38 protein-coding genes and 1 pseudogene are annotated in these 41,311 nt (G+C 41.1%); 34 read left to right on the top strand and 5 right to left on the bottom strand.

Annotation, left to right across the window (positions count from 1 at the left end; genetic code table 11):
- Positions 1-85: 85 nt before the first annotated feature.
- The 3 genes from moaA to CVD23_RS14820 all read left to right on the top strand — a co-directional run bounded on the left by moaA (position 86) and on the right by CVD23_RS14820 (position 2,231).
- Positions 86-1,102 (top strand): GTP 3',8-cyclase MoaA, encoded by a 1,017-nt coding sequence (gene moaA, locus CVD23_RS14830; protein WP_101666450.1) that lies wholly within the window; start codon positions 86-88, stop codon positions 1,100-1,102.
- A gap of 267 nt (positions 1,103-1,369) precedes the next feature.
- A complete protein-coding gene (locus CVD23_RS14825) occupies positions 1,370-2,047 on the top strand; it encodes an ABC transporter ATP-binding protein (RefSeq protein WP_101666449.1) in 678 nt (225 codons plus the stop codon).
- Between the two features lies 1 nt (position 2,048).
- Positions 2,049-2,231 (top strand): hypothetical protein, encoded by a 183-nt coding sequence (locus CVD23_RS14820; RefSeq protein ID WP_142382906.1) that lies wholly within the window; start codon positions 2,049-2,051, stop codon positions 2,229-2,231.
- A 76-nt stretch (positions 2,232-2,307) separates the two neighbouring features.
- Here CVD23_RS14820 and ric read toward each other — a convergent pair whose 3' ends face one another.
- Positions 2,308-3,012: an iron-sulfur cluster repair di-iron protein gene (ric, locus tag CVD23_RS14815; protein ID WP_101666447.1), complete on the bottom strand. Its 705-nt coding sequence runs from the start codon at positions 3,010-3,012 to the stop codon at positions 2,308-2,310.
- A 287-nt stretch (positions 3,013-3,299) separates the two neighbouring features.
- On the opposite strand from ric, the gene CVD23_RS14810 reads away from it, so the two are divergent.
- The 3 genes from CVD23_RS14810 to CVD23_RS14800 all read left to right on the top strand — a co-directional run bounded on the left by CVD23_RS14810 (position 3,300) and on the right by CVD23_RS14800 (position 5,966).
- Positions 3,300-4,565, top strand: a complete 1,266-nt coding sequence (locus CVD23_RS14810) for a molybdopterin molybdotransferase MoeA (RefSeq protein WP_101666455.1) — start codon at positions 3,300-3,302, stop codon at positions 4,563-4,565.
- Entirely contained in the window at positions 4,559-5,086 is a 528-nt protein-coding gene (mobB, locus tag CVD23_RS14805; RefSeq protein WP_101666446.1) for a molybdopterin-guanine dinucleotide biosynthesis protein B, read from the top strand. Before CVD23_RS14810 ends, mobB begins: the two co-directional genes overlap by 7 nt.
- 163 nt (positions 5,087-5,249) lie before the next feature.
- Positions 5,250-5,966, top strand: a complete 717-nt coding sequence (locus CVD23_RS14800) for a YwiC-like family protein (RefSeq protein ID WP_101666445.1) — start codon at positions 5,250-5,252, stop codon at positions 5,964-5,966.
- A 55-nt stretch (positions 5,967-6,021) separates the two neighbouring features.
- Here CVD23_RS14800 and CVD23_RS14795 read toward each other — a convergent pair whose 3' ends face one another.
- The gene (locus tag CVD23_RS14795; protein WP_101666454.1) at positions 6,022-6,705 is read right to left on the bottom strand and encodes a Crp/Fnr family transcriptional regulator; all 684 of its coding nucleotides are present in this window, start codon (positions 6,703-6,705) and stop codon (positions 6,022-6,024) included.
- Between the two features lie 233 nt (positions 6,706-6,938).
- Here CVD23_RS14795 and argC point away from each other — a divergent pair, with 233 nt between their 5' ends.
- The 8 genes from argC (at position 6,939) to clpB (ending at position 19,059) form a co-directional block, all read left to right on the top strand.
- Entirely contained in the window at positions 6,939-7,973 is a 1,035-nt protein-coding gene (gene argC / locus CVD23_RS14790) for an N-acetyl-gamma-glutamyl-phosphate reductase (RefSeq protein WP_101666444.1), read from the top strand.
- A 35-nt stretch (positions 7,974-8,008) separates the two neighbouring features.
- Complete coding sequence (argJ, locus tag CVD23_RS14785) at positions 8,009-9,226, top strand: bifunctional ornithine acetyltransferase/N-acetylglutamate synthase (protein ID WP_101666453.1); 1,218 nt, start codon at positions 8,009-8,011, stop codon at positions 9,224-9,226.
- Complete coding sequence (gene argB / locus CVD23_RS14780; RefSeq protein ID WP_257988521.1) at positions 9,189-10,040, top strand: acetylglutamate kinase; 852 nt, start codon at positions 9,189-9,191, stop codon at positions 10,038-10,040. Before argJ ends, argB begins: the two co-directional genes overlap by 38 nt.
- Positions 10,000-11,160 carry an acetylornithine transaminase gene (locus CVD23_RS14775; RefSeq protein ID WP_101577720.1) on the top strand — a complete coding sequence of 387 codons (1,161 nt, stop codon included), beginning with the start codon at positions 10,000-10,002 and terminating at the stop codon, positions 11,158-11,160. Before argB ends, CVD23_RS14775 begins: the two co-directional genes overlap by 41 nt.
- Before the next feature lie 72 nt (positions 11,161-11,232).
- A complete protein-coding gene (locus CVD23_RS14770; RefSeq protein ID WP_101577721.1) occupies positions 11,233-12,318 on the top strand; it encodes a carbamoyl phosphate synthase small subunit in 1,086 nt (361 codons plus the stop codon).
- Entirely contained in the window at positions 12,311-15,424 is a 3,114-nt protein-coding gene (locus CVD23_RS14765; protein ID WP_101666443.1) for a carbamoyl phosphate synthase large subunit, read from the top strand. The genes CVD23_RS14770 and CVD23_RS14765 overlap by 8 nt, the downstream gene beginning before the upstream one ends.
- A gap of 8 nt (positions 15,425-15,432) precedes the next feature.
- On the top strand, positions 15,433-16,380 hold the full coding sequence (gene argF, locus CVD23_RS14760) for an ornithine carbamoyltransferase (RefSeq protein WP_373270855.1): 948 nt from the start codon (positions 15,433-15,435) through the stop codon (positions 16,378-16,380).
- An 84-nt stretch (positions 16,381-16,464) separates the two neighbouring features.
- Positions 16,465-19,059 carry an ATP-dependent chaperone ClpB gene (gene clpB, locus CVD23_RS14755; protein ID WP_101577724.1) on the top strand — a complete coding sequence of 865 codons (2,595 nt, stop codon included), beginning with the start codon at positions 16,465-16,467 and terminating at the stop codon, positions 19,057-19,059.
- A gap of 73 nt (positions 19,060-19,132) precedes the next feature.
- Here the strand turns inward: clpB and CVD23_RS14750 are convergent, their stop codons facing one another.
- Positions 19,133-19,315 carry a YjzD family protein gene (locus tag CVD23_RS14750; RefSeq protein WP_101577725.1) on the bottom strand — a complete coding sequence of 61 codons (183 nt, stop codon included), beginning with the start codon at positions 19,313-19,315 and terminating at the stop codon, positions 19,133-19,135.
- Positions 19,316-19,551: 236 nt separating this feature from the next.
- Here CVD23_RS14750 and CVD23_RS14745 point away from each other — a divergent pair, with 236 nt between their 5' ends.
- The 4 genes from CVD23_RS14745 to CVD23_RS14730 all read left to right on the top strand — a co-directional run bounded on the left by CVD23_RS14745 (position 19,552) and on the right by CVD23_RS14730 (position 22,601).
- Positions 19,552-20,289: a hydrolase gene (locus CVD23_RS14745; protein ID WP_101577726.1), complete on the top strand. Its 738-nt coding sequence runs from the start codon at positions 19,552-19,554 to the stop codon at positions 20,287-20,289.
- Between the two features lie 83 nt (positions 20,290-20,372).
- Positions 20,373-21,227: a hypothetical protein gene (locus CVD23_RS14740; protein ID WP_101577727.1), complete on the top strand. Its 855-nt coding sequence runs from the start codon at positions 20,373-20,375 to the stop codon at positions 21,225-21,227.
- A gap of 208 nt (positions 21,228-21,435) precedes the next feature.
- Entirely contained in the window at positions 21,436-22,386 is a 951-nt protein-coding gene (locus tag CVD23_RS14735) for a BMP family ABC transporter substrate-binding protein (RefSeq protein ID WP_101577728.1), read from the top strand.
- Between the two features lie 38 nt (positions 22,387-22,424).
- Complete coding sequence (locus CVD23_RS14730) at positions 22,425-22,601, top strand: ComZ family protein (RefSeq protein ID WP_373270856.1); 177 nt, start codon at positions 22,425-22,427, stop codon at positions 22,599-22,601.
- Between the two features lie 62 nt (positions 22,602-22,663).
- Here the strand turns inward: CVD23_RS14730 and CVD23_RS14725 are convergent, their stop codons facing one another.
- Complete coding sequence (locus CVD23_RS14725; protein WP_101577730.1) at positions 22,664-22,891, bottom strand: hypothetical protein; 228 nt, start codon at positions 22,889-22,891, stop codon at positions 22,664-22,666.
- Positions 22,892-23,148: 257 nt separating this feature from the next.
- Here CVD23_RS14725 and CVD23_RS14720 point away from each other — a divergent pair, with 257 nt between their 5' ends.
- From CVD23_RS14720 to CVD23_RS14680, 9 genes are all read left to right on the top strand, one after another.
- Complete coding sequence (locus tag CVD23_RS14720) at positions 23,149-24,081, top strand: beta-ketoacyl-ACP synthase III (RefSeq protein ID WP_101577945.1); 933 nt, start codon at positions 23,149-23,151, stop codon at positions 24,079-24,081.
- A gap of 87 nt (positions 24,082-24,168) precedes the next feature.
- Positions 24,169-25,407 (top strand): beta-ketoacyl-ACP synthase II, encoded by a 1,239-nt coding sequence (gene fabF / locus CVD23_RS14715; RefSeq protein ID WP_101577731.1) that lies wholly within the window; start codon positions 24,169-24,171, stop codon positions 25,405-25,407.
- A gap of 223 nt (positions 25,408-25,630) precedes the next feature.
- Positions 25,631-26,368: a GntR family transcriptional regulator gene (locus CVD23_RS14710; RefSeq protein ID WP_101577732.1), complete on the top strand. Its 738-nt coding sequence runs from the start codon at positions 25,631-25,633 to the stop codon at positions 26,366-26,368.
- Positions 26,365-27,768 (top strand): sugar ABC transporter substrate-binding protein, encoded by a 1,404-nt coding sequence (locus CVD23_RS14705; RefSeq protein WP_101666442.1) that lies wholly within the window; start codon positions 26,365-26,367, stop codon positions 27,766-27,768. Before CVD23_RS14710 ends, CVD23_RS14705 begins: the two co-directional genes overlap by 4 nt.
- Positions 27,769-27,786: 18 nt before the next feature.
- Positions 27,787-28,749, top strand: coding sequence for a carbohydrate ABC transporter permease (locus CVD23_RS14700; RefSeq protein ID WP_101577734.1), 963 nt, complete (start codon positions 27,787-27,789; stop codon positions 28,747-28,749).
- The gene (locus CVD23_RS14695) at positions 28,746-29,624 is read left to right on the top strand and encodes a carbohydrate ABC transporter permease (protein ID WP_101577735.1); all 879 of its coding nucleotides are present in this window, start codon (positions 28,746-28,748) and stop codon (positions 29,622-29,624) included. Before CVD23_RS14700 ends, CVD23_RS14695 begins: the two co-directional genes overlap by 4 nt.
- Positions 29,625-29,639: 15 nt before the next feature.
- Positions 29,640-30,785, top strand: a complete 1,146-nt coding sequence (locus CVD23_RS14690; protein ID WP_101666441.1) for an ABC transporter ATP-binding protein — start codon at positions 29,640-29,642, stop codon at positions 30,783-30,785.
- The gene (locus CVD23_RS14685; RefSeq protein WP_101666440.1) at positions 30,766-31,593 is read left to right on the top strand and encodes a Cof-type HAD-IIB family hydrolase; all 828 of its coding nucleotides are present in this window, start codon (positions 30,766-30,768) and stop codon (positions 31,591-31,593) included. The genes CVD23_RS14690 and CVD23_RS14685 overlap by 20 nt, the downstream gene beginning before the upstream one ends.
- A 64-nt stretch (positions 31,594-31,657) precedes the next feature.
- Entirely contained in the window at positions 31,658-32,272 is a 615-nt protein-coding gene (locus CVD23_RS14680; RefSeq protein WP_101666439.1) for a hypothetical protein, read from the top strand.
- A 114-nt stretch (positions 32,273-32,386) separates the two neighbouring features.
- Here the strand turns inward: CVD23_RS14680 and CVD23_RS22570 are convergent.
- Positions 32,387-32,544: pseudogene (locus CVD23_RS22570) on the bottom strand (flavodoxin); the annotation flags it as partial.
- A gap of 392 nt (positions 32,545-32,936) precedes the next feature.
- Here CVD23_RS22570 and CVD23_RS14675 point away from each other — a divergent pair.
- The 7 genes from CVD23_RS14675 to CVD23_RS14645 form a co-directional block, all read left to right on the top strand.
- Entirely contained in the window at positions 32,937-34,283 is a 1,347-nt protein-coding gene (locus CVD23_RS14675; RefSeq protein WP_101577946.1) for a diaminobutyrate--2-oxoglutarate transaminase, read from the top strand.
- Between the two features lie 2 nt (positions 34,284-34,285).
- Entirely contained in the window at positions 34,286-35,704 is a 1,419-nt protein-coding gene (locus tag CVD23_RS14670) for an MFS transporter (protein WP_101666438.1), read from the top strand.
- Complete coding sequence (locus CVD23_RS14665) at positions 35,679-37,373, top strand: IucA/IucC family protein (RefSeq protein WP_257988516.1); 1,695 nt, start codon at positions 35,679-35,681, stop codon at positions 37,371-37,373. The genes CVD23_RS14670 and CVD23_RS14665 overlap by 26 nt, the downstream gene beginning before the upstream one ends.
- Complete coding sequence (locus CVD23_RS14660) at positions 37,348-39,135, top strand: IucA/IucC family protein (protein WP_101666437.1); 1,788 nt, start codon at positions 37,348-37,350, stop codon at positions 39,133-39,135. The genes CVD23_RS14665 and CVD23_RS14660 overlap by 26 nt, the downstream gene beginning before the upstream one ends.
- Complete coding sequence (locus CVD23_RS14655; protein WP_101666436.1) at positions 39,122-39,907, top strand: HpcH/HpaI aldolase family protein; 786 nt, start codon at positions 39,122-39,124, stop codon at positions 39,905-39,907. Before CVD23_RS14660 ends, CVD23_RS14655 begins: the two co-directional genes overlap by 14 nt.
- Complete coding sequence (locus CVD23_RS14650) at positions 39,897-41,144, top strand: type III PLP-dependent enzyme (protein WP_101666435.1); 1,248 nt, start codon at positions 39,897-39,899, stop codon at positions 41,142-41,144. The genes CVD23_RS14655 and CVD23_RS14650 overlap by 11 nt, the downstream gene beginning before the upstream one ends.
- Positions 41,104-41,311 (top strand): hypothetical protein (locus tag CVD23_RS14645; RefSeq protein ID WP_142382905.1); only part of this gene is annotated, 208 nt, incomplete at its 3' end. The genes CVD23_RS14650 and CVD23_RS14645, both read left to right, overlap by 41 nt.

The following is a 41,311-nucleotide window of genomic DNA, read 5'->3' as shown; positions in this document are numbered from 1 at the left end:
CTTATAAACCCTCTGATATCAATGTATTTGCTTGATTTATATATTTAATTTTTGACAATACGGTCTCATATATGGGGGTGATGGAATGAAAGATCACTTGATTCGAGATCAACTAAAAAGGCCGTTAAGGGATTTGCGAATATCTGTAATCGACCGCTGCAATTTCCGCTGCCAGTATTGTATGCCTGCTGAAATATTCGGCCCTGACTTTCCGTTCCTGCCAAAAAGCGAATTGCTTGCTTATGAAGAAATTGAACGGCTTGGACGGGTCTTTGTCGGGCTCGGTGTTGAAAAAATCCGCTTAACAGGCGGAGAACCCCTTTTGCGTAGGGATTTGCCTGTATTAGTAAAAATGCTTGCTGATATTCCAGGGTTGGATGATATTGCATTGACCACTAATGGAGTGTTACTGCCTAAACTTGCAAGCGATCTGAAAACTGCCGGCTTAAAACGGGTCAATGTCAGCCTCGATAGTCTTGATGATGAGCTGTTCGGCCAAATTAACGGCAGAAACGTCGGCGTCGGTCCGGTCTTAAAAGGCATTAATGCTGCCAAACAAGCGGGACTGGGCGTCAAGATCAATATGGTCGTCAAAAAAGGCTTAAATGAACATGAAATAGTGCCAATGGCGAAGTTCTGTAAACTGGAAGGCCTGGAGCTTCGTTTTATTGAATTTATGGATGTCGGCAGCACAAATGGCTGGAAAATGGATGATGTTGTCACGAAAAAAGAAATCTATGAGATTTTGCAAAACCATGAAGCTCTTGAGGCGGTGGAACCTGCCTATTTCGGGGAAGTCGCCAAATTGTATTCATACAAGGATGCTGCCGCCCGTGTCGGCTTTATTCCATCCGTTTCTGAATCATTTTGCTCAACCTGTACAAGGGCAAGATTGTCAGCAAACGGCCAAATTTTCACTTGTCTTTTCAATGGCAACGGCCACGATTTGCGCGACTTTATGAGAGCCGGTGCAACCGATGAAGAGATCAAGGCACGAATCATTTCAATTTGGGAACACCGGAGCGACCGCTATTCAGATGAACGAACAGCAGAAACAATCGCAACCCGCAAGAAAATTGAAATGTCATATATCGGTGGGTGAAGGAACAACTCTGGAAAAGGGTTGTTTTTTTTGTACCGAAAAATTATCTGTTAATTCACGTATTTGAAAAAAATTAAAAAAAACACAAAAAACCCCGTAGAAGATATTGACAGCAATATTAAACTATCATATTTTGGAAATAGATCGCAGTTCCAAAAAACAGGAAAATGAATGATGAATGAAATGGAAGTTTGCTAGTATTTTGGCTGCTGTCCACCTACCGCTTTGTTGGGGGTGGATGGCTGTTCAATATAGGAGGCTAATAATATGAGCATCATTAGTTTGAAGGATATCCAGGTTGTTTATAATAGCTTTCACCCGGTTTATGCTCTTCAGGATGTTACTTTATCGATTGAAAAAGGTGAATGGATCACGATATTAGGTCCATCAGGTTCGGGGAAGACAACCTTGTTGAATGTGATCGGGGGAATGGAGCGTTCCTCCATGGGAGAGGTAGAAGTAGCCGGCATGCTTTTGAACGGGCTCTCTGACGATGCGCTCCAGGATTTCCGCCGCAATAAGATAGGCTTTATTTTTCAGCATTACCGCCTCCTTGACCAATACACGGTACTGGAAAATGTCATGCTCCCACAATGGCCATATCTGCCGAAAAAGGAGATTGAAAGAAGGGCAACGGAGATTTTATCACAGTTGCATATGTCCCATCGGCTTGATCATCTGCCAGGAGAGCTGTCGGGAGGGGAAAAACAACGCACGGCGATTGCCCGGGCGATGGTCCACAATCCTGAAATACTGTTATGTGATGAGCCGACAGGCAATTTGGATGCAGAAAACAGGGATAATATCCTGACATGCCTGGAAAAGCTTCATCAGAATGGCATGACGATGTTAATCGTCACCCACGATGAGGAGGTTGCAAAGTACGGAGACAGGAGTTTGTTTTTGCGTGACGGGATTCTGAAAGAGAGGGTAGGGTTTGTTTGACATGAATAGCTCAATTTGGGTCGTTACGCTTGTTTCGGCATTATGTTTCTTCATCCTGGTTTTAATCGCAGCGTCGATAAATATCGTTATCCTGTTAAAGAAAAACTTGGGCGATACGCTGCAGTTGCGAAGAAAAAGAGCGTTTGACAAAGGCGCGTCTCTGTCGGCTAACATGACGAAGTAGATAAATAACAATAGGTAGCTTGTAGACAAAAACCTTGCCGGCTCGAGTCCGGCAAGGTAGTCAGGAAAGTCATCTATTAATTTGCAGTCAGGTAGCGCGGGAAGAGAATATTATTTTCAAGATGGACATGCATGAATGTTTGCTCTTCCAGCATTTCGAGACGTTTATAGACTAAACGGTAGGTTCCGCACGCATCGAGAGGCGGCGTGAAATCGGAAGTGATATCGCGCAGTTCCTTTAAAATTGCGCCTGCATGATCATGTTCTTTTTCAAGCTGTCTAATTTCCTCCAAAATCCGGGTGCGCTCTGCCTCAGGGGCTGTTTCGAGCTTCAGCAACAATGGGAAAATGCTTTCTTCTTCTTTTGCTGTATGCTCAAGCAGCTCTTTCTTTAATTCATAATAAAGCTCATATACTTTCAGGAGTTCCGGGCGGCGGTCGCCATGAACCCTGGACACTTTAGTTACATAAGGACTGAGCTGTGACAATTCCTCTTCCAATGGACGATGGAATTTTTCTTTGATTTGCTCGATCAGTTCAGCGGAGCCCGTAGCCATCCACGTTTTTATATCTGCCGGTTCATTCCCGCTCTTTTGATAAACTTCATTTAATTCTTCCATTAATGAATCCACGTCGACATTGCGCTGTGCTGCAGCATCGTTAAGGGGGATATTGCCTCCGCAGCAAAAGTCAATTCGATGGCGTTTAAAAATATCGCTGGATTTAGGCAGCTCATTTACAATATCTTTTACAAGTGATGTTGCTGAAAATGGCAAACTCATTATGCTTCCTCCTTAAAATCATTAAATGTTTTGATCACACCTTAACAATAAAGGATTATGATTGTTTTGAAGGTGACGCATATCACACTTAGCGATTTTTTTCTGTTTCTACTCCGTAAAGCTTGAAAACGGAGCTTTTTAATGAATGAAGTGGCAAAACAGAAGCATTTATTCCGAAAACTGCTGTGATGTTTGTCATGATCTCCTGTTTCGTATACCCTATATAATAAAGAGGCAAAAAAGAACGTTAATTTGCCGTTGTAAGTGCAGGTAGGAGCTGATGAATGATGGTTGAAAGAAGAAAACCGATTTCTATCGGGGAAGCAGTACAGAGAGTGATGAACTATGCGAAGAATGGAAAGACAGAATACATATCGATTACGAATAGCTATGGCCGCTATCTTTCTGAAGATATAATCGCAACCCATGACGTACCTCATTTTGACCGGGCCCCATATGATGGGTTTGCGGTTCGCTCCATCGACACAGTCGGAGCTTCCCAAGAAAACCAGGTTGAATTTGAAGTGATTGATCATATTGGTGCCGGTTTGATCACATCCAAAAATGTCGGGCCGTTTCAGTGCGTCCGCATTATGACCGGAGCACAAATGCCGGAACAGTGCGATGCTGTTGTAATGCTCGAATTGGCAAAAGAGATGGAGCGTGATGGCAAAAATTATATGGCTGTTAAACGCGCATCGAAAAACGGTGAAAATATCTCTTTCCGAGGCGAAGATGCGAAAGAAGGAGACGTTCTTGTTAAAAAAGGAACGTTTATCAATCCGGGCATCCAGGCTGTGCTCGCAACTTTTGGATACGCACAAGTTCCGGTCGCGCAAAAGCCGGTCGTTGGCCTGTTCGCAACCGGAACAGAGCTCCTTGAAGTGGAGGAGCCGTTATCACCTGGTAAAATTCGCAACAGCAATTCGCATATGATTTCGGCCCAGATTGAGCGGGCAGGAGCAGAAGTTCATTATTTTGGCAAGCTGCCGGATGATTTTGATATTTGTTTTGAGGCTGTAAAAAATGCTTTGGATAAGGTTGATATGCTTGTCACAACTGGCGGTGTATCGGTAGGGGACTTCGATTATTTGCCGGACATTTACGAAAAATTGCAGGCAGAAGTGTTATTCAATAAAGTCGGGATGAGGCCGGGCAGCGTGACGACCGTTGCCCAATATCAAGGAAAGCTCCTGTTTGGTCTTTCCGGAAATCCTTCCGCCTGCTATGTCGGATTCGAATTGTTTACAAGGCCAGTGATCCGTACACTGCTGTTCTCAGAAAAACCGCATTTACGTAAAGAACAAGCGATTCTTACCGCTAATTTTCCAAAAGCCAATCCGTTTGCACGTTTTGTCAGGAGCGCCCTTGATTTTCAGGAAGGCAGGCTGACTGCCTCTCCAAGCGGTGTTGATAAATCAAACATCGTCATGAGCCTTGCCGGCGCAGACTCGTTGATGATTTTACCTGGGGGCACAAGGGGATTTGCAGCGGGGGATGAAGTGGAACTGTTGTTGCTTGAAGACCAAACCGGCAGCGAGTGGCCATGGTAAAACCTGTTGTATTCCAGGCTTGCGGTTTTCAAAACAGCGGCAAGACATTGCTGGTGACGAACTTGGTTTCAAGCCTGTCCAAAAGCGGTTTTACGACCGTGACGATTAAACACCATGGCCATGGCGGAAAACCAGATCTTCCAGTCGAAAAAGACTCAAGCCGCCACATAACGGCTGGCGCGGCTGCTTCTCTCGTTGAAGGTGGGGGCAGAGTCATAATCCATGGCGAAAATGCCAGCTGGCCACTAACTAAAAAGATAGAATTTATGTCCTTTTTTGAGCCCGACTTTATCATTGTCGAAGGGCATAAGCATGAAAATTACCCGAAGGCTGTTTTATTAAGAAGAGAGGAGGATCTTTTCCTCCTCAAACAGCTGCAGGAGGTTAAGGTAATCCTTTTTCATAAAGCGCTTGAAGGGCACAGCGAATTGGCCGGTTTACATATTCCATGTTTCCCGGCAGGTGGACATGAAGGAGTGCAATGGATTACCCGCTTTTTAACGGAAAAAGCACACAGCTAGTATGAGCATTTGTAATGGGGTCCATTGGGCCCTTTTTTATGGGAATGAAACAGAAAAAACATGCAAAAATCGAAAAATAACTTGATATTTTGTGATTAGTTTCACTTATTACATGCCGAAAATTCTATACAGTTAAAGTAGTATAGGTATAGGAGAGATCATTATGAAGTTATTTTTGCCAAAACAGCACGGAGCCTGGGCGATGCTGATCATTCCTTTTTGGCTGAGTGCAGCGGCTGCGGGGATTCAATGGGAACACATTCCTTTTTTCTTTGGCTGGCTCCTTTTATATTTAGCGACATACCCAATGCTCTTATTATTCAAAAAAAAGAAAGTGAAATTCTATATAAAGTGGACACTCATTTATCTCGTCCCTGCTTTAATTCTGCTAGCGATTCCTTTATGGGCAAGGCCATCACTAGTTATTTTCGGTCTGTTGATGATTCCACTCTTCTTCGTTAACATTTATTTCTCAGGCAAGAATCAAGACCGGGCCCTATTAAACGACTTCAGCGCTATCTTTGTGTTTGCGATTGCCGGGCTTGCGAGCGGGTATTTAAGCGCCGGAATGATTTCAGAGGACTTGGTTTTGATTTTTGTAGCATCGGTTTTGTTCTTTGCAGGGAGTACGTTTTATGTGAAAACAATGATCAGGGAAAAGAAAAGCCGTTTATATAAACGAATTTCCTGGACATATCATGCCCTAGTACCGATTATTTGGCTTGTGCCCGGGCAATGGCTGATTGCGTTTGCGTTTTTGCCGAGCCTGCTGAGAGCATTTGCTTTTTACGGAAAGCCATATTCTATCAAAAAAGTTGGCATTCTCGAAATCGCCAATGCGGCTATTTTCTTTATTGTAATGCTGATCGCAATTATTTAGGCAAAGATAAAAAAGCTTCATGGCTGGTTTCAGTTTGCCATGAAGCTTTTTTCGGTTACTCGATATTACAAATATCAACCGGGCAGTTTTCACAATCGATTTCAAGCTTTAAATAATCGAGATCCTGAATCGTAATCAAGCTTTTATCCATGCTGATAATGTCATTTTTGCGCAGTTCGCTGAGTAGCCGGTTGACCACTTCTCTAGAGGTGCCGCAAAAGTTGGCAAGGTCCTGGTTGGTGAGGGGAACGTTGATTAAAATCCCGTTTTTTCTGGCAACTCCGTAGCTGTTTGATAAACGGATTAACGTTGAATATAAAGCGCCTTTTTTTCCATGCAGGACTAGATCGCGAAATTTTGTTTGCGTTTTTCGATGCTGTCCGCTGAGCCATCTCATGAATTCCAGCGCTGCACGGCTGTTTTCGGCCAGCTTTTCCTCGAGATCGTCTCTATAAATCACTGCCACTTCGCCGCTTTCGACTATTTTTGCGCTCAGCATATATTTAGGTGCAGGACAAAACAAAGAAAGCTCCCCGATTAAATCTCCTTCGGAACACATTCTTAACGTCAATTCACGGCCATCGGGAACCATCTTACTGATTTGCACTTTTCCGCTTTGAATCAGGAAAAGCTCAGCGGCATTTTCCCCTTCCTGAAAAAGGAATGCCCCCTTTTCCGTTTTCCGCATATGATGCACCATTTGGAAGATCTCTGTTAATTCAGCCGAAATTTCTGCCATTACCTGCATGTTTTAACCACCTTTTGAAGGTGCGAAACTGTCTCGCTTTTAAATATTTTAAAAATAAAAACTATTTATCGTCAACTGTCTATAACATAAAAATATAAAACAGTTTAAAAATTTAGTTTTTACGGTTGCTTTCTTGAAAGTAAATTCTTATAATAAGAGAAACATATTTTTCATAAATATAAGTTTTTATGATTAAATATACATTTTTCTTGAGGGGGAAATGCATGAACGTTTCTATTATCGGAACAACCGGGTATGGTGGTGCTGAATTATTAAGGATTTTGCATTCTCACCCTGTATACAATATACAATCAATTCATTCAACAAGAGAAGAGCTTCCGATCAGTGAAGAATATCCGCACTTAACAGATATCCTAGATCATCGGCTTGAAAAAATTGATCCCCATAAAATCGCTGAACATTCCGAGCTTGTCTTTTTGGCTACTCCATCAGGAGTTTCCGGCAAGCTTGCCGAGGCTTTTGCGGACTCGGACATTCAAATTGTTGATTTATCAGGGGATTTGCGCTTAAAACAAAGCGGCGTCTATAAAAAATGGTATGGACATAATGCGGTCGATCCGAAAATCATTAATGAGGCTGTGTACGGATTATCAGAGTGGAACAGTCAGGATGTAGCCCGGGCAAGGATACTGTCCAATCCCGGCTGCTATCCGACAGCTGCTTTACTTGGGCTGGCTCCTGTCGCGATGAATAAATTGATCGATCCCGCCATGATTATTATCGATGCAAAGTCAGGAGCTTCTGGGGCGGGGCGCGCAGCTTCAAAAGGAAGCAACTTTTCAGAAGTAAACGAAAATATAAAAATTTATAAAGTTAATCAGCACCAGCATATCCCGGAAATTGAACAGCAATTAAATGTGTGGAATGAAGCGATTGGCAACATCACGTTCAGCACGCATTTACTGCCGATCACAAGGGGAATTATGGCAACGATGTATGTTAAACTGCTCCAACCTGTTTCGACAGAGGAAATAACTGATTTATACAGGGAAATGTATAAAAATCATCCATTTGTCAGAATCCGGCCAGTTGGTACTTATCCGTCGATCAAAGAGGTTGCCGGCTCCAATTATTGTGATATTGGCTTGAATTCGGATGAAAGAACAGGCAGGCTGACGATTGTGTCGGTGATTGATAATTTAGTGAAAGGGGCGGCCGGGCAGGCTGTCCAAAATGCAAACATCATGAATGGACTTGATGAAAAAGCCGGTTTAGAATTTGTACCATTTTATCCGTAACAAAGGGAGGCTAGAATATTTTGCAAACAATTACCATGAAAAAGGGAATAAAAGCGATCACAAAAGGGAGCATCCTGTCACCAAAAGGCTTTAGCGCCGATGGAGTTCATGCCGGCATGCGTTATGCAAAAAAAGATGTGGGCGTGATCGTCAGTGATACTCCGGCAAGCTGCGCTGCCGTTTATACAACAAATCTCTTTCAGGCTGCACCGCTAAAGGTGACAATGGAAAGCATCGAGCAAGCAGGCCTGGTGCAGGCGGTAATTGTAAACAGTGCATGTGCGAATGCATGTACAGGAGAACGGGGATTGGCAGACGCTTATAAGATGAGGGAACTAACAGCCCGAAAGTTTAATATAAAAGAAAATCATGTCGCAGTTGCTTCGACTGGAGTGATTGGTGAATATTTACCGATGGACAAAATTGAAAAAGGAATTGCCGGGTTGTCTCCCGGTGCAGCTGAAAGCAACGCTGAAAGCTTTCAAACTGCTATTCTCACAACGGATCTGGTCATGAAAAAATCGTGCTTTTCCGTAGTAATTGATGGAAAGACCGTGGTAATGGGCGGCGCAGCAAAAGGGTCGGGAATGATCCATCCAAACATGGCGACGATGCTTGCCTTTGTAACAACGGATGCCAACATCGCTTCCGACCACTTGAGTGCGGCTCTGAAAGAAGTGACCAACCGAACCTTTAACCAAATAACCGTTGATGGGGATACTTCGACAAACGATATGGTGCTCGTCATGGCAAATGGAAAAGCCGGCAATGAAGCGCTGTCGCCTGAACATCGTGACTGGCCATTGTTTGTCGAGTTGCTTGCTGAAAGCTGTGAAAGCCTGGCAAAGCAAATTGCGAAAGATGGAGAAGGGGCAACAAAGTTGATTGAAGTGAACGTAACCGGAGCAGCTGACAACTACGATGGCAATATGATTGCCAAGCAAATCGTTGGCTCAAATCTCGTCAAAACTGCTGTATACGGTGCGGATGCAAACTGGGGACGGATTATTTGCGCAATCGGCCAAAGCTCAGCCAGTCTCAATCCTGCTGCCGTTGATATATCGATCGGCCCGATTAAGATGCTGTCCAAAAGTGAGCCGCAGCCATTTTCGGAACAAGAGGCGACAGAGTATCTGAACAATGACTTTATTCAAATATTTGTCGATATCCACTCAGGAGACGGAGCCGGCAAAGCATGGGGGTGCGATTTAACCTATGACTATATCAAAATTAATGCAAGCTACCGAACATAATGTGAACAAGATTATCGTCATTAAATGCGGGGGCAGTGTTATTGACTTGCTGACACCTTCCTTTTTCAACAGCTTGCACGAGCTTGACAAGCAAGGCTGGCAATTTGTATTCGTCCATGGCGGCGGCCCTGATATCAATAAGCTTCTCGCACTGTACGATGTTGTACCTGAATTCCGAAACGGCCTGCGGAAAACAACAGCAGAAACGATGCAGGTTGTTGAAATGGTCTTAACGGGGCAGACAAATCGAAAACTGGCTGAACTTCTCGGCCAGTACGGTTTTAATCCGATCGGATTAAGCGGAAGTGATGGGAATTGCCTAAAAGCCAGGTTTATTAACAAAAAGGAACTCGGATTTGTTGGCGAGGTAATTGAAGTTAACCAAAGCGTAATTAACATGCTGTTAAAGGAAAATTTCACTCCTGTGATCACCCCGGTCGGTGTCACAACGGACGGGACAAAGCTGAATATTAACGCTGATTATGCCGCTGCAGCGGTCGCGCTCGCTTTACAGGCAGAATGCTGTTTATTCGTGACCGATGTAGAAGGAATCATGATAGGAGGTTCTGTAGTATCTCATATAACGCCTGAAGAGATTGATGCATATATTTTAGAAGGCCAAATTTATGGCGGTATGGTTCCAAAAGTTGAATCAGCGCTTACCGCTGTTAAACGAGGTGTGAAAAATGCGATGATCGCGTCAGGAAAGGGCGCCATTTATGAAGATGAGCAATGGAAAGGTACGACTATAAGCAGAAAAGCGAGGTCTGATGATGAGTTATCTGTTTCCAACATATACAAAGTGGGAAGTTGAACCGGCTTCGGCGGCAGGCACGATTTTAATAGATAAAAACGGGAAGCGCTACCTCGACTTTACGTCCGGAATTGGTGTATGCAATCTCGGGCACAGGCCAAAGCCGGTTGAGGATGCGATCCAGAAGCAATTAGATCAATACTGGCATTTATCAAATTTATTTGTGATTGACAAACAGGAAGCCGCCGCGAAAATGCTTGCTGATGCAGCAGGGCTTGACTTGGTGTTTTTTGCGAACAGCGGTGCAGAGGCAAATGAGGCAGCCATTAAGCTTGCCCGTAAACAAACGGGAAAGCATAAAATTATCACCTTTAAAAATTCTTTTCATGGACGCACGTTCGCAACGATGGCGGCGACAGGACAGGAAAAAGTTAAAGTCGGTTTTGGGCCGATGCTTGAAACGTTTGTGACAATTCCCTTTAATGACATTGCTGCCCTTGAAAAGGAAATGTCCGATGATACAGCAGCTGTCATGCTTGAGGTGATCCAGGGCGAAGGCGGAATCATCACCGCTGAAGAACAATTCCTGGCAAAAGTAGCCCATTTATGTAAACAGCATCAAGCCATGCTGATTATCGATGAAATTCAGACAGGAATAGGCAGAACCGGTAAACCGTTCGCGTTCCAGCATTTTGGGCTGAAGCCTGATATTGTCACAACGGCGAAAGGCTTGGGAAGCGGGCTTCCAATCGGAGCAGTGATTGGAAAAGGAAATCTAAGCTCTGCATTCGGCCCGGGCAGCCATGGCTCAACCTTTGGCGGAAACCCGCTCTCAGTTGCCGCAGCCACTGCTACGATGGAGGTTGTTTTTCAAGACTCCTTCCTGGCAGAAGTGAAAGAAAAAGGCGAATACTTGGCAAAGGCATGCTCAGCTTTATTATCATTGCCCCAGGTGAAAGAAATAAGGGGCCTTGGCATGATGCTGGGGATTGGATTAAGCGTCAACGTCCAGGACACGCTCGCAACATTAAGAAAAGCAGGGTTGCTGGCTTTGCCGGCAGGAGAAAATGTACTGAGGCTGCTACCGCCGCTTACTGTTACCGAACAAGAAATCAATGAAGCGGTAGCGATGATCCAAAACACATTAACCAATCAATCATTAACGGCCGTTCAAGGCTAAATTTTTTGATGCGTAATGCATAAAAAATATATAAAAGTTATAAATATGCAAAAAAGTGAAGAGGTGTGCAAGTTGAAAGGTTCCCTTTATTTGAAGAGCGGAGAGTGTTTTGAAGGAGAATGGCTTACAGCCGTCCCTGAACAGCATATACAGGGAGAAATCGTCTTTTTTACCGGGATGACAGGTTATCAGGAAGTGCTTACAGATCCTTCTTATAAAGACCAAATTATTGTGTTCACATATCCGCTGATCGGCAATTATGGAATCAATCAGGAGGATTTTGAAAGCAAAATCCCGCATGTCGCCGGCGTTATTGTCTATGAATCACACGAAGCAGCCTACCATTATGAAGCAAAATGGACATTGAAGGAATATTTGCAAAAGTGGAATATCCCGATGCTCGGCCGGGTTGATACGAGAGCATTGGTGAAGAAAATCCGCAATGAAGGCACGATGCCTGCCTTATTAACCGCAGAAAAGCATGCTGAGAAGTTGATCCGGCTTAATACTGATCTTGGCTATAAAGTACGCAGCGTGTCCGGGACGGAAGCGAAAATGTATGGAGATGGTGATTTTCATATTGTTTTGATTGATTTTGGCTATAAAAAGTCAATTTTATCGTCTTTGCTGGAGCGAAATTGCCGGGTCACAGCCGTCCCTTTCGATACGCCGGCAAAGGAGATTGAAAAATTTCATCCTGATGGAATCCTGTTATCTAACGGACCGGGGGATCCAAAAGAGTTGGCAGGCTTAATGCCTGATTTAAATAAACTGCTCCGCCGTTATCCAACACTCGGCATTTGCCTTGGACACCAGCTTGCAGCGCTCTCTTTTGGCGGCAATACTCAAAAGCTCGCGTTTGGGCACCGGGGTGCAAACCATCCGATTAAGGATATTAAAACAAACTCAGTGTTAATGTCGTCGCAAAATCACAGCTATGTTGTTGAGGAGAAAAGTTTGCGGGGAACAGGCTTCAATGTCCGTTTTTATCATTTGCATGACGGGTCCATTGAAGGTCTTACCCATCAGGATTATCCGGTCCAAACGGTTCAGTTCCATCCCGAATCGAATCCAGGACCTGCTGACGGAGAATACATCTTCGATGAATTTATCGAGCTTATCAAAACAAACAACGGGAGAATTTTTGCATATGCCTAAAGATACGAGTATTCAGTCCATTCTTCTCATTGGCTCCGGGCCGATCATCATTGGCCAGGCCGCCGAATTTGATTATGCGGGAACACAGGCATGCCTGGCTCTGAAAGAAGAGGGTTATAAAGTTATTTTAGTAAACAATAATCCGGCAACGATTATGACTGACCACAGCTTTGCCGATGCGATTTATTTTGAGCCGCTGACAGCTGATGTTCTTGAGAAAATCATTGAAAAAGAACGGCCTGATGGAATGCTCGCAACACTTGGCGGCCAAACCGGATTGAATCTGGCTTTCCAGTTAAGCGAAAATGGTGTTCTCGACAAGTATAATGTCAGACTGCTGGGAACTTCAATTGAGTCGATTAAGAAAGGCGAGGACAGGGAGGCCTTTCGCGAGCTGATGAAAGAGCTGGGAGAGCCGGTGCCAGACAGCACGATTGTTACATCTTCAAAAGAGGCGCTGCAATTTGCCGCAAAAATCGGCTACCCGATTATTGTCAGGCCGGCTTATACTCTGGGAGGAACCGGCGGAGGCATTGCAGACAATCCTGACGACCTCGTCCAGCTCACCATGGGGGGCCTGAAAGAAAGCACAATTGGCCAATGTCTCATTGAAAAAAGCATTGCCGGATTTAAGGAGATCGAATATGAAGTGATGAGGGATGCGATTGGAACTTGCATCACAATTTGTAATATGGAAAATATTGATCCGGTTGGTATCCATACAGGTGATTCAATTGTTATCGCTCCTTCGCAAACGCTGACGGATGAAGAATACCAGATGCTGCGGTCCGCTTCTGTGAAAATTATTTCAAGCCTCGGTATTATTGGCGGCTGCAACATCCAATTTGCCTTGGATCCTGAAAGCAAGCATTACTATTTAATTGAAGTGAATCCGCGCGTGAGCCGATCATCAGCGCTGGCATCAAAAGCAACAGGATATCCAATTGCCAGAATAGCTGCAAAACTCGCTGTCGGCTACTCTTTAAGCGAATTAAAAAACCCGGTCACAAAAGACACGCTGGCCAGTTTTGAACCATCGCTCGACTATGTCGTCGTCAAAATACCTAAATGGCCTTTTGATAAATTTCCAGGCGGAAACCGCACACTTGGAACACAAATGAAAGCGACTGGGGAAGTAATGGGCATTGACCGGAATTTTGAGCGGGCTTTCTTAAAAGCAGTCCAGTCACTTGAAATCAATACGATTGATTTAAAGCACCCTGAAGGAGCACTAAAAACTACTGATGCGTTACTGGAAAGCTTAAAAACAGCCGATGATGAGCGTTTCCTTGTCATATTTGAATTGATGCGCCGCGGTTATGACCCTGTAAAAATACACGAACAAACGAAAATTGATCTATTCTTTTTAACTTGTTTCTCGGGCATGATTGAGCTCGAACAAACGATTGAGAGAACGTCCATTGATTCAGTAACGAAAGACAGTCTGCAGCGCTTTAAGGAAAAAGGTTTTAGCGATAAATTTATCGCACAGCAATGGAATGTTGGCGAAAAAGATGTTCGCAAAAAACGAAAATCGCTCGGTATTCTGCCTGCTTATAAAATGGTTGACACATGTGCTGCCGAATTTGAAGCAAAATCAACTTATTTTTATTCGAGCTACTTCGGTGAAAACGAGCAATTCGCTTCCAATAAACAAAAAGTACTAATCATCGGGAGCGGTCCAATTCGAATCGGCCAGGGAATAGAGTTTGATTATTGTTCAGTTCATGGTGTGTTCTCTTTAAAGGAAGAAAATATCGAAACAATTATGATCAATAACAATCCTGAAACAGTTAGTACTGATTTTGCGACAGCAGACAGGCTTTACTTTGAACCGCTTACTGTCGAATCAATTATGAACGTCATCGAAGCTGAACAGATAGACGGGGTTATTGTTCAACTCGGGGGACAGACCGCCTTGAATCTTGCAGAACAGCTGGAGGAAAATGGAGTTCGCCTTCTCGGCACAAATTCGAAAACAATCGATATTCTTGAGGACAGGGAACGCTTTTACGAGCTGCTGGCCAGTTTGGAAATCCCGCATATTGAAGGTGAGATGGCCACTTCTCCTGAGGAAATAATCGAATCGGCAACACGAATTGGTTTGCCAATTTTGATCAGGCCTTCTTATGTGATTGGCGGACAGGGGATGGAGCTGATCCAATCAGAGGATGAGTTAATGTCTTATTTGAACAATCCAAACATTCCCTATCCCGTCCTGGTTGATAAATTTTTGTCGGCGATTGAGGCGGAGATGGATGTCGTCACTGATGGGGAAAATATTCTTGTCCCAGCGATCATGGAGCATATTGAAAAAACAGGCGTTCATTCCGGTGACAGCATTTCCGTTTTACCCGCCCAGAGCATTGATAAGGAAGCACAAGCAAAAATGCTGAGCTATGCAAAGCGGGTTGTTCAGAAGCTTCACTACAAAGGAATCCTGAATATCCAATTTATTATAGAAGGAGAACGTGTTTACCTGCTGGAGATCAACCCGCGCGCAAGCCGTACAGTTCCAATCGTCAGTAAAGCGACTGGTGTACAGTTGGTGCAAATTGCGACAAAAATATTGCTTGGGAAATACTCTTTGCTGAGTGGCAATGGACTTTTGGACCACGTTCCATATGTATGTGTGAAATACCCCGTTTTCTCCAATTACGCTTTACGGGGAATTGATCCGAAAATCGGTCCGGAAATGAAATCAACCGGAGAGGGAATCAGCTTTGCAGCCAACCTGCCGGCTGCTTTAAGTAAATCCTTTCACGTCGCGATGAAAGCCCGGGCAGAAGGCAAGAACATTGTCTTTTTGCAAGGTGAAAGCACAGAAGAATGGCTCCAGCTTGCAAAAGAGGCGGGAGTAAAACTGATCCAGCCGGAAGACATTGAGAAACAGCTGCAAGCTGCTAGTACCGCCGCTTTTTTCAGCACAGGAAAATCGGATCAAGTTCGCGAGTTACGCGAGCTTGCGGTTAGGAACCGGGTTTTGAATTTTACTGAAACAGAAACACTCACAGCATTTTTAACAGGATTACAAGTTAAAGGTATAACTGTCAACAAGCTTGCTGAATGGCAGGAAATGATGAAGAAGGATGTGACAGCAGTATGATTCCCGTAATAGATACAGGCACAGCAATGAACCTTAAAGGTAAGGATTTTCTGACTCTGGCTGATTTTTCGCCTGAAACGATCAAGGGATTGCTTGCAAAAGCAAAGAAATTGAAAAATTCATTGTTGCTTGGTGAACAGCCTCCCCTGTTAAAGGGAAAGATTTTGGGGTTGATTTTTGAAAAATCGTCAACGAGGACGCGTGTCTCATTTGAAGCAGGCATGCTCCAGCTTGGCGGCAATGCCCTGTATTTGAACAGCCATGATTTACAGCTTGGCAGAGGCGAGACGATCGCTGATACAGCGAAGGTGTTATCGCAGTATCTGGATGGAATCATGATTCGCACCTTTTCTCATCAGACGATTGAGGAGTTGGCATTGCATGCTGATATTCCTGTCATCAATGGGCTAACGGACCTGTACCACCCTTGCCAGGCGCTGGCAGATTTGCTGACGATCGAGGAAAAACACGGCTCACTTAATGGTGTTAAAATTACTTATGTTGGTGACGGCAATAATGTTGCCAATTCGTTAATGATCGGTGCGGCAAAAGTCGGCAGCCACATTACAATCGCCTCGCCAAAAGGTTATGAACCACCTGCCAATGCTGTTGCGATTGCCGAAAAAGCGGCAAAAGAAAGCGGAGCAAAGGTGACAATCTGCAATGATCCTTATGAAGCAGTCAAGGATGCTGATGTCATCTATACCGACGTCTGGACTAGTATGGGCCAGGAAGCAGAAAATGCCGAGCGACTTGAGATTTTCAAAGATTTCCAGGTGAACAAACAGCTTGTCGAGCTTGCAAATCAAGACTTTTTGTTCTTGCATTGCTTACCGGCACACCGCGGGGAAGAAGTGAGTGCCGAAATCATTGACGGCGGGCATTCAGCAGTGTTTGAACAGGCAGGAAACAGGCTTCATGCTCAAAAAGCGCTGCTCGCAGAGATATTAGCTTAAATAGAAGGGGCTGGCAATTGGAATTGCCAGCCCCTGTTTGTTATAATTAGGATAAAAAGGTCAGGAAAGGTCAAGGTGATCGATATGGATTTCAATCAATTGACTGAACGGCTCCAGCAAGGGTTGATCAGGGCACAATCAATTGCTGCCCGGCATGAGCATCAGGAAGTGGATGAATCCCATCTTTTTACAGCTTTAATGGAACCAGGAGATAATTTGCTGCGTTCGGTTTTCGCAAAATTGAAGCTCGATCACGCCCAGTTTATCAATGAACTTGAAAAAGACCTCTTGAAAAAGCCGCGGGTGACCGGAAGCGGGGCGGCGCAAGGGCAGCTCTATATTACATCAGCATTACGGCGCCTCTTTAATGAAGCAGAAGTCGAAATGAAAGCATGGAAAGATGAATATTTATCGGTCGAGCATCTTCTGCTGGCCGCGATTAAAGCAAAGAATTCTATAGCAGGACAAGCATTGAAAAAGCTTGGCTGTACTGAAAAGTTGATTGTAAAAGTACTCAAAGAGATCAGGGGGGACCAACGAGTGACATCGCAAAATCCTGAAGCAACATATGATGTTCTTGAGAAATATGGCAGGGATTTGGTCGCCGAAGTAAAGACCGGCAAAATGGATCCTGTCATTGGAAGAGACAGCGAAATCCGTCACGTCATTCGGATACTTTCACGAAAAACAAAAAATAATCCTGTTTTGATCGGCGAGCCCGGCGTCGGTAAAACGGCGATTGTCGAGGGTCTCGCCCAGCGCATTGTCCGCAAGGATGTACCGGAAGGATTAAAAGATAAAACCGTCTTTGCCCTTGATATGAGTTCTTTAATTGCCGGAGCCAAATTCCGTGGTGAATTTGAAGAACGATTAAAAGCCGTTTTACAGGCAGTGAAAAAAAGTGACGGGAGGATTTTGCTCTTCATCGACGAGCTGCATACGATTGTCGGGGCCGGAAAAACGGAAGGGGCAATGGATGCAGGCAATATGCTGAAGCCGATGCTGGCACGGGGCGAACTTCATTGTATTGGGGCAACTACCCTCGATGAGCACCGAAAGTATATTGAAAAAGATCCGGCTTTGGAACGGCGTTTCCAGCAAGTCCTCGTCCAGGAGCCTGATGTCGAAGACACGATTTCGATATTGCGAGGTTTAAAGGAGCGGTTTGAGATCCACCATGGAGTCAATATTCATGACCGCGCCCTTGTTTCTGCTGCAACGCTGTCAAATCGTTATATTACCGACCGGTTCTTGCCCGATAAAGCGATTGATCTGGTCGATGAAGCGTGTGCGATGATCAGGACCGAAATTGATTCGATGCCTTCCGAATTGGATGAAGTGACCCGCAGAGTGATGCAATTGGAAATAGAGGAGGCTGCACTTAGTAAAGAAACAGATGAGGCAAGCAAAAGAAGGCTTACCACTCTTCAAAAAGAACTGGCCGATCTGCGCGAACGTGCCAATTCAATGAAAGCACAATGGCAGCTGGAAAAAGAAGCAATTCAAAATGTCCGGCAAAAACGTGAGCTGCTTGAAAAGCTGCGCAGAGAGTTAGCTGAAGCTGAAAATCAATATGACTTAAACCGGGCAGCAGAGCTGCGTCACGGAAAGATCCCAGCTCTTGAAAAAGAACTGAAGGAGCTCGAAACAAATGAACGGGAAACTCAAGGCAGTCGTTTTTTGCGTGAAGAGGTTACCGAAGAAGAAATAGCCGACGTTGTCGCAAGATGGACGGGAGTACCTGTTTCAAAGCTTGTTGAGGGGGAACGCGAAAAGCTTTTAAAACTGGAGAGCGTGTTGCATGAACGGGTGATTGGCCAGGAAGAAGCAGTCAGGCTTGTATCAGATGCGGTTTTGCGGGCAAGGGCAGGCATTAAGGATCCAAACCGTCCGATCGGCTCATTCCTGTTCCTCGGCCCTACCGGTGTGGGGAAAACAGAGCTTGCTAAGGCACTCGCCCAATCCCTGTTTGACAGTGAGGATCATATTGTGCGAATCGACATGTCGGAATACATGGAAAAGCATGCTGTCTCACGGCTGATTGGAGCTCCACCGGGCTATGTCGGTTATGAAGAAGGCGGCCAATTGACTGAAGCGGTTAGAAGAAAACCCTACACAGTCATCCTCCTTGACGAAATCGAAAAAGCCCACCCTGAAGTATTTAATATTTTGCTGCAAATGCTCGATGACGGGCGAATTACCGATTCCCAGGGCCGGACAGTCGATTTTAAAAACACTGTGATCATTATGACTTCCAATATTGGCTCGCATTTTTTACTCGAATCACATTCAGACAACGGTGAGCTTGATGAAATGGTCCGGGATCAAGTGAACGGAGCGTTAAAAGCCCACTTTCGCCCTGAGTTTCTTAATCGTATCGATGAAACGATTTTATTTAAGCCTTTAAGGCTTTCCGAGATCGAAGAGATTGTCGCCAAACTTATTGCCGAGCTGCAAACAAGGCTTGATGATCAGGAAATCGTCTTAACGATTTCAGACGAAGCGACACAGTTTATCGCTGCACACGGATTTGACCCTGTATACGGGGCAAGGCCATTAAAGAGGTATATTCAGCGCCATGTAGAGACGAAGCTTGCCCGACAAATCATCGCCGGTGAAATTACAGGGAAAAACAAGGTCCATATTGCCGTTGAAGGAAACGAGTTGGTTCTTAAGTAATCGAAAAAAAAATCATCCTTCTAAAAAGGATGATTTTTTTGTGTATATCGCGGGTAACTGTTTCGTAAACGGGTCAGTGCTTTTCAACAGGGTCATTCGGCAAAATTTGTGTTACAACAATAATTAATACGGTTGCAATGACCGCCAGGATCGATCCGGCAGTTAAGTCAAATTCGGCACCCATCATTGCGCCGGTTACATAATTCAACATTTGGATAAGAAGAAAAGTCCAAAAGAAGGTCCAGAAATAACGCATAGTATTCACCTCATAAAAATTCCTTTTAAGTAACAGCTGTAGTAGCCGCTTTTGCTGTTTTTATTTTATCATAAGAATAGCAAATAATAAATGTGTTAGTAAGCATTTCTCTCAATTAAGCGGCAGGCTTTTTTTAAAATAATCAGCTTTTCCCTATTAGACTGGGCAAACTCCCGTTCAATTTGTGATAGCTGTCATACATTATTATGATTAAAGTGATAAAGGAGTTTTTGAGCATGGAAAACCGGAACTTTCAGTTGGATACCGAATGGAACATGGTTCATTATCCCGAAAAGCCGAATGGTTTCGGTATCTTGATTATTGGAGATGATCGGCAGTTTGTTGATGCGAAAAATAGCTTTTGGACGCAAAATGAGGGTAAGAACACATTGCTTAAAAAGCTTAAAGAGAGCGGATACACAGTCTTCTATTCGAATCTTTACGGGAAGAATTGGGGGAGCAAAAAAGCAGCAAAGCTTGCACATCGATTATATGAACATATCATGAAGAATGAGATATTGAACGAAAAGGTTCATATTTTAGCCGAAGGTATGGGGGCATTAACCGCTTTAAAGCTAGCTTCGGAAATGGGACCTGCTATTCGGTCATTCGTATTTATAAATCCGGTGCTGTCACTAACCCACCATCTTGAACTAGAGAAAGAACATAAGTTTTTCTATAAAAAGCTTGTCAAGGAAATAGCCGCAGCCCACGAAGTAGGGTCGGAAGAAATTGAAGAAACGATTCGTCTTGAAGGCAGGATCCCTGATATAAACGGGCAGATTCCAATGCTGATGATTCATGTGCTGGCTGGGAAGCGCAGCTTTGACCAATTTTCAGCGATGAAAAAGCTTCTGAACGAGTGGAAAGAGAAACAAATTCCTGTGTCGATCTGCTATATTCTCCCGGAAAAAAATCAGCAGATTGGACGCCAGGTTATTAAGTTTTTTAAGAAACATGAAAGTATATTGTAATAAATATAGTGCAAAGTCTGTGAGAAATAATTTACTTTCCTTGAGCATAGGATACAGTGACAGTGGTTCAGGGAGGCATCATAATGGACAAGGCAATTATAATCGGCGCGTTTGAATTTATCGGCTTTAATCTTACTAAACATCTGCTTGATGAAGGTATTGAAGTGGATGGTATTCATACAGATACCGAAAATGAAGGTTTTTTTGTAAATGGAAAACGCCTTGAGATTGGCAGAAATGCTAATTTTAAAGAAATAGAGTTTGAAGATTGGATGAGATCGAAAGACGTTTCGGAGCATCAAACTGTTACGGTCATTTCATTATACGATTATTTTATTAATCATCGGGAATCGCTGTTGTTTTCCGATCACGGTTTGTGCGATAAGCTGCAGAAGATCCTGTCATACCATGCCCGGACAGTATTGTTGCTGCCGGCCCAATATTATTTTCAGAAGGGGTTCACCGATTTTGAAAAAACAGCCGGCAGCGATTTATCTACATTATTAAAGGAAGAAGATCCGGCACTGCTAAAAATCTATTTGCCAACAGTTTACGGGCCTTGGCAATCACCAGCCAGCCTGTTTCAGCAGTGTTTTTTGAAAGAGTTGGACCCGGCGTATTCGATTCCTGAAAATGATCACCGTGAATGGACGGACGATGCGATTTATGTAGATGCTGTTGTTGAGACAATCGGGATACTCATCAACCAAACAATAGCCGGCAGCTTTTTGCTGGCCAATGAAGAAACAGGCCACTGGCACAAATGCGCAGAACTTCTTGGCATAGATAATGCTATCGATCGAAACATCCAGACAAAAAAATTGCATGATAAGAACGACATTGAGGTCCAAAAGGTAAAAATGAGTATAACTGCCCGAGAAGGTATTAAGAAGCAAAAAGAGCACTTGGAAAACTCACTGTTATTTGAGAACGATTAAACCAGAATATGAGATAAAAGGAAAAAAATCTTTTCAATTAATTCACATCGGGGTAGAATGAAAGATATTGAGCATTGACCTTGGGGCTCACAAATATTGTAAGCCCCACTGCTTTTGGGGTGAATGAAAGCGGCTCTTGACGATATTTCGTTCGGATTTGGGAGAGATTCTCTTATTATTTGACAGGGCAAAAAAGGAGCTGCATAACATGCTGAAACGTTTCGTAGTCTTACTCTTATGCCTTCTTTTGCTGGCCGGCTGTGATCAGCCAATAAAATCAGGGGAATTGGAAAAGGTAGGTTTACTCGTGCCCGAAACGATTAACGATCAAGTCTGGGGCACAAAAGGGTACAAAGGAATGCTGAAAATCCAATCCCATTTTAACGTCGATGTTTATTATAAAGAGGACATGAATTCGGAAATGATTGTCGAACGGGCTGTAGAAGAATTTGCCCAAAAGGGAGTCAATTTAATTTTCGGGCATGGCAATGAATATGCAGTTTATTTTAACCATCTATCGGAAAAATACCCCGATATTCATTTCGTAAGCTTCAATGGCGACGCCCAAAACGAAAATACAACCAGCTTGAATTTTGAAGGGTATGCAATGGGTTTTTTCGGGGGAATGGTTGCCTCCCATATGTCAAAAACAAAACGTGTTGGCATCATTGCAGCGTATGAATGGCAGCCTGAAGTGGAAGGCTTTTATGAGGGTGCCCTTTTTGAAGATAACGAAGTGAAAGTTGAGATTGAATACGTCGGGCACTGGGACGATGACCAGGGCGCAATTCTTTATTTGGACAAGATGATTGATGAAGGGGCAGATGTCATCTATCCCGCAGGTGACGGCTATAACGTGCCGATTATTGAAAAAGTAAAAGAACACGGGCTCTATGCCATTGGTTATATTTCCGATCAAGCAGACCTCGGAGAAACGACGGTTTTGACGAGTACGGTCCAGCATGTCGACAAGCTCTATGAAGTTGTTGCAGAAGAATTTGATAATGGGAAACTTAAAGCAGGCAATTTATACTATGATTTCAGCGACGACGTTATAACGCTTGGGGAATTCAGTTCTGATGTCGATAAAGAATTCGAAAACGAAATTCACAAGCATATCGAAGTGTATCGTGAAACCGGCAAACTGCCAAATGAATAAGGATTATGATGGAGGTTTTTACTTTGCAAGATAAAACGATGGAATTTATGCAGATTGCCATGAAATATCTGCCTGAAGCAAAACAGCAGCTTGATGAGGCAGGCGTAGAGCTGACGCCCGATTTGATTCAGCCATTTATGTCGATATTCACAAAAGTCATGTCAGAAGCATATGAGCTTGGCAGAGAAGATGCGCTAAACGAAAAAAATAAATAAAGAGTGCCGCTTGTCAGCGGCCGGCCTCTAAACTCACCCTGGCATCAATCCGCACGGGTGGGTTATTTTTTTGGGAAGTATTTTTTCACAACAGGTGTAACCATATTAAGGAGCGGCTTTAGCTCTTTAACGGATTCGACAATATGATCTACTTGTTCGATTATTTGCATGTAGTTAATCTCATCATTTACGGATTTGTGCGGTTGGTTTTTCGGCGCACCGAACATAAACCGGGAAAAACGGTCCTCTCCCCTTATGCTTACAGGAGTGTTTTCTTCTTCTAACCCCATGTCATTACCTCCTTCGATCGCTTTTGTTAGTAAAATATGAATGAACGGCCTCGAATGCGCTGGACAACTGTCTAAGCTGATGGATTTTTAGGAAAGGGAACGATGATAAAATAGTTGCGTTTTAGCTCCATTTTTAATAAAATTAGTACCAAGTCATAATAATAGATAATAAATATGAAGCAGGGTGGCCTCCGTAGATGGGGCTTTTGCCAATAATTTTTAAAAAACGTCGAATAACAAAAAAAGGAGTTGGCTTCATGAACGCTGGGATCATTGGAATTGGCAAATGTTTGCCGGAAAAAATCGTAACCAACCATGATTTAGAGAAAATAATGGATACCTCTGATGAATGGATCAGAACCAGAACGGGAATAGAAGAAAGAAGAATTGCCGATCAAGACACAGACACTTCGGATCTCGCCTATCAAGCAGCAGTAAACGCGATTGAGAATGCGGGAATTAACGCGGAGCAACTGGATTTAATCCTAGTCGCAACCGTTACGCCCGATCGGCCATTTCCATCAGTATCTTGTATGCTCCAGGAACGTCTCGGCGCGAAAAAAGCAGCCGCAATGGATATAAGTGCAGCGTGTGCCGGCTTTATGTATGGAATGATTACAGCCAAGCAATTTATTGAAACTTCGGCATATAAATATGTTTTGGTTGTTGGTGTTGAAAAACTTTCGAAAATCACCAATTGGGAGGACCGGAACACAGCCGTATTATTTGGGGACGGTGCCGGAGCTGTGATCATGGGACCCGTTAGTGAAGAACGGGGGATACTCGCTTTCGAATTAGGCGCAGATGGTACAGGAGGAAAACACCTGTACCAGGACGAATATCTCATTATGAACGGAAGGGAAGTATTCAAATTTGCCGTCCGGCAAATGGGAGAAAGCTGTATAAATGTTTTGGAGAAGGCTGGCCTCAAGAAAGAGGACGTCGATTTCCTGGTTCCCCATCAGGCTAACATTCGCATTATGGAAGCAGCGCGTCAGCGGCTAGAGCTTCCTGAAGATAAAATGTCGAAAACGGTCCATAAATACGGGAATACCTCAGCCGCATCGATACCTATTTCGATGGTAGAGGAGCTTGAGGCTGGTAGAATAAAAGATGGGGATGTAATCGTTATGGTAGGGTTTGGAGGAGGCTTAACATGGGGCGCGATTGCGCTTCGCTGGGGACTTTAAATTGGTGGCCCATATTTAAAGCAGAGTCCAGCCTGTTTTCACGCTAACAAGATCAATACAATTTGATGGTAAGGAGATGCGATATAAATGGAAAATCGAAGGGTAGTAGTCACCGGACTCGGTGCGGTCACACCGTTAGGCAACGATGCTGAAACTTCATGGCAGAACGCCATTGCAGGAGTTTCAGGGATCGGGTTAATGACAAGGGTAAACCGTGACGAATATCCCGCAAAGGTATCTGCAGAGTTAAAGGACTTTAACGTGGAAGCCTTTATTGAGAAAAAAGACGCAAGAAAAATGGACCGCTTTACACATTATGCTGTAGCGGCTTCGTTGATGGCTGTAAAAGACGCGGGTCTTGAAATCAACGAGAAAAATGCACCAAGAGTGGGGGTCTGGATCGGTTCCGGAATTGGAGGAATGGAAACATTCGAACAACAGTATGAAACCTTCCTTAATCGAGGTTATCGCCGCGTCAGCCCGTTCTTCGTACCGATGATTATTCCTGACATGGCAGCTGGCCAGGTATCGATTACTCTGGGTGCCAAAGGCTTTAATTCATGTACAGTAACCGCTTGTGCTACAGGAACAAATTCAATTGGGGATGCGTTCAAGGTAATCCAGCGCGGAGATGCAGATGTGATGGTTTCTGGAGGCGCAGAGGCTCCGATTACAAAAATGTCTGTTGCCGGCTTCTGTTCCAACACGGCACTTTCGACAAATCCTGATCCTGCCACAGCGAGCCGTCCCTTTGATATCAACCGTGACGGGTTCGTAATCGGGGAGGGTGCAGGTATCGTTGTCCTTGAAGAACTTGAACACGCTAAAGCTCGCGGCGCCAAAATCTACGCGGAAATTGTTGGCTATGGTGCGACAGGGGATGCCTACCATATCACGGCACCGGCTCCTGCAGGCGAGGGCGGAGCCCGGGCGATGAAAATGGCACTTGAAAACGGTGGGTTGAACCCGGAAGAAATTGATTATATCAACGCCCACGGCACTAGCACAGAGTACAATGATAAATTTGAAACGCTCGCAATCAAGGAAGTATTCGGAGACCATGCGTATAAGCTGGCGATCAGCTCAACAAAATCGATGACAGGCCACTTACTTGGTGCAGCAGGTGGGGTTGAAGCAATCTTTACTGTTCTAGCCATAAACGAAGGAGTCTTGCCTCCAACAATCAACTTGCAAAATCCGGATCCGGAATGTGATCTTGATTACATCCCAAACAAAGCCCGCACGCAGGAAATAACAGCTGCAATCAGCAATTCACTTGGCTTTGGCGGTCATAATGCGACACTCGCATTTCGCAAATACGAATAGAATAATGAAAAGAGAGCGGTCATCAATATCGCTTGTGAGGCTGTCGAGAAACTCGACAGCCTTTAATTTTTGTCTCCAAATGTTGGGTCTACACAGAAACATTTCACCTAGACAAATTTGTAATTGTCTAGACAAATTTACATAAATATAGTTTTTTCCTTACTTTCGGTCAATTTAGGATTAACAATCGCCACTTATAATGAAGGTAACAAGGAGGAGGTAGATGAGAACTGTTAAGTATTTAAACATCAGTTATAAAATATATAAACACTACATCTCAAAGAAAGATGGGACAACGAAACGACTGCCAGGCGAAAAGGAGTTATCGGAACAATACAGTGTGAGCAGAGAAACAATTAGGAAAGCATTAAATGAGTTGATCGAACAGGGGAAAATTTATAGTATACAAGGTTCAGGCTACTACATAAAACAAGAATCACTATCTTTAAAGAATTCTCTTAACTCGTTGTCCAGTATCACTGAAATGATTCGGAACGCTAACTTAGCTGAAGATGATATGGATACGAACATATATGTAGACAAGCCTTCAGATGAAGCAAGTGAACTGTTACAAATTGAAAAGAATGATGACGTGTATATTTTAAACAGAATACGAACAGCTAAACTCGAGCCAGTTGTATACTCTATTAACGTTTTACCCTATAAATTAGTTGGAAATGAATTTGCACAATATTATTTTAAAGGATCGTTATCCAAGTTTTTAAAGGACTTCTATGATTACGAAATAACTGAAGCGATCACGGAAATCCAAGCAGTAACGAGTTTAGATGAAGTACCAGCAATTTTTTCGGGCAATAATTATCCATTATTAAAATTTATTCAAACCCACTATACGATCGAGGGAAAACCGATTTTACTTTCATACGATTATATGAGGAACGACGTCATTCGTTTTTATGTTAAAAGAAATAAGAGAATAAAAGGAGGTAATATGAAATGAAAAAAATTTTACTAAGTGCACTCGTATTGCTATTATCCATCAATTTTGTAGCGGGCTGCCAATCCAATAAACCTACAACCACATCTGCTTCAACAGAAGATCTGCCAAAAGATGAAAATGGAAACAAAATTATGACGATGAAGGTTTTTACAAACGATGCTTCAGCTCCTACACGTGTAACCAACTTTGAAGGTGCAGCAGAAAAATTGAACGCAGAGCTTGAAAAGGAAAAAGCCAATTATCGAGTGGAAATTGAACCAATTGTCAAACCAATGAGTGCTGAAGATTTTGATAAGAATTTTATCTTTGCATCCCAGTCAAACAATGCCGCGGATATCTATACAACTTCTTATGCTTCTGTCGGCTGGATGGCAGAGGGAGATTATATCCTGCCGCTGGACAGTGTAAAGAAGGAAAAAGTGTTTGAAAATATAATGGATGGCTATTGGCAGCCAGTAACATGGGATGAGAAAGTCTATGGAGTCATTCAAGATACAGAGGCACGTGCTGTTTACTTTAATAAAGAAATTTTAAGGAAAATGGGTTGGTCAGAAGAAGATATTAACCAATTGCCAAAAAAAGCTGAAACAGGCGATTTTACTTTAAACGATATGACAGATATTGCTTTAGAAGCACAAAAAAAGGGTCTTGTAAAAAACGGGTATGAATTCGACCGCGGCCCAAATGACGTTCCAATGAATTTCTATAACTTTGGAGCAGAGCTATATGATTGGAAAAACAAAAAATTTATCCTCGATAAAGAAAAAGTTCTGAAAACATTTGAATGGATTAAAGAAAGTAAAGATAGTGGCGTCGTCCCTGCAGCAAATATGACAACAGATAAAGCAGAAAAATTGGCTAGAATGTTAAACCAGGAAACGTTGTTTGCTCAAGGCGGAATTTGGGATGAAGCAAAGTTTCGTACTCAAGGGTGGCATAAGGAATTAGGAAATGTGACTACTAATTGGATCAAACAAAATGTTGGGATTATGAATTTGCCAACAATTAAGAAAGGAAAGAAACCAATCACGGTATCGAATCCATATATCTATGTCATCTCAAAAAACACAAAATATCCGGACATTGCGAAAAGATTGCTGGTACATGTAAGTGCACCGGAATTACAAGCGAAGCATGCTGTTGAAACATCGCATATCCCGTTTACGCAAGAAGGACAAGAAAACGAACAAGTTAAAGCAAATGAATGGATCAACAGTGTGAAACATTTAACGAACTATTCACACTTTGCAGGGAACCATTCGGATCAGACAAAATATAGCAAAATCCTGATTGACGCTACAACTTATGTGATGTCTGGTGAAATGACACCTGAAACAGCTGTATCCTACATTGAAGAACAAATGGCACTGAACCTGAAAGCGAACTCTGTCATTAAATAAGAGATGTGAGGAATTTCCATGCTATCAACTGAAACAATTTTATTAGAACAAGAGATTATCAGCAAAGAATTCAACCAAAAGAAATCTCTATGGAAATTAGCGAAAGAAAATAAATATTGGGGCCTGATTTTGGGCCCTTTCGTTTTAAATCAACTCCTGATCGTACCCATCACTGCTTTAATCATTATCCTGATCTCTTTTACCTCAATGGATCACAGCTTAAATTGGGATTTTGTTGGTTGGACCAATTATCAAAAGGTCCTATCTGACCCAAAAATTGGTTTAATTTTCTGGAACACGCTGATTTTCGTATTCATGACTCTGTTTATAAAAATTTTTTTAGGAATGTTTGTGGCAATTACAACTACTTATTTTATAAAAAACTCAAGACGCGGAACTTTCTTTAGAGCCATTTGGTTATTGCCAAAAGTATCACCAGGGGTAGTCGAGGCATTACTTTGGACATGGATATTCAGCCCGACCGATAGTGGGATCTTCAATATGATATTACATAAATTCTACGGCATAGAGCCTGTAGCGTGGCTAACTGAGTATCCTCTATTCATTAATATTATTTTAGCAGGGGTTATGGGTACATCGATTACCACTATCATGTTATCTTCCTCTATTCAGTCAATGAATGAAAACTTATTTAGGGTAGCGAAAGTGGACGGAGCTTCTGATTGGGTCATTATAAAAAGATTAATCCTTCCATATTTAAAGTGGCCACTCACATTTTTAACGCTTTGGCAAGGTTTAGCCCTGATAACATCCTATGAATCGATCTTGTTACTGACGGATGGCGGACCAAACTATCAATCTGAAGTATGGTCATTATATTCCTTTCATACCGCGTTTTCTACGTTAGATTTCGGTTACGGTTCAGCTATTTCGATGTACATGCTTCCTTTAATATTTATAGTAATAATCATTGCCTACAAGCAGTTTGGATTAAAAAAGTTAATGGATAGTGATAAATGATGATGAAACAATTTGTGAACTCAGGTGGATGGACGAATTTATACAATCGAATTTCTGACAGTTGCTTAAAAGCTTTCTGTATTACCGTCCTTACGATCTTTTCATTAGTTCTATTAAGTATCTATTTAGGGATGTTTCTTTTTGCTTTTAGTGATATCAAGGGAGGATTGCCAGCAGGTTTCACCATAAATAACTGGAAATTTTTATTTGAACCTAATTTAGTGGTGGGTACGTTTGCATTTCCCAATGTATGGACCATTTTCTATAACACTTTACTCATCGCACTGGGCAGTATGTTGATCGAAGTTGGAGTGAGTTTATTATCCGGTTATGCTTTATCAAAAGGCCGATTCCCCGGTAAAGATTTGCTAATTCAATCAACATTGTTCACAAGGGCTCTGCCATCCATTACGACACTAATCGCTAGCTTCTATATGTTAAAAACAGTTGGTCTATTAGACACTTTATTCGGCACGATCTTAATTAAAGGATTAGCAGAAGTAGGTCTGTCCACTTGGATTATAAAAGGTTTCTTTGACGAAATCCCAAAAGAAATCGATCGAGCTGCCGAAATCGATGGAACTTCTAATCTTAAAAAGTTTTTTGCGATATATGTTCCGTATATTTGGCCAGGAATTGCCGCCATAACACTTTTTGCCTTTTTAAATGGCTGGGGCGAATATATTCTTGTCTCCACCTTCACGTACGATTCAAGTAAAATAACATTTCCAATTATCTTAAATTCTTTACTGGATATGAATTCTACTGCGTCTGTGAACTATGGTTTTATTATGACTTTAGCAACATTTTACATGATTCCTGCCATGTTACTATATTTGTTCTCACAAAAATATATTTCTAAGATGAAGATTTAGTGGAGGGCTCAATTCATGAAAGTTTCTTTAAAGCAGTTATACAAATATTACGAACCAAAAAAACCAGCTGTCAGAAATATCGAATTAGAAATTCCATCAGGAAAATTGACCACGATACTAGGGCCGTCCGGGTGTGGGAAAACCACAACCATGTTAATGATCGCTGGACTGGAAAAGCCTTCACACGGGGAGATCTTCTTCGATCATACGTGTGTTACAACAGTTCCACCGAAATTCAGAAAAATAGGAATGGTATTTCAAAACTCGGCCCTATATCCGAATATGTCAGTTAAAGACAACATTATGTTTCCATTAAGAAATCAAAAAGTCCCTAAAAACATAGCATTAGAAAGAGTGAAGAGCGTTTTAAGAATGGTAAAACTGGAAGGATTTGAGGAGAGAAAACCGTCTCAACTTTCCGGTGGCCAGCGCCAGCGTGTGGCCATAGCAAGAGCCATAGCTAAAGAGCCTGATTTATTAATACTGGATGAACCTTTATCTGCTCTTGATGCTTCATTACGTATGAAAATGAGAGAGGAAATAAAACAACTTCAACAAAAATTAGGAATTACCACCATCATGGTCACCCATGATCAAGATGAAGCGATGGCTATGTCCGATATGATCGCGGTAATGAAAGATGGAGAGCTGCAACAGTATGATCATCCGTTAGAGATCGTCCATCATCCTACTAATTGGTTTGTCGCCAGCTTTTTAGGAATGCCGATCATGAATAGACTGGACTGCTCCTACAATTTTGCCAATCATTCACTCGTAATCGAAAAGCAAAATACAACCATTAGTCTATCAAGTTATAACGTACCCGAACACAGCTTGAATCAAAAGAAAAATCTGATCTTGGGGTTTAGGCCTCATGACGTAGAAGTGGTTTTTAATAAACCAGATCAGAAGAATTTTCTAAGGGGAATGATCAAACACGTTGAACATACAGGAAGAGAATTTCTGATCACAGTCGTATTAGAAAGTACGTTTGAAGAAGTAAAAATGATTTGTCCAACCGTTCTTGTACCGAGAGTACAAACGGATGTTTGGATAAAAATTATCACAATGCAATTTTTATTTGAACGAGACGGATCACAACAAAATATTTTTCCAAAAAATGAAAAGGATTTGAAGCAGCTTGTGGTGCATAATTTCTGACCTTGATGGTACTTTACTTGATAGCAACCAACGAATCTCTAAAGATGTCATATCGAGAATTCAAAGCTTTGAGAGAGCAGGAGGTAAATTTACTTTTGCAACCGGTCGCTCTCTCGATAGTGTTTTACCTTATATTAATGAAGTTGGGATTAATACTCCTGTCATCCTATACAACGGCGCCATGATTTATGAACCAATGGCCAGTGAGTTTATTTATGCTCGATTTTTAGAGAGTAATGAAATAAACGACATTGTTTCGTTATTTTTAAAGATCAGGAATCAATATAATGTCAGTTTGTTGGCCTTTGATCATGAAGGTGCTTACTTTCTCGAAGAAAGTACTTTCATACATAAACAGTTAATAAAAGATTCGATTACAGCACAGTATACAACCATTGACGAACTGCTTACAAAGCAATTGGTTAAAATCATGCTGATTGGAAATCAAGAAGAAATACATGAATTGAAAATGATTTACTCTATTTTCACACCGATAAACTCTGAACCCGAATTGCTGGAATTCATAGCTAAAGGGGTTAATAAAGGGGTAGCCGTAAAGGTTTTGATGCAGCATCTGGAAATTCCAACGCATAAGCTTGTTGCTGTTGGCGACAATGAGAACGACATTGAAATGATTCAAACAGCAGGATTAGGAATATCTGTAAAAAATGCGATCCCCAATTTAAAAGCCGTTTCACACTATGTCACCCAAAAAACAAATAATGAACAAGCGCTAATTGAAGTAATTGAAAAAATCCAAGCGACTAATTTATTGTCAATTAACGAACATGGAGGAGTAAGATCTTGATTGTTTATTACCGCAATTTAATAACTTCCCAAATTCAGCTCCCAGATATCCTAATCTATGGATCATGATTTCTGACAAATTAGCCGATAATTATAAGCAAGCTCTTACATTTGTCGTTCGTGCCCTTGAAGATACGATCGAAATGGAGGATGACTACGGTTATTTTCACACAGCAGAGGGATGCGACGCCGTTGGAAGGCGAAGAGGACTGCAATTAATCAAGTTAGGTGATAACGGGTATTTGACTCATGATCACTCGATTCATCTTCGTTTCTATACGCATTATTTAAGTCAACAGAAACCTTTTTATATTGAAGATGTAAACTATTATCCGGTTGCTGCCAGTGTTCATTTTGAAGTAGATCGTCCGGCTCACTTGCATCCGTTTGTGGATGAATGTCCCATTTGCGGCTGTACAGGTGAATATGAAAAATATTATCAAGAAGATTATCACAACGAATTCTCCAAGCTCAAAAATGAGTTTCTACATGATCCATTCGGAGTTGAAGCAATCATTTATGGAACCGTCAAAAACAAGCCAGTACCCCTGTTAAATGGCTTACAGACCATAACAGATGATTATGAAATGATGTGTCAAATTGTAAAGCATGAGAATTTAAGAGAGGACATGAACACCGGTACGCTTGGAATTGTTCGCTTTGTCGGGAGGAAGCAATAAGGATTTATATTATGTTCATTTTTATAAACTCTATCAAATATTTCAATTTCTTGCATAACCAGGAGAGCGGTCAAATACCGCGCCAGGCTGTCGAGTTTCTCGACAGCCTTTAATTTTCACAAATTCTCTACCAAATTCTTTGCAAATTTCAATATCATCCTGACTCGGGGTTAATTCAATTTTTAAACCATAAAGGACTACCTCTGCTCCTCTTTCCTCAATTTTTCGATAAGGATATCAACAGCTTCTTCATAATAAGGATATGATGAATTTGAAGATGCCAAGATACGTAATCCAACTCCAATAAAATAAACTTGTTAAAAAAAGCTTAATTCTGGGCTAAGGGTTAGGGGGAATATTTTAGTCAAAATATTATGATTGCCTAGGACAAAAGGCTGTAGAGTACTTTTAAACTCTGTGACAATTTTTTGGGTGAATTTTCCTATTTTTCAATTAAGGCATTGACTATGATAATCATTATCAATTATTCTTAATAAGGTAATTGATAATGAATTTCATTATCATAAGCAACCGATGTGAAAATGCACTCTGTATCCCAGACTGATTTCTTATTAAACAATTTATTTTCATCACGCTTTATTAATGATCTTAATATCAATTACGGTAATTTCCGTTATTAAATAAAAAGGAGTGTCCATAGATGATGACATTCAAAACGGGGAACAAGTATTTAGAATTACAGAATCAAAAAGAATCGAATGCCCGATCCTATCCACGTCATTTCCCGTTGGTTATTGAGAAAGCGGAAGGAATGATGATAATAGATGTAGAAGGGAAAGTATTTTATGATTGTTTAAGCGGTGCAGGAACACTTGCATTAGGACATAATCATCCAGTTGTAATTCAAGCAATAGAAGATGTGCTAAAACGACAAATTCCGTTACATACATTAGACTTAGCAACTCCTTTGAAAATCGAATTTATACAAGAAATACTCTCCATATTACCTTTAGAGTTAAGAGACTCGACTAAAATACAATTTTGTGGGCCAACCGGTGCTGATGGTGTTGAGGCAGCGATTAAATTAGTGAAAAATGCCACTAAAGGTAAGTCCATCTTGGCGTTCCAGGGGGGTTACCACGGATCGACACAAGCTACCATGTCCATGAGTGGTAACTTAAGCAAGAAGCAACATTTGCAAAGTTTATTACCTGATGTTCATTTTCTCCCTTTTCCATATGAATATCGGTGCCCATTTGGTATTGGCGAAGGTAAGACTGCTAAAATTAGCGCGCAATATATCGAAAATTTATTAGATGATTGTGAAAGTGGTATAGCGTCTCCTTGTGGCATGATATTTGAAACAGTACAAGGGGAAGGTGGATCAATCCCAGCTGATATTGAATGGTTAAAAGAAATGAGACGTATTACTGCAGAAAGAGGAATTCCTTTAATTGTAGATGAAGTTCAAACAGGAATTGGGAGAACTGGTGAAATTTTTTCTTTTGAACATGCGGGCATCATTCCAGATGTCATTGTTTGTTCGAAAGCAGTTGGAGGAAGCCTGCCAATGTCGGTTGTTATTTATAAAGAGGAACTGGATCAATGGAATCCAGGGGCGCATATTGGTACTTTCCGCGGCAATCAGTTGGGCATGGCTACAGGGTTGGCAACTTTAAAATATATAAAAGAAAACCATATACTTGAAAATGTAAAAGTACGCAGCAAGCAATTTTTTGAAAGGCTTAACGATTTAAGAGAAAAATATGAAGAGATTGGCGATGTTCGTGGAAGAGGGTTGATGATAGGGGTTGAAATTGTAAATCCCAAAGAACAAAAAGATTGTTTAGGACACTATCCAGAATTTGAGGAGCTGGCTTTAAAAATTCAAGAGAGATGTTTTAAGAATGGCTTGATTATTGAAGTAGGAGGACGCCACTCAGCAGTCATGCGTTTTTTACCTCCATTGACCATTACAGAAAATGAAACCACAGAAGTTTTAAATATTTTTGAGAAATCTGTAGTTGAAGCTATTCAAATGATCAATTAACAATGGTTATTTTAATGAAATTGAAAAAGCATACTGTTTTAATTGCTATCCTTATTGGCTCCTTTTCTTTAGTTTTGACGAATAGCGCGTTTAATATATTATTGCCGAGCTTTGTTCAAATGTATGATATCTCCACTATATATGGTGGATGGATTATTGCACTTTATCTATTGGCAATGACGATCACAATGCCGTTGACTGCTTGTATTGTTGATCGTCTCGGCAGAAAGAAAACATATATTTTGGGAATTGGCTTATACTTTGTGTTTTCAATAATGGGTGGCTTATTTTATCAATATGTACAGATGATATTGTTAGTACGCTTTATGCATGGCATCGCAGCCGGTTTAACGATTCCTTTGTCATTAGTTTTATTATTTGATATTTACAGTAAAGAAATCCGTGGAAAAGTGACTGGTGTATGGGGAATGTTGTTAACCATTGCGCCGGCTATTGGTCCAACGTTTGGAGGTCTCATTATTCAATTTGGAGAGTTAAGACATCTATTTTGGATAAATGTTCCTTTTGCGCTGTTTTCATTAATCTTGTGCTATAGGCAAATCAACCCTGATCCACCTGCGCATAGAAAAACAATCCGCCTTCAAGGAATTGTATTACTGGTTTTAGGCATTGGCGGACTAAGTCTGGGCATTCAGATGTTTTCAAATCAGACGATTCCGGGGTGGGCAACAAGTGTAATGCTTTTTTTAGGCGTCGTTATTTTGATTCGCTTTATTCAAATAGAGAACATACAAAAAGAACCTTTAATTCGTTTCGGGCTCTTACGCAATTCTGTATATGCTGTCTCAGTCATAATGTCAGCAGTCCATGCTTCAGTCATGTTTGGCGTTATCTTTACATTACCATTAATGTTCCAAGAGGTGTTCCATTTATCACCCTCATTAACAGGTGCCCTGTTTATTCCGACAGCCATTTTTACAAGTTTGTTTGTATGGATCGGTGGAAACTTAATTGATTCGGGCAAATCCATGCATTTTATTGTTTATGGCATAGGCCTGATTGCCATTTCAATATTGTTTTTTGCATTTGTCCCCAAAGGAGTGCCATTAATTTTCATTGTCATCCTAATGGCAGTAAGAGGAATGGGTGTTGGTTTATCAAATATGCCCGTCACGACAATTGGGCTTAATTCATTAAAAGATGACGACCTGCACGAAGGATCAGCATTGTCTAATACGATAAAACGTTTAGCATCTTCTTTTTCAGTGATAATATTAACCGTTTATTACGATGCGCGTTGGCAAATGATCATTCAATCTGGAGAAAGCACTCACCATGCAAAATGGATGGCATTAAAAGAAGAATCTCTAGTGTTAGGGATTTTAATGGTATTAACTTTACCGCTGGCTTTATTTTTAAATAGAAGAAAATTAGATGAAGGTGTTAAAAATGTCAGTTAAAAAACGGGTTGAAAGTCGGAATCAAGCAAACTTTCATACATGTAAGACATTATTAAATTGTTTTATTAGAGAGTTTTGCAGTGAAAATTCAAACTCCTTTTCGGTCAGTAAAAATAAAAATGCTTATTCTATATATTTCCCAACTAGTGACGTAACCATATCAGGAACTCTTTCATTTTATTCTGCAATAGGTGAACATGAATTTGCTAGTTTTTATGTAAACAAAGAAAGAAAACTTGATTATTCTTATTTAGTTCAATTGATCGTTAAAGAAATAAAAGATAAGCATCCTGAAATAACGGCTGAACGTTCTATTGATTTTTCAAATAAAGTTGATAATAGCTTTCAAAAATTAGCTTTATTTTTAGAGTATTCGGTTGAACAACATAAATGGGATTATTTAACGTCAGAACAATCGCTCTTATATGGGCATCCGTTCCATCCCTTTCCCAAAAATACATTAGGATTTACAAAAGATGAAGTTAAAAAGTATTGTCCAGAACTCCGTACTTCTTTTCAGCTGTGTTATTTAGCTGTTAGAAATGATATTTACCAGGAAGAATGGGTGTCGGAAGAAAGAAGGATTGATCTGCATAAAAGTGTTAAAGAGCATGCACAACAAGTTCTTAAAGACAAAATGGTTTCCTATGCAATTTTACCCATTCACCCTTGGCAATACGAGCATGTAAAAACAGTAAAAGAAGTAGAGGACTATATAAATCAAGAGAAAATAATCCCGCTTGGCAGCTTAGGCCCTGTGGCATATCCGACATCTTCTGTCCGTACGGTATATATTCCTGAAATGACCTGCAACCTCAAGCTTTCGCTAAACATTCAAATAACAAATATGATGAGAACCAATAATAAAGAACAAATGCGCAGAACATTGGATGCGACCAGGTACATATTACAGAGAAGCTGTTTCCAGGAAGAATCGAATACAAAAATCTCTTATGAGGTAGGAGTATGTACGTGCAAGTTTGCAAATGAAGACGTCACAAAATTATTTACTATTGTCTATCGCCCAATTGAATTCGATGTAGAGACAACTTTTGTTCTTTCCAGTTTAATTGAAACTCCGGTTAAGCGTAATCATTCCCGGCTATACTCACTGACTGGAAGTCAAAAAATAGAACACTGGTTCAAACGATATTTGGAAATTTCATTATTGCCTATTGTCCGTTTAGCAGAAGAGAAAGGCATTCATTTTGAAGCGCATTTACAAAACTCCTTACTAACGATAAAGAATGGCATGCCGGAAACATTTATTATTAGAGATTTAGAAGGTGTAAGTGTAAATATAGAAAAGGTTGAAGATGATGTTGATACGACAGGCCCCCTATTCTATAAACAAGAAGAAGCTTGGGCACGCACATCATATTATTTTGTTGTTAATCATTTAGGATCTTTCATACATGCAATTGCCAAAGATGCAAATGTGGAAGAAGAACATTTTTGGGGAATTGTTCGTGATGTTCTTCTGCAAGAATATGAAAAAAATGCGAACGAATTTATTCTTCATTTGCTAACAACTGAGACGTTTGCTGCTAAAAAAAATATGATAAGTTGTCTTTTTAGGAAAAGTGAGGCACCATCCTATATTCCGGTGAACAATATAATGAAGAAATTGGGGAGTGAAACCTATGGCAACGCTAAGTTACTCGTATAAAGACAAGGCATTATTGATTGATGAAGTAAAAGAGAGGATTATGCGCCAAACGTTGGAGGCATTATTCTTTGAAGATATTATCAAAGCAACCAAAACTGGAACAGATTGGTTTTTTAACGGAAAAAGTGCTAAAGGAGATATCATCCATTATTCGTGTAAAGCAGATGTAAAATGGTCATTCGGTCGAATTAAAATCGAAAAAAAATCAATTAAAAGAGAAGGGGAGGAATTTACCAATTTATATCTATTTCTTGAAGAGATTATACAAAATAACGTAACAGGTTCATATACTTCTCAGTTTATTCATGAGTTATTGGAAACATTAGTAAAGGATCACCAGTCAAAGCAGTTCCAAGTAGACCAAATACCGGAACAGGACAAATATTATGAAGTGTTGGAAAGTCATATGGTGGATGGCCACCCTTATCATCCAAGCTATAAATCAAGAATCGGCTTTTCTTTAGCAGATAACTTTGATTATGGACCAGAGTTCAATCAGGAAGTTTCTATATACTGGGTTGCAGTAAATGAGCAGCTAATTGATGTCAATACTCTGAAAAAGATGTCATTTGAAGAAATAATTAAACATCATGTGACAAATGAAGATAAATATAGGTTTTTACAGGTGCTTAAGGAAAAAGGCTGCGAAGAAAAGAATTATGTTTTTTTGCCAGCACATCCCTGGCAACTAGAAAACAAAATTCTATCTCTCTTCGTTCAACAATTGATTGATAAAGATATTGTGATTCTAGGAACAGCAAATAGTACTTATAGAGTACAGCAATCTATCCGTTCTTTATCACATCGTGAAAATGCAGAAGCACCATATATAAAATTTCCGTTAAGTATAACAAATACTTCAACCAGTCGTATTCTAGCCCATCACACAACTCAGAATGCCCCGTTAATAAGTGATTGGCTAAATAAAATTATTCAAGATGACTCGTTATTAAAAAAAGAAAAATTTCAGATTTTAAGAGAAGTAATGGGAATATCTTTTCGGTACGATAAGCTAAATCCAATTCAATATGATATGACTTATGGAACGCTCGGAGCCATTTTCAGAGAAAATGTTTCGACATATCTTGAAGATAATGAGGAAGCGTGGCCGCTAAATGCTCTATCACATACTCAAAAAAACGGAGAGCCATTTATTAAAGCTGCGATTGAACAATATGGGGTTGAAGCTTGGAGTGAAGCGCTTATTAAAGTTGTAACGTTTCCAATCATACATTTATTATTTGCTCATGGGATCGCGCTGGAATCCCATGCTCAAAATATTATTTTAGTCGTTGAAAACAATTTCCCGAAAAGAATGATTATTAAAGATTTGCATGATGGAGTTCGGTATACTCCTGATCAACTCTTAAAGCCGGATTGGGAGCCAAAATTAAATCCAGAGCCGGAAAGTCACAGGAAATTCAATCGATATTCGTTTATTCAGGCCAAAGATGCAGCAGAAGTTAGAGACTATACATATGATGCATTTTTCTTTATCTGCATGACAGAAATTTGTTTCACATTTGAAAAATTCGGATTGAGTGAGATAGATTTTTGGAGTAGATGTGTAAAAACGATAGCAGCGTATCAACATGATCATCCTGAATTTAAAGAACGGTTTGAGATGTTTAATTTATTTTCTGAAGCTGCATTGATCGAAGAGATGACCAAGCGGCGTATTTACGGCGACGGCCAGTTGTATTTCCGCAAAACAAAAAATCCTTTGCTGTTGGCGTGGAGTGAAATGAATGGAAAAAAATAAGCTTAAAGAAAAAATTAAAAAAAATGAACCTGTTTTTGGAATGTTTGTATCTATACCACATCCGATCATGGTTGAACTAATTGGTCATGCTGAATTTGACTTTGTCATTATTGATTATGAACATACATCAACGAATATGGAAACGATTGAAGATATGGTCCGTGCTGCCGAGTTGGTGGGGATTACGCCGCTTGTCCGTATTTCAAAAGTTGACAGGATCGAAATTTTGAAAGTGCTCGATTGTGGCGCTCAAGGCATTGTCATACCAAATGTTACGCAAAAGGAACAAGTAGAAAATGCAATTAACTATGCTTTCTATCATCCAATTGGCATGAGAAGTCTTAACAGTGGCAGGCCAGGAGTATTCGCAAAGTATTCTTTAAGAGATTATATCGCCAAGGCAAATAAAGAGATGATGATCGTTCCAATGATCGAAAGCTTGCTAGGTGTTAATGAAAGTGAATCGATTTTATCTCTGCCACAAATTAGTTTCGTTCTGGAAGGAGCAGCGGACCTTTCTCAATCACTTGCTGTGCCGTGGGAGACAGATCATCCAGAAGTGCAAAAAAATTTAGAGAAATTATATGAAGTATCAAAGCAATGTAACATACCTTACTCAATTGTCTCCAGACATCCAAAGAATCATAAGAAGTGGGTGGAAAATGGGGTACATATTTTTGTGTTGGGGGATGAGAGAGGTACAGCATTTCGGGCATATATGCAAAAATTGAAAGAATATCGAAGTTTAATTGGAGGTCAGTATGGATCCTGATATAAAAAAAATGATAAATGAGGTGCATAATCAAACGATAGACCCAATATGTGCTTATATATATGACTTGGAAGGGATTCAAAACCATGTAAGTAATATGTTAAGCACGTTGCCCAAGCAGACTAATTTATTTTATGCCATTAAAGCGAATCCTGATAAGAGAATTATACAGGCATTATTGCCGTTAGTGAAGGGGTTTGAAGTTGCATCGATAGGTGAGTTGAGCAAAGTAAGAGAGGTTTCCAAAACGGTACCTGTTTTATTCGGGGGGCCTGGCAAAAAAGATTATGAACTTGAAAGGGCAATTAGCGAAAATGTTTCATATCTGCATGTAGAAAGTCTTTTGGAACTGAAAAAATTAATCGTGCTGGCGAAAAAAAGCAATAAGCATATTCAAGTCTTATTACGGATTAATTTAAGAACAAATTCATTGCCCAAAACAAACATATCAATGGGAGGCCGGCCAAGTCAGTTTGGAATAGATGAAGAGTTAATTGGAGAAGCGTTATCCATTTTAAGAGAGAAAGAAAATACGCACGTTCATTTCAGGGGTTTTCACTTCCATTCTTTATCAAATAACCTAAGAACAAAATTACACGTAGAAATGATTCATCATTATATTCAAAAAGTGGAACAATGGAAACACCAATATGGATTAGATGTGAAAGTTATTAACGCTGGAGGAGGTTTTGGGGTCTCTTATAATGAGACACCTGGATTTGACTGGCAGCTCTTTACCTCCTTATTGGCCCAAAGTGAAGCATTACAAAACCTGGGTGATACGCAATTGTTCTTTGAACCGGGTAGATTTATCGTTGCCGACTATGGTTATTATATTGCGGAAGTAGTAGATATAAAAATGTCAGCTGGCCAGTGCTTCGCTGTAATAAGGGGCGGAACCCATCATAATAGATTGCCTGCATCCTGGGGGCATAATCATCCGTTTTCCGTAATACATCTTGAAAGGTGGTCTTATCCTTTTCAAAGACCGGAAACCAAAAGTTCGAACGTAACGATCGTTGGCGAGTTGTGCACACCTAAGGATCGGCTCTATGAAAATGCCGAGGTGGAAAGTTTACGGGTTGGAGATGCCATCCTATTTAAGAAATCAGGTGCATATTGCTGGACTATTTCTCACCATGACTTTTTAGGTCATCCTCACCCTGAATTTTATTACATAACAGAAGGGAACCGTTATGGAAAAAACAATAACTCAATTACAAAGTGTTACTGCTGAGCAAATAATAACGCAAGATTTAATGAATGCATTTATTGCAGAGCAATTTTTTTATATCGATAAACATACCACAAAAATGCTTTCAGATGTACCAAATGTTATTCAAGGTTTGAGTCAAGCATTTGTTGGCGGAATTTATTTCCACCTAAAACGTGTAAGCGGATTCA

It is taken from the genome of Bacillus sp. V33-4, from assembly GCF_002860225.1.
In the GTDB taxonomy this organism is placed as follows: domain Bacteria; phylum Bacillota; class Bacilli; order Bacillales; family Cytobacillaceae; genus Bacillus_BJ; species Bacillus_BJ canaveralius.
This window is presented reverse-complemented; position numbering and strand designations above follow the sequence as displayed.

Excerpts from the sequence above, each read along its gene's own strand:
- moaA (WP_101666450.1), top strand. The coding sequence starts at position 86 with ATGAAAGATCACTTGATTCGAGATCAACTAAAAAGGCCGTTAAGGGAT.
- CVD23_RS14825 (WP_101666449.1), top strand. The coding sequence starts at position 1,370 with ATGAGCATCATTAGTTTGAAGGATATCCAGGTTGTTTATAATAGCTTT.
- CVD23_RS14820 (WP_142382906.1), top strand. The coding sequence starts at position 2,049 with ATGAATAGCTCAATTTGGGTCGTTACGCTTGTTTCGGCATTATGTTTC.
- ric (WP_101666447.1), bottom strand. The coding sequence starts at position 3,012 with ATGAGTTTGCCATTTTCAGCAACATCACTTGTAAAAGATATTGTAAAT.
- CVD23_RS14810 (WP_101666455.1), top strand. The coding sequence starts at position 3,300 with ATGGTTGAAAGAAGAAAACCGATTTCTATCGGGGAAGCAGTACAGAGA.
- mobB (WP_101666446.1), top strand. The coding sequence starts at position 4,559 with ATGGTAAAACCTGTTGTATTCCAGGCTTGCGGTTTTCAAAACAGCGGC.
- CVD23_RS14800 (WP_101666445.1), top strand. The coding sequence starts at position 5,250 with ATGAAGTTATTTTTGCCAAAACAGCACGGAGCCTGGGCGATGCTGATC.
- CVD23_RS14795 (WP_101666454.1), bottom strand. The coding sequence starts at position 6,705 with ATGGCAGAAATTTCGGCTGAATTAACAGAGATCTTCCAAATGGTGCAT.
- argC (WP_101666444.1), top strand. The coding sequence starts at position 6,939 with ATGAACGTTTCTATTATCGGAACAACCGGGTATGGTGGTGCTGAATTA.
- argJ (WP_101666453.1), top strand. The coding sequence starts at position 8,009 with ATGAAAAAGGGAATAAAAGCGATCACAAAAGGGAGCATCCTGTCACCA.
- argB (WP_257988521.1), top strand. The coding sequence starts at position 9,189 with ATGACTATATCAAAATTAATGCAAGCTACCGAACATAATGTGAACAAG.
- CVD23_RS14775 (WP_101577720.1), top strand. The coding sequence starts at position 10,000 with ATGAGTTATCTGTTTCCAACATATACAAAGTGGGAAGTTGAACCGGCT.
- CVD23_RS14765 (WP_101666443.1), top strand. The coding sequence starts at position 12,311 with ATGCCTAAAGATACGAGTATTCAGTCCATTCTTCTCATTGGCTCCGGG.
- clpB (WP_101577724.1), top strand. The coding sequence starts at position 16,465 with ATGGATTTCAATCAATTGACTGAACGGCTCCAGCAAGGGTTGATCAGG.
- CVD23_RS14750 (WP_101577725.1), bottom strand. The coding sequence starts at position 19,315 with ATGCGTTATTTCTGGACCTTCTTTTGGACTTTTCTTCTTATCCAAATG.
- CVD23_RS14745 (WP_101577726.1), top strand. The coding sequence starts at position 19,552 with ATGGAAAACCGGAACTTTCAGTTGGATACCGAATGGAACATGGTTCAT.
- CVD23_RS14740 (WP_101577727.1), top strand. The coding sequence starts at position 20,373 with ATGGACAAGGCAATTATAATCGGCGCGTTTGAATTTATCGGCTTTAAT.
- CVD23_RS14735 (WP_101577728.1), top strand. The coding sequence starts at position 21,436 with ATGCTGAAACGTTTCGTAGTCTTACTCTTATGCCTTCTTTTGCTGGCC.
- CVD23_RS14730 (WP_373270856.1), top strand. The coding sequence starts at position 22,425 with ATGGAATTTATGCAGATTGCCATGAAATATCTGCCTGAAGCAAAACAG.
- CVD23_RS14725 (WP_101577730.1), bottom strand. The coding sequence starts at position 22,891 with ATGGGGTTAGAAGAAGAAAACACTCCTGTAAGCATAAGGGGAGAGGAC.
- CVD23_RS14720 (WP_101577945.1), top strand. The coding sequence starts at position 23,149 with ATGAACGCTGGGATCATTGGAATTGGCAAATGTTTGCCGGAAAAAATC.
- fabF (WP_101577731.1), top strand. The coding sequence starts at position 24,169 with ATGGAAAATCGAAGGGTAGTAGTCACCGGACTCGGTGCGGTCACACCG.
- CVD23_RS14710 (WP_101577732.1), top strand. The coding sequence starts at position 25,631 with ATGAGAACTGTTAAGTATTTAAACATCAGTTATAAAATATATAAACAC.
- CVD23_RS14705 (WP_101666442.1), top strand. The coding sequence starts at position 26,365 with ATGAAAAAAATTTTACTAAGTGCACTCGTATTGCTATTATCCATCAAT.
- CVD23_RS14700 (WP_101577734.1), top strand. The coding sequence starts at position 27,787 with ATGCTATCAACTGAAACAATTTTATTAGAACAAGAGATTATCAGCAAA.
- CVD23_RS14695 (WP_101577735.1), top strand. The coding sequence starts at position 28,746 with ATGATGATGAAACAATTTGTGAACTCAGGTGGATGGACGAATTTATAC.
- CVD23_RS14690 (WP_101666441.1), top strand. The coding sequence starts at position 29,640 with ATGAAAGTTTCTTTAAAGCAGTTATACAAATATTACGAACCAAAAAAA.
- CVD23_RS14680 (WP_101666439.1), top strand. The coding sequence starts at position 31,658 with ATGATTTCTGACAAATTAGCCGATAATTATAAGCAAGCTCTTACATTT.
- CVD23_RS14675 (WP_101577946.1), top strand. The coding sequence starts at position 32,937 with ATGACATTCAAAACGGGGAACAAGTATTTAGAATTACAGAATCAAAAA.
- CVD23_RS14670 (WP_101666438.1), top strand. The coding sequence starts at position 34,286 with ATGGTTATTTTAATGAAATTGAAAAAGCATACTGTTTTAATTGCTATC.
- CVD23_RS14665 (WP_257988516.1), top strand. The coding sequence starts at position 35,679 with ATGAAGGTGTTAAAAATGTCAGTTAAAAAACGGGTTGAAAGTCGGAAT.
- CVD23_RS14660 (WP_101666437.1), top strand. The coding sequence starts at position 37,348 with ATGGCAACGCTAAGTTACTCGTATAAAGACAAGGCATTATTGATTGAT.
- CVD23_RS14655 (WP_101666436.1), top strand. The coding sequence starts at position 39,122 with ATGGAAAAAAATAAGCTTAAAGAAAAAATTAAAAAAAATGAACCTGTT.
- CVD23_RS14650 (WP_101666435.1), top strand. The coding sequence starts at position 39,897 with ATGGATCCTGATATAAAAAAAATGATAAATGAGGTGCATAATCAAACG.